A 48,019-nucleotide genomic window follows, 5' to 3' on the forward strand; every position below is an offset into this window, starting at 1 on the left:
GCCAGCCGGCGGGCGAGCGTGCCGATCACGTCGTCGGCTTCGAAGCCCGGCGCGCCCGCGACGCACAGCCCGGCGGCGGTCAGGCAGTCGACGATCCACGGCACCTGGCGGGCCAGGTCGTCCTCGACGATCTCGAGGTTCGCCTCGGTACCTTCGGTGACCGCTTCGGCCGCCGCGCCGGCCAGCACCTCCGGGGTGGCCAGCCGGTGGGTCTTGTAGCTGGGCACCAGTTCGACCCGCCAGGCGGGCCGCCAGTCGTCGTCCCAGGCGCAGACCAGGGCCGCGGGGGAGTAGATCTGGACCAACCTCGCCAGCATGTCGAGCAGACCATGCACTGCGTTGACCGGGTGTCCGGCCTCGTCGGTCAGGCTCGCCGACACACCGTAGTACGCCCGGAAGTACAGCGATGCGGTATCCACTATCAGCGTCGGTGAGTCGGCCACGCTCCTCATGGTGCCACGATGATCGTATGGAGCCCACCGACCAACAGATCCTCGCCCTGCTGTCGCGGGACGGCCGAATGTCCTTCACCGAGCTCGGACGACAAGTGGGCCTGTCGACCTCTGCCACCCAGCAGCGGGTACGCCGCCTGGAGCAGCGCGGCATCATCACCGGATACCGGGCCGACATCGACCCCGCCGAGGTGGGACGGGCACTGAGCGCGTTCATCCAGATCAAGCCGCTGGCCTCCGGGTTCGACCGGGATGCCAGCCAGTACCTGGCCACCCTGCCGCAGATCACGTCCTGCTACTCGGTGGCGGGCGACGCGTCCTACCTGTGCCTGGCACAGGTGGGTTCGGCCGAGGAACTGGACGAACTGCTCGCCCGGATCCGCCGGGAGCTGTCGGTGAACACCGTCACCACGATCGTGCTGCGCACCGCGTTCAAGCACCGCCCGCTGGTCTAGACTCCCAGCATGGCTGAACGCATGGAGTTGCTGGACAGGGTCCTGGTCATCACCCCCACCTACAATGAGGCCGAGAACCTGGCTGCAATCATCCGCCGCCTGCGGGCAGCCGAACCCAGCGCGCACCTACTCGTCGTGGACGACAACTCACCCGACGGCACCGGCGCCATCGCCGATCGGATGGCCGCCGAGGATCCAGCCATCCACGTCATGCACCGGGCGGGCAAGCAGGGCCTGGCCGCCGCCTACCTGGCCGGCTTCGAGTGGGGCCTGGAACGCGACTACGACGTGCTGGTCGAGATGGACGCCGACGGCTCCCACCAGCCCGAGCTGCTGCCGTCCCTGCTGGCGGCGATGCGCGACCAGCAGGCCGACATGGTCAAGGGGTCGCGCTGGATGCGCGGCGGATCGACCAACCAGAGCAGGTCACGCGAACTGCTCAGCCGGCTGGCCAACATCTACGTCCAGGTGGCCATGGATATCCCGGTGCGCGACGCCACCGGCGGGTTCAACGCGTTCCGGGCGTCCATCCTGCGCCAGATCGACCTGTCCGGCGTCGCCTCAAAGGGCTACACCTTCCAGGTCGACATGACCCGACGCGTCCTGGATGCCGGCGGCAAGGTCGTCGAGGTGCCGATCTCCTTCCCCGACCGCGAAGTCGGCCAGTCCAAGATGAGTGGCGCCATAATCGGAGAAGCGCTTCTGCGCACCACCGAGTGGGGCGCGCAGAAGCGCTGGTCACAGCTCAAGGGCGTGGGAGCGAAGATCTCCGAGGAGTTCGAGAGCTTCAACTCCCGTACCTGATATCAGTAGCGGGGCGTGCGGCGCACTTCCTCCAGCCGTTCGGCGAGGAGTTCTTCAAGTTCTGCTATCGAGCGACGTTCCAGCAGCATGTCCCAGTGGGTGCGCGGCGGTTTGACGTCCTTCTCCTCGGCCCTGGTGCCGTCGCTGCGTACCGCAGGCGATCCGCAGCGGGGACACTCCCACTCGGTGGGCAGTTCCGCCTCCACCGAGAAGGCCATCTCGAAGTGGTGTCCACGTTCGCAGTCGAAGCCGAGGGTTTGACGAGCGGCGAACTCGATGCCTTCCTCGTCCTCGAAACTCTTGGCGCCCAGACCCATGCCCCTAAGTGCACGATCAGCCATTTCGGCCTCCCTTCGTCTGAACAACTCTCCTTGAATCAACACCAGAGGACCACAGATTGTTCCTCCGAGGAGCTGAAACCGGCGCTTCTCAACCGTTCCACAGACCGCGCTCGATCGCCACACTGCGCAGTTCGGCGATTCGGTCGGTGATCAATCCGTCCACTCCGAGGTCGATCAGCTCGTGCATCTGCTGGGGGTCGTTGATCGTCCAGACGTGGACCCGGACGTCCTGTGCGCGGGCGGCCGCGACCAACCGCGGGGTGAGGACGCGCACCTCGCGTCCGGCGATCGGGTGGGTGACCGGTACCTGCAGCACCTGCCCGGGCAGCGGCAGTCGCCGGGTCAGCAACGGCGGCCCGTAGGCTGCCCAGGCCACCGCCGGGGTGGACCGTCCGGTTGCAACCCGGTCGCCCATCAGGCGACGGAACCGGGCCAGCCGGAGGGCGCTGAACGAGCTCACGCAGACCCGGTCCTCGGCGCGGTGCGCCCGCAGAGTGTCGACCAGCAGCTGTACGGCACCAGCGGCCTTGATGTCGATGTTGATGCGGGTGTCGGGGAAGGTCTCCAACACCTCGTCTAGCGCCGGGATCTGGTCGCGGCCGCCGATCCGGGCCTCACGGATCGCCGCGTACGGCAGTTCCGCCACCACGCCGGTGGCCGGGGTGACCCGGTCGAGGACGCGGTCGTGGAAGGCGATCAGGTGGCCGTCGCTGGTGGCGTGCACATCGGTTTCGAGATAGCGGTAGCCTGCCGCCACTGCCCGTCCGAATGCGTAGATGCTGTTCTCACGGGTGGCGTCGTCCGGGGTCAGGTAGCCGCCGCGGTGGGCCATGCAGGTGAATCGCTGGTCCAAGTATGAATAGCTGCTGGCGCCCCGGTTCACGCCGGTCAGTCTAGGGGCCGACCAGGCATGGGCGGGTGGCCGGTGCCGGTGACGGCAGGCGTCTACACTGTGCCGGTGGCTCAAATCCTCTCGATTCAGTCCCACGTCTCGTTCGGGTTCGCCGGGAACTCGGTAGCCGCGTTCACGCTGCGCCGGGCCGGTCTGGATGTCTGGCCGGTGAACACCGTCGAGTTCTCCAACAACACCAGCTACGGCGACTGGCGTGGCCCGGTGCTCGAGCCTGAACAGGTCGGCGAGGTCGTGCATGGGGTGGACGACCGTGGCGTGCTGGCCCAGGTGGACGCCGTCCTGTCCGGTTACCAGGGGGCCCCGCAGATGGGCCGCACCATCCTGGCCGCGGTGGAACTGACCCGATCGCGCAACCCGCGGGCCATTTACTGCTGCGACCCGGTAATGGGCGACGTCGACCGGGGCTTTTACGCTGCCCCCGGGATTCCGGAGTTCATGCGTGACCGGGTGGTCGGCCAGGCCACCATCATGACGCCGAACCTGTTCGAGCTGGAGTACCTGACCGGGCGCACCACCGCCAGCATCGCCGACGTGCTGGACGCCGCCGCCCTGCTGCGCAGCCGCGGCCCACGCACCGTACTGATCACCTCGGTGGTCGGGCGGGACGCCGACGACGACGTCATCCGGATGGTGGCTCAGGACGACGCCGAGACCTGGCAGGTGACCACCCCGATCATCGACCGCAAGTTCACCGGCTCGGGCGACCTGACCTCGGCGGTCTTCCTGGCCGCTCTGCTGCGCGGCCAGAGCCTGGGGGAGGCGCTGTCGCTCACGGCCTCGTCGGTCTTCTCGGTGCTGCAGCGCACCCATGAGCTCGGCCGCCGGGAGTTGGCACTGGTGCAGGCGCAGGAGGACATCGTCGCCCCCAGCCACCGGTTCGAGGCGTTCCGGATGCAGTGAGCGACCTGACGGGCCGACTTCGGTGGCGGCCCGTCAGCGGTCTCACTCGTTGAAGGTGGAGATCCTGGCGCCGAGCTTGTTCAGCCTGGCGGGCAGGTCCTCGTAACCGCGGTTGATCACGTAGACGTCACGCAGGATCGAGTTGCCACGCGCGGCCAGCATGGCGAGCAGGATGCAGACCGCCGGCCGCAGCGCCGGGGGAGAGATCATCTCGCGGGCCCGCCACTTGGTCGGCCCGGTGACGTTCAACCGGTGCGGGTCGAGCAGCTGCACGTTGCCGCCCAGCTTGCTGAGCTCGAGCAGGTGGATCGCCCGATTCTCGTACACCCAGTCGTGAATCAGTGTCTGGCCCTCGGCGCAGGCAGCGATCACGGCGAAGAACGGCAGGTTGTCGATGTTCAGCCCGGGGAACGGCATGGGGTGGATCTTGTCCTGCCGGGCATGCAGTTGCGAGGGCTTCACCGTCAGGTCGACCAGCCGGGTGAACCCGTTGCCCGAGCGGTACTCCGGGCCGACCTCGAACTGCAGGTCCATCTCGTGCAGCAGTGCCAACTCGATCTCCAGGAACTCGATCGGGGCGCGGGTGATGGTCAACTCCGAGTTGGTCACCACCGCGGCCGTCACCAGGCTCATCGCCTCGATCGGGTCCTCCGAGATGGTGTAGGTGACGTCACCGTGCAGTTCTTCGCGCCCATGGATCCGCAGCGTGGTGGTGCCGATGCCCTCGATCTCGACCCCGAGCATGGTCAGGAAGACACACAGGTCCTGGACCATGTAGTTGGGGGACGCGTTGCGCAGCGTGGTGACCCCCGGGGTCAGCGCTGCCGCCATCAGGGCGTTCTCGGTGACCGTGTCACCGCGCTCGGTGAGCACGATATGGCGCTCCTGGGCGTCGTTCGGCGTGGTCTTCGCTCGGTAGAACCCTTCGGTGGCCAGCACCTCCAGGCCGAATGAGCGCAACACCTGCAGGTGCGGCTCGATCGTCCTCGCCCCCAACTGGCAACCGCCGGCGTAGGGCAGCTTGAACTGGTCCACCATGTGCATCAACGGCCCGAGGAACATGATGATGCTTCGGGTGCGGCGGGCGGCGTTGACGTCCATCCGGTGGAGGTCGAGTACGTCGGGGCGAACCAGGGTGAGGTCGGTCTCGTCGGCCGACCAGGTCACCTCGACGCCGATGCTCTCCAGCACCTCGACCAGGCGGTTCACCTCCTCGATGTGCGCGATCCCGCGCAGCACGGTGCGTCCCTTGTTCAGCAGGCTCGCGCACAGCAGCGCAACGGCGGCGTTCTTGGACGAACGGGTCTCGATTGTCCCGGACAGCGTTGTCTCACCGCGGATGCTGAGGTTCATCGAGCTGCGGCCACCGGGGACGATGAGCGGCGACTCCAGGGCGTTCGCGATCCGATTGATCATCTCGAGCGACAGGTTCTGGTTGCCCGACTCGATACGATGGACCGCGCTCTGGCTGGTGCTCAACAGGGACGCCAGTTCGTTCTGGGTCAGGCCCCGCTGCTTGCGCGCATCCCTGACCAGGCGGCCGATACTCGCTGGTGTAGTGGTCTGAGTCACCCCGCGACCCTAACTCACATGTGAGTTAGGCCGCAACTCGAATGCAACGTGTCTCGCAAGTGAATTGTCAATAGACTGCCGGGCATGAGCGCACATTTCGACGTTGTTGTACTTGGCGCCGGCCCTGGCGGGTATGTCGCCGCCATCCGCGCCTCTCAGCTCGGCCTCAAGACCGCCGTCATCGAGAAGCAGTGGTGGGGAGGGGTCTGCCTGAACGTGGGCTGTATTCCCACGAAGTCACTGCTGCGCAACGCCGAGTTGGCCAACATCGTGCTGCGCGAGGCCGACAAGTTCGGCATCTCCGGTGACATCAAGGTCGACTACGGCAAGGCCTTCAGCCGCAGCCGCGCGGTCTCCGACCGGATGGTCAAGGGCGTGCACTACCTGATGAAGAAGAACAAGATCACCGAGATCGACGGGTGGGGCAGCTTCGTCGACGCGAAGACCATCGAGGTCGCCGCTGACGACGGCTCCACCGAGAAGGTCACCTATGACAACTGCATCATCGGGGTGGGCGCGACCGTCAAACTGCTGCCCGGCACCCAGACCTCTGCCAACGTGATGACCTATGAGGAGCTGATCCTGGCCGAGCAGCTGCCGAAGTCGATCATCATCGGCGGCTCCGGTGCGATCGGCACCGAGTTCGGATACGTGCTCAACGCCTACGGCGTCGACGTCACGATCGTCGAGTTCCTCGATCGCATGGTGCCGACTGAGGACGCCGAGGTCAGCGCCGAGCTGCTGAAGGCTTACAGGAAGCTCGGCATCAAGGTTCTCACCAGCACCGCGGTCAAGACGGTCGAGGACACCGGGTCCGGGGTCAGGGTGACCGTCGAATCGGCCAAGGGCGGCGACCAGCAGGTGCTGGAGGCAGACAAGATGCTGCAGGCGATGGGCTTCGCGCCGCGCCTGGAGGGTTACGGGCTCGACAAGACCGGCGTTGAACTCACCGACCGTGGCGCCATCGCCATCGACGACTACTGCCGCACCAATGTGCCCGGCATCTACGCGATCGGCGACGTCACCGCCAAGCTCATGCTGGCCCACACCGCCGAGGCCCAGGGCGTGGTTGCCGCCGAGACCATCGCCGGCGCCGAGACCATGCCGGTCAACTACGCGATGATTCCCCGCGCCACCTACTGCCAGCCGCAGATCGGCACCTTCGGGCTGTCCGAGCAGCAGGCCAGGGACGCCGGCTACGACGTGAAGGTCGCCAAGTTCCCGTTCTCCGCCAACGGCAAGGCCCAGGGCCTGGGCGAGGGGATCGGCTTCGTCAAGCTGGTCGCCGAGGCGCAGTACAACGAGATCCTCGGGTTGTCAATGATCGGCCCCGACGTCACCGAACTGCTGCCCGAACTGCAACTGGCCCAGCAGTGGGACCTCACCGCCGACGAGGTGGCCCGGGTCGTGCACGCGCACCCGACACTGTCCGAGGCGCTCAAGGAAGTCGTCGAGGGCATCGCCGGGCACATGATCAACCTGTGACCCGTGCAACGCAAGCCCCGGCTGCGGCCGGGGCTTCGTTGTCCCGGGACCCTCCCGCAACGGCGAGGTACCAAATAGGCTTGACCGATATCCGACCCACGAGGAGGACCCGCGATGGCCACTGGGCAATCCGTCACCGGTACCCGTGGCAAGCGTGATCCTCACCGGGTGGAAGTCGCGCCACCCCTGCGTCCACGTTGCGCAGCGATACCGAGTGCGAAGAAGTTTCCCGACCCAGAAAGGATGCCACTGCAATGACCGAACAGCTCGACTACACCGACCAGGTGAGCCTCGACGACTTGCGTCAACTGGCCAAGCAGGAGGGACCGGTTTGGGTGACCATCTCGATGCCCACCCACCGCACCGGCCCCGAAACGCGACAGGATCCGATCCGGTTCCGCAACCTGGTGTCGAACGTGGTCGGTCAGCTCGCTGAACAGCAGGTCGATGAACCCACCTGCCAGGCGATCAAGGCACGGCTGGACGAGCTGTCCGGCGACGTGGAGTTCTGGCGCCACCAGACCGGTGGCCTGGTGGTGCTGACCTCCGGAGGCGAGCCGGTCCGCTACCGGTTGCCGGGCGAGGTGCCCGAACGTGCCGTGGTGTCGCAGTACCCGGCACTGTCGGTGCTGGTCCCGTTCGTGGTGGAGGACACCAGGTTCCGGGTACTCACCCTGGGCGCCGACAGCGTCCGGCTGCTGGAGGGCAGCCTCAACTCCCTCGGCGAGGTCGACCTCGGCCCGATCCCGCCCGACTACGACACCGTCTTCGGGCACGTGGAGAACCAGAAGCACCTGCAGCATGCCGCCTCGCGCGACGGTTCGCTGTACCACGGCCACTCCAGCGACGACGAGTCGGGCAGCAACGCCACCACCCGCTACCTGCGTGCGGTGGCGGCCGGCCTGGACGAGCGGTTGCGCGGCGAGCCGGCCGCGCCGCTGTTGCTGGCCGGCGCCACGGCGGTCACCAAGGAGTTCCGCCAGATCAGCTCCAACCCGGCGATCGTCGACCAGACGCTGAGCGGCAGCCACGTCAAGACGCCGCCGCACGAGCTGCACGAGCTGGCCTGGCCGATCGTGCGCGACACCAACCGGCTGGCGGTCGACGTTGCAACCGAACGGATCAACCAGGCCTGGGCGAAGGACCAGGCCCTGCTGGACACCGCCGAGATCCTGCGGGCCGCCGGTGAGGGACGTGTCGACTCGCTCTTCCTGACCGAGGACGCCGCGAACGATGAGCCGCGGCTGGAGCAGGCCGTCAGGCTGACCGTGCAGATGGGCGGCGAGGTCCACACCATCGACGCCACTGACTATCAGGCAGCCGCGCTGCTGCGCTACTGAAGGACGACCGATGCTCAACCCGACCGACCTGGTGATCTGTGGTTTCGACGACTCCGGCCAGGCGCGGATGGCCGCGTTCTGGGCGGCCGACTGGTGCGACCGGCTTGGTTGTCAGTTGCGATTGATGGCAGTGACCGGCACCGTCGGCACCGCCAGCCGGGATACCGGGCGCGGTCGGCTGACACCTGCCGAGCAGCAGGGCCCCCGCACTGCCGAAGCGCTTGCGGCGTTGCGTGCCGAGTTGGCGCGGGACCATCCGGAACTGTCCATCGACTCGGCGGTGTTGCGTGGCCTGCCGGCCGACCAGCTGCTCGAGGCGTCCCGCGCCGGTGCGGTGGTCGTCATCGGCACCCGTGGTCTGGGCCCGGCGTTGTCGGGCCTGCTGGGCGGTGTCGCCGAGGAGGTGCTGAGCAACGCGTCGGGTCCGGTCGTCGTGGTCCCCAGCACCCTGACACAGCCGACCGAACACGTGGTGACCCTGGGAATCGACCCGGAGGGACCCAGCCTCGCGGCGCTACGGTTCGCCCTGGACATCGCCGAACGTCTCCGGGTGGGACTGCGGGTGGTGGCAGCGGTGGAGGCCGGGGAGTCGGCCGAGCGCGCCGGCCTCCAGCTGGACGACGTGGTGGCCTCGGTGATCGACGCCCACGCCGACCTGCCGATCGACCAGCAGGTGATCCGGGGACGACCCCACGAGGTGCTGGCACGAGCGGCCGCCGGCACCGAGTTGCTGGTGGTCGGCAGCCGAGGCCGGGGCGGCCTGGCCGGCCGGCTGCTCGGCTCCACGAGTCGAAAGGTGGTCCGCGAGGCCCGGGTCGCCACGGCGGTGGTGCGGCGGCCGCGGAAGGTCAGCGAACCCCCCGGGACGGCGGCGACCTGACAAGCACCGACTCGCCGTCCCTGGAGGGAAGCCTTGAACCACGCGACGCTGGGTGAGCTGCGCACCCGACTTGATGACCTGCGCGACGAGGTCGACGACTTCGGCCAGGACCAGGCTCTGCTGGCCCGGGTGCATCCGCAGAACCACGACAGCGCCGCCAACTTGCTGCACTACCTGGCCTTGCGCTCCAACGACCTGCGCCCGCTGCAGAGCGAGCTGTCGCGGTGGGGGCTGTCGTCGTTGGGACGCTGTGAGGCACACGTCCTGCCCACCATCGACCTGGTGAGGGCCGCCGCCGGTGCCATGCTGGGCGCCGATCCGATCGACGTCCAGTCGATCCAGCAAATCCACGACGACTTCGAGACCCGTCTGGAGAAGAACAGCGAGGAGCTGTTCGGCACCCGCCGCTCGGGCCGGGCCACCCGGGTGATGGTGACGTTGCCCACCGAGGCTGCCGAGGACCCGGACTTCATCGAGGCCTGCGCGACCCGGGGAAGCGCACTGTTCCGGATCAACACCGCCCACGACGACGAGCAGATCTGGTCCGGCATGATCGACCGGATCCGTGCGCTCCCGGCCGAGCACTCGGCGCGGGTCTTCGTCGATCTGGCCGGTCCCAAGCTGCGCACCGGCCCGATCGCCGATGGTCCCGAGGTACGCCGGCTCCGACCCGGCCGTGACCCGCTGGGCCGGCCGGTCACCCCGGTCGTGGTCCGGCTCAGCATGGCCGCCGACGAGCAGGCGGACGGGCTGCCGGTGACGGATGCCGGCTGGCTGCAGCGCCGCCGGCTGGGTGATGAGATCCGGTTCTCCGACGCCCGCGACTCATCGCGGCGGATGTCGGTGGTCGGCGTCGACCAGACGGGGGTGAGCTGCGAACTGCTGGACACCTCTTACCTGGTCACCGGCACCGAGCTGGTGGCCGACGCACCCGACGGTGGCACCGACGTGGTCGAGATTGGGCGGCTGCCGGCCATCGAGCAGCGGATCCGGCTGAACCGGGGCGACGACCTGATCGTCACCACCGACCTGTCGCCGGCCGATCCGCTGGCCGAGCCGGCCCGGATCGGCTGCTCGCTGCCCGAGGTGCTGGCCAGCGTCCAGGTCGGCGACCGGATCTACTTCGACGACGGCAAGTTCGGCGGCCGGGTGGTCAGGAAGCGGCGGGAGGAGCTGCACGTCCAGATCAACGAGATCGACGACTCCGGGGCATGGTTGCGCGCGGAGAAGGGCATCAACCTGCCCGACTCCGACCTGGAGCTGCCCGGCCTGACCGACGACGACCGGGCGGTGCTGCCGTTCATCGTGGAGCATGCCGACGGCGTGGAGATGTCGTTCGTGAACACCGCCGCCGACGTGGCGGCGTTGCGCGCCGAACTGGCCGCCCTGTCGGCGCCCGACTTCCCGTTCGTGATCAAGGTCGAGACCGCCCGGGCGTTCTCGAACCTGCCCGAGATCCTGATGGAGGCGCTCCGCTCGCCGCGGGTCGGGGTGATGATCGCCCGCGGTGACCTGGCGGTCGAGGCCGGTTTCGCCCGGATGGGGGAGCTGCAGGAGGAGATCATGTGGCTCTGCGAGGCCGCGCACGTCCCGGTCATCTGGGCCACCCAGGTGCTGGAGAACCTGGCCAAGTCGGGACGTCCGTCCCGGGCCGAGGTCACCGACGCCGCACAGTCGGTGCGTTCGGAGGGTGTGATGCTGAACAAGGGCCCGTTCATCCTGGACGCGGTCAGCTTCCTGGACCACCTGCTCACCCGGATGTCGGACCACCTGGACAAGAAGAGCCCGCTGCTACGTCGCCTGCGCCTCGGTAGCGGCAACTGAACCACCCGAGCGCGACCCGGGCTGTTCCTCGTCCGGGCCGTCATCGTCCTCGTCTGGGTCGGACGGGAAGAAGATCGCCTTGATCGTCGACATCACCGGCACCGCGAGCAGCGCACCGGCAAGGCCGAAGACGTAGGTGGCGCAGGCCACCCCGACCAGCACCGCCCACGGGTGCACCTGCACCGCGCCGCCCAACAGGAGCGGACCGACCACGTCCGACTCGAGCTGCTGAACCACCAGCACGATGACCAGCATGATGACCGCCTTGCCCAGGCCACCGAAGGCGAGCCCGATCAGCACCGCGACGGCGCCCGACAGCAGGGCACCGACGATCGGGATGAAGGCGGCGAAGAAGACCAGCACGCCGATAGGCAGCGCGAACGGCAGGCCGAGGAAGTAGGCACCCAGGCCGATGCCCACGGCGTCCACCGCGGCCACCACCAACTGGCTGCGCGAGAACGCCTTCAGCGATGTCCAGACCCGGTCGGCGGCTGCCCGCACCTCGTCTCGGCGCTGGCGAGGGGCCCGGTCGATAAGCCAGCCGGCGATCCCGGCGCCGCCGCCGAGGAAGAACAGCGTGCTGAGCAGCATGATGACGGCACCGGCGCCGACACTCACCACCGAGCCGCCGAGCTGAACCGCACCGCTGGCCAGCACGTCGCTGTTCGATTCCACCCAGCTGATCAGACTGTCCACGGTGTTGCTCAGCCAGTTCGAGCTGAGTTGCAGGGGACCTTCGCGCAGCCACTCCTCGAGCCGTTCAAGGCCGGCGAGCACACCGCCTTCCAGGTCGGTGATGCCGTTGATCATCACCCGGGCAGTGAGGTAGATGATGCCGGCGGCGACAGCGAGGAAGCCCAGCAGCACCACGCCGGCGTGGACATGAGCGTTGATCGGGATGCGTTCGGAGAGCCACTTGACCAGCGGTGAGAGCAGTGCGGTGACCAGCACGGCCAGCAGCACCGGGATCAGCACGTTCGCGATCCGGGCACTGACCACCAGCACCAGCCAGACGACGGCGGCGAAGACCAGCAGGCGGACCCCGGCGGTGCCGGCCGGGCCGAGCCCGGGGATCAGTCGGGTGGTGTCCCGGTCACGCACTGTGTGCCTCCTCCTGACGTGTTCTCCAACCTAAACGGCGGAAACGATCCGGATAGACTCACCGGGGTAAATGACGCCAAGAGCTTAATCAACACGACGTCGGACGGTCGCAACGGTTCATTGCATACGGTGGAGGTGTCATGGATACCCAGATTGCGCGCGAACGCCAGGACATGCTTGTGCCCGAGACCCCGCACGCCCTGCCCTCCAAACAGGTGCTCGCCCAGCTGGGAGCCTCGGACGACGGCCTGAGCGCCCAGGAGGCAGCCACTCGGCTGGAGAGCCATGGGCCGAACCGGCTGCCGGAGCCGCAGAAGGAATCGAAGCTGAAGCGCTTCTTCAAGCACTTCAACGACGCGCTGATCTACGTCCTGCTGGCCGCTGCCGTGATCACCGGCGTCCAGGGCCACTGGATCGACACCGCGCTGATCCTGCTGGTGGTCGTCTTCAACGCCGTGATCGGCTACGTCCAGGAGGGGCAGGCGGAGAACGCCCTGGCGGGCATCCGGCAGATGCTGTCCGCCACCGCAACCGCCCGGCGCGACGGCGAGTGGGTAGTGGTGGATGCCGAAGACCTGGTGCCGGGCGACCTGGTCCGGCTGGGTGCCGGCGACCGCGTCCCGGCCGACGTACGGTTGTTGCGAGCCACCGACCTGCAGGTAGAAGAGGCCGCACTCACCGGCGAATCAGTGCCGTCGGACAAGCAGACCGACCCGGTGGACGCCGACGCAGGCATCGGCGACCGTTCGTCGATGGCCTTCTCCGGCACCCTGGTGACCGCCGGCACCGCCCTCGCCGTCGTGACCGGCACCGGCCAGCACACCGAAATCGGCAAGATCAACACCATGGTCGCCGAAGTGGAGACCCTGGCCACCCCGCTGACCAGGGCGATGGCCCGGTTCAGCAAGGTGCTCTCGCTGATCGTCGTCGGGATCGCGGTCCTGCTGTTCTTCATCGGCCTGATCTTCCACGACTTCACCCTCGGTGAGCTGTTCGTGGCCGCGATCGGCTTCGCGGTGGCGACCATCCCCGAGGGGCTGCCCGCGATCCTGACCATCACGCTGGCCCGGGGTGTGCAGCTGATGGCCAAGCGCAACGCCATCACCCGCAAGCTCAACTCGGTGGAGACGCTGGGCTCGGTCACCACCATCTGCTCGGACAAGACCGGCACCCTGACCAGGAACGAGATGACCGTCCAGCAGGTCGTCACGATTTCCGGGCAGTACCAGGTCACCGGCACCGGCTACGCCCCGGAGGGTCAGCTGGAGCGGGACGGCCAGCCGGTCAGCCTCGACGACCACGACGACCTGCGCGCGCTGATCACCGTCGCCGGGTTGGCCAACGACTCCGAGGTGCGCCGCGCCGACGACGACTGGAAGCTGCTCGGTGAGCCAACCGACGGGGCCCTGCGGGTGCTCGCCATGAAGACCGGGTTCGAGGCCGGCGGCTCGCGGGTGGCGGGCGTGCCGTTCAACTCCACCAACAAGTGGATGGCCACCCTGGACGACCACGGCGGCGCCCGGATCGTCAACCTGAAGGGCGCCCCGGACCGCATCCTCGCCCTGTGCAGCTGGCAGGGCGCCGGCCCGGACGCTCGCGACGACCTCGACCACCAGCACTGGGAGGACGAGATCGACCGGCTGAGCGAGCAGGGACTACGCGTCCTCGCTGCCGCCGTGCGGACGGCTGACGATGCCGATGAACTGACCGCCGATGACGTGGACTCCGGTGGCTTCGTGATGCTCGGCCTGTACGGCATCATCGATCCTCCTCGCCCGGAGGCGATCGAGGCCATCGCCGAGTGCCAGCGCGCCGGTATCGACGTGAAGATGATCACCGGCGACCACGCTGGTACCGCGTTGGCCATCGCCCGCGAGATGGGTATCGGCGACGGCCGGACCGCGATCACCGGATCCCAGATCGAAGAGGCCTCGGACGCCGAACTCCAGGAGCTGGTCAGGACCAGCGATGTCTTCGCCCGCACCTCACCGGAGCACAAGCTGCGGCTGGTCACCGCCCTGCAGGCCAACGGGGAAGTGGGGGCGATGACCGGCGACGGCGTGAACGACGCCCCCTCGCTCAAGCGTGCCGACGTCGGGGTGGCAATGGGCATCAAGGGGACCGAGGCCACCAAGGAGGCGGCCGAGATCGTGCTGGCCGACGACAACTTCGCCAGCATCGAGAAGGCCGTCGAGATGGGCCGGACCATCTACGACAACCTGCGCAAGTCGATCGTCTTCATCCTGCCGACCAACGGCGCCGAGGGCGTGGTGATCCTGATCGCCATCATCGCAGGGCTGTCGCTGCCGCTCACCCCGGTGCAGATCCTGTGGGTCAACATGCTGACCTCGATCACCTTGTCGATCGCGCTGGCCTTCGAGCCGTCCGAGCCCGACATCATGAAGCAGCCGCCACGCGACCCCAACAGCGGCCTGCTCAGCAGGCTCACCCTGGCCCGGATCATCTACGTGTCGCTGATCATCGCCGGCGCCACGCTGCTGATCTTCGGCCTGACGATCAGCCAGACCGGCTACTCCCTCGAGGTGGCCCGCACCATGGCGGTCAACACGCTGGTCTTCGGCCAGATCTTCTACCTGTTCAACGTGCGGTACATGCGGCAGTCCAGCCTGCGGCTGGCGATGTTCACCACCAACCCGATCGCCTGGATCTGCGTGGCCGGTGCCATCGTCCTGCAGTTGCTGTTCACCTACGTACCGTTGCTGAACACCGCGCTGAGTTCGGCACCGCTGAATCCCGCCCAGTGGTTGTACCCGGTCGGGGTGGGTCTGCTGGTCTTCGTCGTCGTCGAGGTCGAGAAGGCGGTCGGCCGTGCCCGCCGCGCTCGCCAGGACGAGTCCGCCGACTCCTGAGCCGGCCCGCCGGTCGCGTCCACCCTCCCGGGTGTGATCCGTCGACGATCAGTGCTTCGGCTTGAGAGTGCGTCGTAGGTTGGACTGGTGGCCCACACCCTTGAGATAGACCCGATCACCAGCACGGCCGAAGAGGTTGCCGCAGCACTCGGCACCGACCCGGAAACGGGTCTCAGCTCGCAGGAGGCGGCCCGCCGCCTGGCCGAGTATGGCCCGAACGAACTGCAGGGCACCCCGCCCACCCCCAGGTGGAAGCTGTTCGTCGCCCAGTTCAACTCGCCACTGATCTACCTGCTGCTAGGGGCGATCGTCATCTCGACGATCGCCTGGGCGCTGGACCCCGGGTCCGACCCGGTTCCGGTGGACGCGATCGTCATCGCGCTGATCGTGTTGCTCAACGCGGTGCTCGGCTACGTCCAGGAGTCCAAGGCGGCCGACGCGGTCGCCGCGCTGCAGAGCATGACCACGGCGCACTCGGTGGTGCTGCGCGACGAGAAGCGGATGGAGATCAACTCCACCGACCTGGTGGTCGGGGACATCCTGGTGCTGGGGGAGGGTGACGAGGTCGGCGCCGACGGTCGGCTGGTCTACTCCTCCGCCCTGCGGATCGCCGAATCCTCGCTGACCGGCGAATCCGAACCGGTCGAGAAGGAGCCCGGGGTGCTCTCCGGCGAGGTGGCGCTCGGCGACCGCACCAACATGGTGCACAAGGGCACCGCGGTCACCCAGGGCGTCGGCCGGGTGGTGGTGACCCACACCGGAATGGCCACCGAGATGGGCGCGATCGCCACCATGCTGGACAGCACGGAGGAGGAACCCTCACCGCTGACCAGGGAGATCGAGTACCTGGGCAAGGTGCTGGGCATCGCGGTCATCATCATCGCCGCGGTCGTGATGGCCACCGCAATCCTGATGTCGCCCAACCGTGACCTCAACGCCATCATCGACGCGCTGATCCTGGCGGTCTCGCTGGCCGTGGCCGCGGTTCCCGAGGGCTTGGCGGCGATCCTGACCGTGGTGCTCTCGATGGGCACCCAGCGGATGGCCGCCCAGAACGCCATCGTCAAGGACCTGAGCTCGGTCGAAACCTTGGGCTCGGCGTCGGTCATCGCGTCCGACAAGACCGGCACCCTGACCCGCAACGAGATGACCATCCAGAAGGTGGTGACGGCCAGCGGCGAGATCGACATCAGCGGCGTCGGTTACAGCCCCGAAGGTGGCGTCACCGAGTCCGGCAAGCCGCTCATGGACGGAACCAAGGTGCTGGCCGAGGCCCAGGTGGCGCTGCGCGGCGGAGCGATCGCGAACGACGCCAGCCTCGACCGGGACGAGGAGGGCAGCTGGCAGATCCAGGGCGATCCCACCGAGGCCGCCTTCCTGGTCGCCGCGCACAAGGTCGAGGGCGTCATCAACGACACCCGCGCCTACGAACGGCTTGGTGAGGTACCGTTCACCAGCGCACGCAAGATGATGTCGGTGGTCGGTGAACTGCCCGACGCCGGCACAGTCATGTACACCAAGGGTGCACCGGACGTCCTGTTGTCGAACTGCAGCACCGTGCTGGTGGGGAACGAACAGGTGCCGCTGGACGACGAGCGGCGCGCCCGGATCCTGGCCAAGACCGAACGGTTGGCCGGGCAGGCCTACCGCACCCTGGCGGTCGCCTTCCGCGACCTGGCCAGCGTGGCCGAACTCGGTGAGGAGTTCGACGAGGAGGACGAATCCGACCTCTGCTTCGTCGCCATCGCCGCCATGATCGACCCGCCGCGCACCGAGGCCGCGGCGTCCGTCGCCGAGGCGCACCGGGCGGGAATCCGGGTGCTGATGATCACCGGCGACCACCCGGCCACCGCGGCCCGCATCGCCTCCGACCTGGGCATCGTCGAGCCCGGCGAGGAAGCGGTCACCGGCGTCCAGATCGACCGGATGGACGACGCCGGGTTCGCGCAGGCGGTCCGGGACCACTCGGTCTTCGCGCGAGTGACACCCAAGCACAAGATGCGGATCGTCGACACCCTTCAGGCGCAGGGCGAGATCATCTCGATGACCGGCGACGGGGTGAACGACGCCCCGGCACTGAAGTCGGCCGACATCGGCGTGGCCATGGGCATCACCGGCACCGAGGTCACCAAGGAGGCCGCGAACATGATCCTGGCCGACGACAACTTCGCCACCATCGTGGCGGCGGTCAAGCAGGGCCGGATCATCTTCGACAACATCCGCAAGTTCCTGCGCTTCCTGCTCAGCTCCAACATGGGTGAGGTCATCACCGTCTTCTTCGGCACGCTGCTGGCCGGTGTGCTGGGACTGCGGATGGAGGACGGCTCACTCATCGCGCCGCTGCTGGCCACCCAGATCCTGTGGATCAACCTGCTCACCGACTCCGCTCCGGCACTGGCGATGGGCGTCGACCCGGCCGTCGACGACGTGATGGCCCGCAAACCCCGCAAGATCACCGATCGGGTGATCAACCGGCACATGGGCGGACGCATCCTGCTGCTGGGTCTGATCATGGGCGTCTCAACCCTGTTCGTCCTCGACTGGTACCTGCCGGGCGGGCTGTTCGACGGCTCAGGCAGCGTGGACATGGCCCGCACCGCGGCCTTCACCACCCTGGTGCTGGCGCAGCTGTTCAACGCGTTCAACTCCCGTTCGGCCTACCAGAGCGCGTTCAAGGACGCTTTCTCCAACCACTGGCTGTGGTGGGCGGTGCTGGTGGCGCTGGCGCTGCAGGTGCTGGTGGTCCACGTGCCGTTCCTGCAGGACGCCTTCGGCACCACCGCGCTGAGCCTCGGCCAGTGGCTGTTCTGCCTGGCGGTGGCGTCCTCGGTGCTGTGGATCCAGGAGATCCACAAGCTGATCCTGCGCTGGCAGGGCCGCGAGGACATCGACGAATGACTCCCGCCGGCAACGGTTGGGTCGCGATCAGGTAACAACTTGGTCGCGACCCACGCGGCGCGGCTGAGACGCGCCGGCCGGAACTGGTGGAGCGTAATAGTCTTCGGGCACGACGGATTGACTGATCGAAAGAGGTTCACATGAAGCGCAGATTCGCCGCGATCGCGGCCGCTGCACTGTCGCTGTCGCTGTTCGCGGCCTGCGGCGGCGACTCCGGTACGGCAAGTTCCGATGCCGAAGTGGTGAAGGTGGGCGTCAACTACGAGCTCTCCGGCCCGGTCGCGACCTACGGCGACGCCAATGTCAAGGGTATCGAGATGGCCTTCGAGGAGATCAACGCCGCTGGCGGCGTCGACGGCAAGCAGGTCGAGATCGTCAAGTACGACAACAAGTCCGAGCCTGCCGAGGCCACCACGCTGGCCACCAAGCTGATGACCCAGGACGACGTCGTCGCGATCATCGGTCCGGCCACCTCAGGTTCGTTCAAGGCCACCATCCCGGTCGCCAACCAGAACCGGATCCCGGTGATCTCCGGCTCCGCCACCGCCGAGGACGTGACCGTCAGCAACGGGCAGCTGCAGGAGTACGCCTTCCGGACCTGCTTCTCCGACTCCTTCCAGGGCACCGCGATGGCGAACTTCGCCACCAAGAACCGGGACGCCCAGACCGCGGTGATCCTCAAGGACACCTCGTCCGACTACGCCAAGGGTCTGGCAGACAACTTCCGGGCCACCTTCGAGGAGGCCGGCGGAACGATCGTCGGCGACGAGGGCTACGTCGCCGGTGAGACCAACTTCAACTCGGTTCTGACCCGGATCCGCGGGCTCGAGTTCGACGTCATGTACGTGCCCGGTTACTACGAGGAGGTCGGCCTGATCATCAAGCAGGCCCGCGACCTGGGCATCACCCAGCCGGTGCTGGGCGGCGACGGCTTCGACTCTCCGGTGCTGCTGGAGAAGGCCGGCGCCGAGGCGCTGAACGACGTCTACTACACCAACCACTACTCGTCGCTGGATTCCGACCCGCAGGTCCAGGACTTCATCGCTGCCTTCAACGAGAAGTACGGTGAAGACCCCAACGCGTTCAACGCGCTCGGCTACGACACCGCCTACTTCGTCGCCGACGCCATCGGCCGGGCCAGTGAGCTGACCGGCGAGGCGGTCGCGCAGGCCATGGAGCAGACCCAGAACTTCTCCGGCGTCACTGGTACCTTCAGTATCGACCCCGAGACCCACGAGCCGATCAAGCAGGCCCTGGTGATCGAACTGCAGGACGGCGTCCCCGTCTCTGCCGAACCTGCCGCATTGTGAGCTGAAGATCATGGGGTGGGGGAGTGGTTCCTCCACCCCATGATCGTGCCCTGACCAGGAAGCAACCGGATGGACCAGATACTCCAACAGCTGATCAACGCCCTGTCGTTGGGCAGCATCTACGCGCTCATCGCGCTGGGCTACACGATGGTCTACGGCATCATCCAGCTGATCAACTTCGCCCACGGCGATGTCTACATGGTGGGTGCCTACGTCGGGTACGCGTGCATGGCCCATCTCAACCTGGACTTCTTCGTCTCGCTGCTGATCGCCATGGCAGCCTGCACCGTGCTCGGCGTGGTGATCGAACGGCTGGCCTACAAACCGTTGCGCAACTCCACCCGGATCGCCGTCCTGATCACGGCGATCGGGGTCTCGTTACTGCTTGAGTACACGATGATGTACTTCGTCGGTGCGCAGAGCCGGGCCTATCCGCCGCTGCCCGAGTTCATGAGCCGCACCTTCCGGCTGGGCGAGGTCAGCATTACCTCGCTGCAGATCCTGATCATCGCGATCTCGGTGCTGCTGATGGTCGGGCTGCAGTTCATCGTCCAGCGCACCAGGCTGGGCAAGGCGATGCGCGCGGTCTCCCAGGACCGCGACGCCGCCCAGCTGATGGGCATCAGCGTCGACAACACCATCTCGTTCACCTTCGCGCTCGGCTCGGCACTGGCCGGCGCGGCCGGTGTGCTGGTCGGCATCTACTACAACTCGGTCAACCCGCTGATGGGCATCCTGCCTGGCCTGAAGGCGTTCGTCGCCGCCGTGCTGGGCGGCATCGGCCTGATCCCCGGTGCGCTGCTGGGCGGCTACGTCATCGGCGCCACCGAGACCCTGGTCGCCAGCGTCGGCTTCTCGATGCTGCGGGACGCGGTGGTGTTCGCGCTGCTGATCCTGGTGCTGATCGTCAAGCCGAGCGGTCTGCTCGGCAAGAACGCGCGGGAGAAGGTGTGATGACCGCCCGGCGCAAGGCCATCCTGGTCAAGACCGCCGCCCTGGCCGCGGTTTACTTCGGCGTCCTGCTGCTGGTGCAGGTGGGCGTCATCGACGCCTACATCCAGGCCACCATGGTGACCATCTGCGTCAACATCATGCTGGCCGTCAGCCTCAACCTGATCACCGGTTTCACCGGCCAGTTCTCGCTCGGGCACGCCGGGTTCATGGCGATCGGGGCCTACTCGACCGCGCTGATCACGATGTCGATCCCGACGGTGCCGGGCTTCGTGCTCGGCCTGCTGACCGGGGCGGTGCTGTCCGCGCTGGTCGGCTTCCTGATCGGCCTGCCCACCCTGCGGTTGCGCGGCGACTACCTGGCGATCGCCACCTTGGGCATGGCCGAGATCATCCGGGTCCTGCTGCTGAACTTCGAGTTCAGCAATGGCGCGGCCGGGCTGTCCGGGATCCCGCAGTTCGTCAACTGGAGCTGGCTGTTCGTGCTGACGGTCGGCACCGTCGTGCTGATCACCAACTTCCTGGGTTCGCGGCACGGCCGTGACTGCGTCGCGGTTCGTGAGGACGAGATCGCCGCCGAGTCCATCGGTGTGCGCTCCACCCAGGCCAAGACGCTCGCCTTCACCGTGGGTGCCTTCTTCGGCGCGATCGCGGGCGGGGTCTACGCGTCCTACTTCTACTTCATCAAGCCCGACCTGTTCGGGTTCATGCAGTCGGTCAACATCCTGGTGATCGTGGTGCTGGGCGGTCTGGGTTCGATCTCCGGCTCCATCATCGCCGCGGTACTGCTGGCCATCGTCTCCACGCTGCTGCAGCCGTTCCCGGAGATCCGGATGATCCTGTACTCGGCGGTGCTGGTGCTGTTGATGGTCTTCCGTCCGCAGGGCATCATGGGGTCGCGTGAGGTCTCGCTGGCCATGTTCAAGCGGCTGCTGCCCAGCCGCGGCCCGCGCGCCAAGGTGAGCGCGGAGGACGCCGGATGACCACACCGATCCTGGAGGTGACCGACCTCACCCGCAACTTCGGTGGCCTGGCCGCGCTCAGCAACGTCGACCTCACCCTGCAACCGGGGGAACTGGTCGGCCTGATCGGCCCGAACGGGGCCGGCAAGACCACCGCGTTCAACCTGCTGACCGGGGTCTACCCGCCGTCGGCGGGAACCATCAAGTTCACTCCCGGCGAGAACACGATCAGCCTGGGCGGACGCAAACCCTACGACATCTGCCGCGCCGGGGTGGGCCGCACCTTCCAGAACATCCGGCTGTTCAAGGACCTCTCGGTGCTCGACAACGTCGTGATCGCAATGGAGCAGGCCCAGACCTACTCGCTGATCAGCTCGTTCTTCCACACCCCGGCCTGGTCCCGGGCGCGAGCCGAGGTGCTGGACCGCAGCCGCGAGTTCCTGCAACTGCTGCGGCTGGAGCACAAGGCCCACGACCTGGCCCGCAACCTGTCCTACGGCGAGCAGCGCCACCTCGAGATCGCCCGGGCGCTGGCCACCAACCCGCGCCTGCTGCTGCTGGACGAACCGGCAGCCGGCATGAACCCCGCCGAGACCGCCCAGCTCACCGAGCTGATCAGCTGGATCCGCGAGAACTACCACCTGACGATCCTGCTGATCGAACACGACATGAGCCTGGTGATGGCGATCTGCGAGCGGATCTACGTGCTCGACCACGGCATCGTCATCGCGTCCGGAACCCCCGACGAAGTGCAGCACAACCCGCGGGTGATCGAGGCCTACCTCGGGCAGGAGGTCAACGGTGTTTGAGATCAGGGACCTCCGCGTCAACTTCGGCGGCATCCAGGCGCTGAAGGGCATCTCGCTGGAGGTTCAGGCCGGCGAGATCGTCACCCTGATCGGCGCCAACGGGGCCGGCAAGACCACCACGCTGCGCACGGCGTCCGGTCTGGAGCGGCCGGCTGGGGGACAGATCTGGCTGGAGGGCAAGGACATCTCGAGGACGTCGGCCCAGGACCGGGTGAAGCGCGGCCTGGTGCAGGTGCCCGAGGGTCGCCGGGTCTTCCCGCGGATGTCGGTGCTGGAGAACCTGGAGCTGGGGGCGTTCCTGCGCCGCGACCGGCAGGGCGTGGCCACCGACCTGCAGCGGGTCTTCGACCGCTTCCCGGTACTGGCCGACCGCCGCACCCAGGACGCCGGCACCCTGTCCGGTGGCGAGCAGCAGATGCTGGCGATGGGCCGGGCGCTGATGGCGGCGCCGAAGGTGCTGCTGCTGGACGAGCCATCAATGGGCCTGGCGCCGCTGTTCGTGCAGGAGATCTTCAGCATCATCGCCGGTATCAACGAAACCGGTACCACGATCCTGCTGGTGGAGCAGAATGCCAACATGGCGCTGCAGGTCGCCAACCGCGCGTATGTGATGGAAACCGGGAAGATCGTGCTCAGCGGATTGCCGAAGGACCTGCTGGCGACCGAGGAAGTGCGCCGCGCCTACCTTGGAGGTTGATCAATGTTCGTGAAGTGGCGGATGACCAACAACCCGTTCACCATCGGGCCGGACGCTACGGTGCCCGAGGCGATCGAGGTGATGCAGCAGAACAAGGTCCGCAAGCTGCCGGTGGTCTCGAACGGCCGGCTGGTCGGCGTGGTCTCCCAGTCGGACATCGACCGGGCGTCCCCGTCGGCGGCCACCTCGTTCAGCGCCGGCGAGATCGCCTACCTGTTCAGCAAGCTCAAGGTGTCCAAGGTGATGACCCGTGACCCGGTCACCATCAGCCCGAACGCGCTGCTCGAAGAGGCCGCCATCGTGATGCGCAACCGCAAGATCGAGATGCTTCCGGTCATGGACGGCGACAACCTGGTCGGGGTGATCACCGAGAGCGACCTGCTGGACGCCTTCATCGAACTGAATGGGGCCCGCGAGAGGGGCACCCGGCTGGTCATCGAGGCCGATGACGCCCCCGGCGTGATGGCCAGGCTGGCCTCCGTCACCGGGGCGGAGCAGACCAACATCACCCACATCGCCGTCTACCGCGGCAACCTCGATCGCAGCCTGGTGGTGCTGGGCGTCAACACCTTGAACACCACCGAACTCGAACGCCGGATCGCGGAGATGGACGGGTTCACCCTCAAGTACCGGCTACGGAACGACTGACTCCGAAGGTCGGACGCGATGTCGGTGCGGCGACGCCTGGTCAGATCGGTGGCCGCGGTCGTGGCCCTGGCTCTGGTGGCCGGCTGCGGGGGCAGCGCCGGTCGCCAACCCCACCTGGGCCAGACCATCCGGATCGGGCTGAACCTGGAGCAGTCCGGTGAGCTGGCATGGTACGGCGATTCGGCGCTGAAGGGCGTCCAGGTGGCGGTGGACGCGGTGAACGCGGCCGGCGGCATCGACGGCCGGCCCATCGAGATGGTTGTGGCGGACAACGGTTCGCAACCCGGTCGGACGGTGGTGTTGAGCGCCCAGATGATGAGTCAGGACAAAGCGCTTGCGGTGCTCGGACCGGTCACCGAGAACCTCTTCCGGGCCACCGCCACGGTGGCCGACCGGCACGAGATCGTCGCGGTGTCGACGCTGGCCTGCAGCAGCGAAGTGCTGGCCATGACCAAGCAGGCCCCGCACCCGTACCTCTTCCGAAGTTGCCTGGGCTACCGGCAGCATGGCGCCGCGATGGCGAACTTCGCAGTCGACGAACTGGATGCCCGGACCGCCGTTGTGCTGCGGTTCACCGAGGGCGCCTACGCCAACTTCGCCGAGGGGTTCAGCGAGCGGTTCAGCGCCGCCGGCGGGCAGGTGGTGACCGACGACGTCATCCTCCCCGACGATACCGACCTGTGGCGCTACGCGGCCCGGCTCGTCGAAGCGCCGGCCGACGTGGTGTACGTGGCGGCGCCGCCCTGGGAGACCGGTCACCTGATCGCGCAGCTGCGCGAATCCGGGCTGGCCCAACCGGTGCTCGGCATCGACGAACTGGACGACCCGGCCCTGCTCGAAGCGGCCGGCGCCGGCGCGCTGAACCGCGTCTACTTCAGCACCGACTACGCGCCGTGGGACACCGGGAGCCCACGGTTGGCGCAGTACATCGAGAGCTATCGGAACACCTGGGACGGCGCCGACCCGAGCAGGTCGAGCGCGCTGGCCCACGACGCGACGCTGATGATCATCGAGGCGATCCGGCGGGCCCGCGAACCGACCGGCGTCGAGGTGCAACGGGCGATGGTCGAGACCCAGGGCCTGTCCGGCGTCACCGGCCGGCTACGGGTGACCTCCGACCACGAGACCATCAAGGACGCACTGGTGGTCGAGTTGGTCGATGGTGCGCCCACCGCGGTGACCCCGGTGGCGCCCTGAGACTCAGGTGCCGCCCTCGGCGGCAACCACCGCTGCCCGTCGGTACGCGGTGTGCGGGTCGAGGTAGCGGGCTGTCGGCCGGTGCCGCCCGAAGCTGTACACCAGCGGCTGACCGGTCGGCAGGTTGAGTCGTTCCACCTGCTCGTCGGGCAACTGCTCGACCAGCGCGCAGACCGCTCGCAGCGAGTTACCGTGCCCGACCAGCACCACGTGCTGCCCGGCGGCCAGGTCCGGTTGCAACTCCTTCCACATCGGCCGGATCCGGTCGATCACTTCCCGCAATGACTCGCTCATCCCCGGCCGCAGCGGGCCCAGCCCGGCGGCCACCAGACCTGCCCAGCCGGCGACCTGCTCGGCGTCCGCGGGTGGTGGTTTGCCGTCCATGGTTCGGCGCAGCCGGAAGAACGCCTCCTCGCCGAGCATCAGGAGGGCCTGCCGCTTGGGCACATTGGTCAGGGCGCCGTAGTCGCGCTCGGCCAGACGCCAATCCTGAACGGCCGGTGGCAGGCCCAGCCGCTCGGCGATCACCTCCGCGGTGCGCCAGGCCCGCTGCAGGGGAGTGGTGATCAGCCGGTCCGGGTGGGTCTGCTCGGCGATCAGCAGCTCGGCCGCCTCATGGCACTGCTGCAACCCGCGCGGGCTCAGCGGCACGTCGAGCAGGCCGGTGAACCGCTGCTCGGCGTTGAAGGTGCTCTCACCGTGCCGAACCAGCACCAGTTCCCCGGTGGGGTTGGGTTGGTCAGGCATAGTGTTGCCCCACCGCCATCGCCTGCGCACCGTAGCCGGAGCCGAACAGCTCGGCGTGCACCAGCAGCGGGTGGAGCTGGTGCAGGCCGGTGCGGCTGCGCCAGTCGGACGGCAGCCCGGCGGCCTCGGCGTAGGCGTCCTCGACCCGCCGCAGCTGGGTGCAGCCGAACAGCGCCAGCATCGCCAGGTCGGTCTGGCCGTGGCCACCGTGCGCGGCCGGGTCGATCATCACGATGCCCTGCTCGGTGGTCAGGACGTTGCCACCCCACAGGTCACCGTGGATTCGGGCGGGTGGGCGGCCATCGTCGAACTCGCCGTCGCGCAGGCGTTCGCAAACCCGTTCGATGAGCGCGAGCCCGGCCGTCGGCAGCGAGCGCCGGTCGTGCGCGGCCCGGGCGTGCGGGAGCAGCCGAAGTTCGGCGTAGAACTCGCCCCAGCACTGGTGGTGGCCGAGCGGCAGCCGGGCGCGACCAATCCAGCCCGGCTGGGTATCGTCCCAACCCTCCGGTCCGCAGCCGAACGATGCCGCGCCGGCCGCGTGGGTGCGGGCCAGGTCGCGTCCGAACTGCGCGGCCGCCACCGGGGTCGTGGCCACCGGTTCGAGCCGCTGCTCGACCAGTTTCCGCTCGTCCCAGGCCAGCACCGGCACCACGGCCGCGCCTTCGGCGTCAGCAAGCCAGGCCAGCCCGTGCGCCTCCCACCGGATCTCGTCCGGGCTTCCGGTCTTGACGAAGTGCTGCGTCATGGGCCAATCGTGGCATGTCCGCGGCGGGCGGGCTCAGGCCTCGTCCAACCAGCGCACCGCGCCCAGCCCGGGGGCCGCGCGGCCACCTGACAACTCGGCCAGCTGGTCGACCATCGCCTCAATGGTGGCTGGCTCGTCGGGTACCGCGAGGGTCAGGTCGGCGTGGTCGGCGCGATAGCTGGTCGGCTCCACGTGCACACCGCGGGACCGCAGGGTGGTCTCTATGCGTCCGGCTTCGGGGATCGGCAGCGGCAGGGTCAGTTCCTGCATCCGCTGCCGGACGACCATCCGCGCGGCGTCCAGGGTGGCGGCCGCGGTGTCGGAGTAGGCCTGCACCAGTCCGCCCGCGCCCAGCTTCACCCCGCCGAAGTAGCGCACCACCGCGACCACCACGTCGGACAGTTCGGTGACCCCGGGCGAGGTCTGGCGTCCGGTGATGGCGTTCAGGATGGGCGCGCCGGCGGTGCCGCTCGGCTCACCGTCGTCGCTGGATCGTTGGGTGTCGCGGTCGGGGCCCAGCACGAAGGCGTGGCAGACGTGCCGGGCGGTGCGGTGCTGCTGGCGGAGATCGGCGAGGAACGACCGGGCTTCTTCCTCGGTCTCGACCCGCGCGGCATACCCGATGAACCTGGACCGCTTGATCTCGATCTCCACACTGGGACGCGCGGTGCGCCGCAGCACCACGTAGTGGTTGGCCTGCGCCTGGCTCATGCAGCCGCCGACCGCACGTAGACCGGGGTGAGGCGGGTGGAGCTGGCCTCGTCGAACCGGTATCCGGATTCGTCGAAGTCGCGCAGCCGGCGCACCGAGCGGATCCGGTTGCGGACCACCCAGCCGGCCATCTCGCCGCGGGCCCGCTTGGCGAAGAACGCAACCATCCGGCGCCTGCCGCCTGGTCCTACCTCCTCGAAGCGGGGCGAGATGATCTCGGCGGTCAGCACGTCGGGGTTCACCACTGCGAAGTACTCCCTGGACGCCAGGTTGAGCACGATTCCCGGGTCGGGTGATTCGGCCAGGTCGGCGGCCAGTATCTCGCTGACCTGGTCGCCCCAGAAGTCGTACAGGTCGCGGCCGCGGTCGGTGGCCAGCCGGGTGCCCATCTCCAGGCGGTACGGCTGGATCAGGTCGAGCGGCCGCAGCACCCCGTACAGCCCGGACAGGATCCGGACGGTCTTCTGCGCCTCGGTGAAGTCCCGCTCGCCGAATCGGGTGGGAGCCGACATGCCACGGTAGACGTCGCCGGCGAACGCCAGCACTGCCTGCCGGGCGTTGTTGGTGGTGAATGGCGGGTCGAAGTCCCGGTAACGGGTCGCATTGAGGGCGGCCAGTTCGTCCGAGATGCCCATCAGGGACGCCACCTCGGCCACCGACTTGGTGCGCATGACCTCAATCAGCCTCACCGACTCGTCCAGCAGCCTCGGCTGGGAGTGCTTGCGGGTGACCGGTCTGGACTCGAAGTCGAGGCTCTTGGCGGGGGACAGCAGCACCAGCATGCGGGCAACGGTACCCGAGCCCGCAGGGGCTCCCGGCCAGCCTGTCGGTCGCCCTATGGTCTAGTCGATCCATCAACGATTTGTTGGAGGCGAGCATGCCGAGCGCTGATCATCCAGCCGACCGCCACGACCGGATCCGGGTGCAGGGTGCCCGGGTCAACAACCTGAAGGGCATCGACGTCGAGATCCCGAAGCGCCGACTAACCGTGTTCACCGGCGTATCGGGATCGGGCAAGAGCTCGCTGGTCTTCGACACCATCGCCGCCGAGTCGCAGCGGATGATCAACGAGACCTACTCGGCGTTCGTGCAGGGCTTCATGCCGACCATCGACCGCCCCGAGGTGGACGCCCTGGACGGCCTGACCCCGGCGATCGTGGTCGGCCAGGAACGCCTGACCCCCAACGTGCGGTCCACCGTCGGCACGGTCACCGACGCCAACGCCTTCCTGCGGACGCTGTTCAGCCGGCTCGGCCAACCCCACATCGGCTCGTCGCAGGCGTACTCGTTCAACGTCCCCTCGGTCACCGGGTCGGGCGCGATCAAGGTTGACAAGGGGCCCGGCGGGGCCGCACCGGTCCACCGGACCTACACCCTGCTCGGTGGCATGTGCCCACGCTGTCAGGGCACTGGCAACGTGAAGGACATCGACCTCACCGAGTTGTACGACGACTCCAAGTCGTTGCGCGAGGGCCCGTTCAAGGTGCCCGGCTACTCGATGGACGGCTGGTACGGTCGGATCTTCGCCGGCTCCGGCTTCTTCGACCCCGACAAACCGATCCGTGACTTCGGCAAACGCGAGCGGCACGACCTGCTCTACAAGGAACCGACGAAGATCAAGGTCGAGGGCATCAACTTCACCTACGAGGGGCTGATCCCCAAGATCACCAAGTCGATCCTGTCGAAGGACCCCGACGCGATGCAGCCCCACATCCGGGCCTTCGTGGAACGGGCGGTGACCTTCCAGCCCTGCCCCGACTGCGACGGCACCCGGCTTGCCGAGGCGGCCCGGGCGTCCCGAATCAACGGCATCAACATCGCCGATGCCTGCGCCATGCAGATCAGCGACCTCGCCGAGTGGGTCCGTGGGCTGGCCGAGCCGTCGGTGGCGCCGCTGCTGGCGAGCCTGCAGCACCTGCTCGACTCGTTCGTGGAGATCGGGCTGGGCTACCTCAGCCTGGCGCGTCCTTCCGGCACGCTGAGCGGGGGAGAGGCGCAGCGGACGAAGATGATCCGGCACCTCGGCTCGTCCCTGACCGACATAACCTACGTCTTCGACGAGCCGACCATCGGGCTGCATCCGCACGACATCCAGCGGATGAACCAGCTGCTGGTCCGGTTGCGCGACAAGGGCAACACCGTGCTGGTGGTGGAGCACAAGCCGGAGGTGATCCGGATCGCCGACCACATCGTCGACCTCGGGCCGGGCGCCGGCACCGGTGGGGGAGAGGTGGTCTTCACCGGCAGCTTCGACGACCTGCACCGCGCGGACACCCTGACCGGGCGCCACCTGGGCGACCGGGCATCCCTGAAGACCACTGTTCGCGAGCCCACCGGCGCGCTGGAGATCAGGGGAGCAACCACCAACAATCTGCGCAACGTGGACGTCGACATCCCGCTTGGTGTGCTGGTGGTGGTGACCGGGGTGGCCGGGTCGGGCAAGAGTTCACTGATCCACGGATCGCTGGGTGGGCGGGACGATGTCGTGATCATCGACCAGGGATCGATCCGGGGTTCGCGGCGCAGCAACCCGGCCACCTACACCGGGCTGCTGGAACCGATTCGCAAGGCGTTCGCCAAGGCGAATGGGGTCAAGCCGGCGCTGTTCAGCGCGAACTCCGATGGTGCCTGCCCGGTCTGCAACGGCAACGGCGTCATCTACACCGAGCTGGGCTTCATGGAAACCGTGGCCAGCACCTGTGAGGAGTGCGGTGGCCGGCGCTTCCAGGCGTCCGTGCTGGCGTACCGGCTGGGTGGCCGCGACATCAGCGAGGTGCTGGCGATGCCGGTCGACCAGGCGGTGGGCTTCTTCGGCTCCGGGGACGCGCGGACGCCGGCTGCGCACCGGATCCTGGAGCGGTTGACCCAGGTGGGTTTGGGTTATCTCACCCTGGGACAGCCGTTGACGACGCTGTCGGGCGGGGAGCGGCAGCGGCTCAAGCTGGCCAACCAGATGGGCGTCAGCGGCGAGGTGTACGTGCTGGACGAACCCACCAACGGGCTGCACCTGGCCGACGTAGCCGGGCTGCTCGGGTTGCTGGACCGGCTGGTCGATTCCAGGCGCACGGTGATCGTGATCGAGCACCACCAGGCGGTGATGGCGCACGCTGACTGGATCATCGACCTTGGCCCGGGCGCCGGCGACCAGGGCGGCCGGGTCGTCTTCAGCGGACGGCCAGGGCAGTTGGTGGCCGAGCGGACAACGCTGACCGGCCAGCACCTGGCCCAGTACGTGAGTTGAGTGAGGAGGAGAACGGTGGAAGTCACCGACATGTTGTTGCCGACCCTGCCCTTGGCGGAACTGGTGATCCGGGGCAGCGTCACCTTCCTGGTGCTGTACACCCTGATCAGGGTGGTGGGCCGGCGTGAGTCGGGCGGGCTGGGCCTGACCGATGTGCTGGTGATTGTGCTGGCCGCAGATGCCGCGAGCACCGGCATGAACGGCGACAGCAAGTCGATCGGCGACGGCTTCGTGCTGGTTTGCGTGATCCTGGGTTGGAGCATGGTGATCGACGCGCTCAGCTACCGCTTCCCCCGGTTCGCCAGCATCGCCAAGGCCGGGCCTAAGCCGCTGATCGAGAACGGGGAGCTGGTGCGGCGGACGCTGCGCCGGGAGTTCATGACGGAACAAGAGGTGATGACCCAGCTGCGGATGCACGAGATCGACGATGTCTCGCTGGTGGAGCACGCCTACCTGGAGCCGAACGGCAGCGTCAGCATCGTCAAGCGGGTTCGGGCCGACGAGGATGCGGGGTAGGTCCCCGCGGCTGATCCCACGCGGCCGTCGGATTCAGTGCTGGCTGAATTCAGGACTCGATGTATCATCGATCGCGTGATTGCAGCACCGGCGACAGTGGATCGGATGGCGGCCCTGGCACGCTTCGGACATGCCTTGTCAGACCCGACCAGGGTGGGCATCCTGATGCACCTGCGCCGGCACGACTCGTACCCGGCGCACCTGGCCGATGAACTGGGGGTGACCCGGCAGTCGATATCGAACCACTTGGCCTGCCTGCGCGGGTGCGGCATGGTGGTGGCGGTGCCGGAGGGACGCCGCAACCGCTACCGGCTGGCGGATGAGCGGCTGGCCCACGCCCTGGACGATTTGGTCCAGGTGGTGCGCGGAATTGATCCCGAATTGGTGGACGAGGCCCATGAGGGGATGGCCGGGCTGGGGGAGGAGGCCGACGAATGAACCACTCGCACGGCCAAGTGCCGGTGACCGGGCACGTGGGCATCCGCTATCGCCGGCGTATGCTGGTCAGCTTCGCGCTGGTGGCCATGTTCATGGTCGTCGAGCTGGTCTTCGGCTTCCTGTCCGGGTCGTTGGCGCTGATCTCGGACGCCGGACACATGATGGCCGACGTCGTGGCGCTCGGGGCCGCGTTGCTGGCCACCACGATCGCCGCCCGGTCGACCAGCGACGGACGGCGCACCTACGGGTCGTACCGGGTCGAGGTATTCGCCGCCGGGCTGACGGTGCTGATCATGCTGGGGGTCGCGATCTACGTGGTGGTCGAGGGATTCAGCCGGCTTGGCAATGGTGACGCGGTGGCTACCACGCCGATGGTCATTGTCGGCGCGCTCGGGCTGGCGGTGAACGTGGTCGTGATGCTGCTGCTGCGCGAGGGCGCGAAGAGTTCGGTGAACGTGAAGGCGGCCTACTTCGAGGTGATCGCGGACGCCGCGGGCAGCGTGGGCGTCCTGTTGGCCGGCGCACTGATCGTACTCACCGGATCGACCATCTGGGACACCGTGGTGGCATTGGCGATCGGAACGTTCGTCGGGGTGCGAGCCGTGGTGCTGGGGCGTCAGGTCATGGCGATCCTCGGGCAGGAGGCGCCGCACACCATCAGTCTGGACAAGGTGACCGGCGACCTGGCGGCAGTTCCCGGCGTCACCGAGGTGCACGACCTGCACCTGTGGACGCTGACCTCCGGCATGCACGTCGCCACCGCGCACCTGGTGGTGGACGCCGACAGCCCCGCGCAGGAAGTCCTGACCCGGGCGCAGGAGGTGCTGGAGTCCAGGCATGGCATCGAGCACGCGACGCTACAGACCGAGAGCGGTCCCACCCGGCAGTGCCAGCTGGACTGGTAGCCCGAACGGGTTCCACCGGGAGCGGGTAACGGTCGTTCGTCGTCCTGTTGGCTGGCCCTGAGGTGGCCGGCTGACAGGATCTATCCATGCGGCTGGAAGAAGAACGAATGGTGTGGTCCTCGCGCGCTCGACAGGAGGCATCGGGAAACCACCTGCTGGTTCTTCTGCACGGTGCCGGCGGCGTCCCGGATGACCTGACACCCTGCTTCGAGGTACTACCTCCCGGGATCTCGGCGGTGTCCTTGGGCGGCCCGATCGCAGCCGAGGGACGGTGGGCATGGGCGCACCTGGATGAGCCCGACCCGGATGGTTTGCGAGATTCTGCTCGGGCGGTCTCGTCTTGGCTGGACAGCTTGCGAGGTTTCTCATCGGTCGGCCTTCTTGGCTTCTCGCAAGGAGCCGCCGTAGTGATTGAGATGCTCCGTCACTGTCCACAGCGGGTCGTCTACGCGGTTGTGTTGTCAGGGTTGCTGCCCAGTGAAGTCGATGACCGGGATGGGGAGGTGGCCCGCCACTCACCGCCTGTGTTCATGGGGACCGGTAACTTGGACGATGTCATACCGCCGGAAGAGACCCGGGCGCTTCGCGCCTGGCTCCGCCGCCACACTGCGGTAACCGAGCACCGGTACCCGACGCTCGGACATGGGATGTCGTCCGATGAAATCAGGGATGCGATCTCGTTCGCCGAACGGCACCTCGGGTCCTCGCAGTAACGCCTTGTGTGGCGCCGGGATTTGAGCACGGAAACCAGCGGACCGAGAGCCGTCCCACTCGGCATTGCGGGAGTAGTGACCTCAGTCGGTCCAGAAATCAGTGATCGGATTGGGTATCACCCCGGCCGCTTTGGCCGAGTGGGGCGGGAAGCCCTGCTCGATGCTGGCGGCCAACTTCTGGCGCTCTGCCTGTTCGGTGCCGAGCCTGGCCCGGGCGGCATCGTTGGTGAACCCGACCACGTATGACAGCTCCTGCTGGGTGCCATCGGCGTACTCGATCCGTCCCTCGATCAGGGTTTCGAATATGTCGCCGTGCTTTTTGCCCGCCCGCAGGTTCCGATAGACCTTGACCGGGGTCTGGGACGGCTTCATCTGCGGAGGCGGGTTCTCGACCTCGACGGTGGCTACGCTTTCGGAACCCCAGTCGTGGTACCTGGTCTGCGTCAAGTGGCGCGCGACGCTCACATGACCGTTGTCGTAGCGGGTCGTGATGACCATCTCGGTGGCGGCGCCGTCAGGGCTGGCCCGCAGCGCGTAGTCGGTGAGCTGTCTGCTGATCACATTGGCCGGCCAGGTTGGACTATTCATCACGGCTCCCAAGGACGGTGGTGTGATTCGGGCGCTGCCAACTACATTGTGGATCGCAGCCATTCCTGATGAGGACGAACCAGCCGTAACCGGCACTGGCGGGAGCTGAGCGAAAGACTTGGTGTGGAAGGTGGTATCGGGTGTCCGATAAGTGACATTATGTCATCATGCTTGGAACAGGCAGGCCTGTGCGCTGTCTTCTTGCCAACCTCCTTCGGCGTCTCCTTTCCCAGCCCGAGCGAGCTTTGACGACACCGAGAGGGTTAGGGTTCACTCCGAGTGCGACCGTGGTCCCGCCTGCCCAAATCGGTTCACATCACGCTCATCCCTGTTCACCCCAGCGGGTGGACCTACGTGCATCGTTCCGGCCTAATCCTCACCGGAGCGGGCACGTTCCTGTCGGACGAGGCTCAGCAGCGAAGCTGGTTCGAAGAACAACTGCACCGGTGGCGTAGATATGGCGCTGACCGAATCAGGTGAGATGGGCCGTAGGCGTTCGGGCTGGCGGCCAGGCCCGGTCCTTGATGCTGCCGTGACTGGGCTTGCATGGAAAGTGCGGATCTACGACAGTCAGGCAGCCTTCAGCGCCTCGCCCGACGCCGACATGGGCCCGTTGTCCGAGCCTCGGACTCTGCCTGATGGCACGGTGATGAACCGGCTTCGGTTCGGCCCGCAGAGCTTCATTCCCGTCGGCATGTTTCAGGACCCTTGGAACCCGATGGCGAGGTTATCTGCGACCGTGGATCGGTCCTGGACGAAGACAGTCGAGGCAACCGGTATCAGCTTCCACGTTGCGCGAGTCACGACTCTCGACGCCTTCGGGATCTACCTGTGCTGGCCCACATACCTGGCCCCGCTGGCGGAGCCTGGCCAAACTGTCTACTCCGACGCATACCTGACTACGAGTGTCCCGGGGATCTGGCAACGCCAGCGGCCGCCAGCGTGACCGCACCCAAGGGGTCTCACGCGCCCTCAACGAAGAGCCGAACTGCGTCGTCACGACTCCACTCGTTGAAGTCGTCGGGGACGCGGCCCTGTCCAGCCAAATAGGATCAAGAGACCGACTGTTTAGAAAGTTGAAGCGTGACCAAGCCTGACCCGAACTTCATCTGGTCCATCGCCGACCTGCTCCGTGGCCCGTACCGGCCCAAGGAATACGGCACCGTGATCCTGCCATTCACCGTGCTCGCACGGCTCGACTCCGTGCTGGCCCCGACGAAGGACGCCGTACTCGAAGCCGCTACGAAGTACGAGGCCAGCCCGACGATGATGCGCCAGGAGATGCTGCGACGGGCCTCGGGCCAGACGTTCTACAACACCTCCCCCTTCAGCCTGAGCAACCTCGGCGACCCGGCCAACCTCGCGGCCAACCTGCAGGCCATGATCGAGGGCTTCGACCCGGACGTGTTCGAGGTCTTCGAGCGGTTCGACATGCCCAAGATCATCCGCGATCTGGACGACCGCGACCGGCTGCCGGAGATCGTGAAGCGCTTCGCCGCCCTCGACGTGCACCCCGATCGGGTGAGCAACGCCGAGATGGGCGACGTGTTCGAGGAGCTGATCCGGCGCTTCATGGAGGCGTCCAAGGACGTGGCCGGCGACTACTTCACCCCGCGCGAGGTGGTCCGCCTCATGGTCAGCCTGCTGTTCGCCCCGGACGAGGAGGACCTGTCCAACCCGCACGCAATCCGCCAGGTCTACGACCCGACCTGTGGAACCGGAGGCATGTTGTCGGAGGCGCACGAGTGGCTGCGGACTCATGGCAGTGGCGCCACCCTGAACCTGTACGGGCAGGAGTTCAACGCCCTGTCCTATGCCATGGCCAAGGCCGACCTCATCATCAAACGGCAGGACGCCCAGAACATCTACTTCGGGGACACCCTGCTGAAGGACGGGCACGCGGGCCGAACCTTCACCTACTGCCTGTCCAATCCCCCATTCGGGCAGGAATGGAAGGTGCAGGAGAAGTCGGTCAAGGCCGAGCGGGAACGCGATGGCGACGAGGGACGGTTCGCGGCGGGGCTGCCGAGCGTGAGCGATGGCGCGATGCTCTTTCTGCAGCACCTGGTTTCGAAGATGCGTCCCGCTACGCAAGGAGGCGGGCGCGGCGCGATCGTCCTCAACGGGTCGGCGTTGTTCACGGGCGCAGCGGGCTCCGGCCCATCGGAGATCAGGCGCTGGCTGCTGGAGAACGACCTGGTGGACGCCATCATCGGCCTGCCGACCGACATCTTTTACAACACCGGCATCGCCACCTACATCTGGGTGCTGGACAACCACAAGCCCGAGAAGCGCCGGGGCAAGGTGCAGTTGATCGACGCCACCGAGCAGTGGGTGAAGATGCGCAAGTCCGTGGGCGCGAAGCGACGCATGCTCTCCCCCACCAACATCGAAACCATCGTCAACCTCTACGGCGACTTCGAGGACGCCGACCCCGAGGTATCCAAGATCTTCAACACCGAGGACTTCGGTTACCGCACCATCACGGTCGAGCAGCCGTTGCGTCAGGTCTTCTCTGTGGGGACCGACAGGATCGATCAGGCCCTGGCAGCCAGGCAGGTCGCGGCTCTCGACAAGGACCACCGGCATGACCTTCGCACTGCCCTGGAGACGCTGGAGCAAGGTCGGACCTGGACCAATGAGGCCGACTTCATGAAGGTGCTCGGGCCTGCGTTGGGGGCTCACGGGGTGACGCTGAAGCCGGCCGTCCACAAGGCCGTGGTCGCCGCGTTCGCTGAGTCCTCCCCCGACGGCATGATCGTGAAGACCACACGAGGAAAGATCGAGCCTGATCCTTCACTGCGCGATACCGAGAACGTCCCGCTCACCGAAGACGTGGACGCCTATGTGAAGCGTGAGGTGCTCCCCTGGGCTCCCGAGGCATGGGTGGACAAGACCAAAACGAGGATCGGTTACGAGATCCCATTCACCCGTGCGTTCTACAAGTACGTTCCGCCCCGGTCGCTTGCAGAGATCGACGCCGATGTGCAGGCGGCCATCGCTCGGGTGCAGGCGCTTTTCCAAGAGGTCAAGGCGTGAAAGGTCGAGTGCAGGCCATCAAGAGGGTCGCAACCGTGAGTCTTGGGAAGATGGTACAGCCGAGTCCAGCAAGCACTTCGGATGTGGAAGCCCAGTATTTACGGGCAGCACATGTGCAACCAGAAGGCCGCCTTGCAGACGCAGAGGAGAAGACCATGTGGTTCTCGCCACAGGAACTCCGTGATCTCAAACTGGCGTCTCGCGATGTGGTGGTAGTGGAGGGCGGTGCGGGATATGGAAGGAGCGCTTACATCGCGTCGCCGATGGAGGGATGGGGTTATCAGAACTCGATCATCCGGGTCAGGCCCCGCCCCGGCCTTAGTGAAGGGCGCTTTCTCAACTACGTTTTCCAGTCGTTGCTTTTCACTGGAGAAACGGCCCTGGCGGCGTCAGTGGCTACCATCCCGCATTACACAGCGGACAAGGTAGGGGCTACGCGACACTGGATGCCCAATGTCGAGGCCCAAGGGCTCATAGCTGATTTCCTCGACCGTGAGACTGCACAGATCGACGCCATGATCGAAGCGCAAGAGGAACTGACGGCTCGGATACGGGAGCATCACGCTGCGAGCCGTGCTCACGCTGTCCTACCGCTCTTACTCGAAGGGGCGAGATTGAAGAAAATCCTCCGCGAGTCGGACGAACGAGCAAGGACCAGAGCAGAATCTCTGCCACTCCTTTCTGTCTCAGTTGATTGGGGGGTTCAGCGACGAGACGAGTCCGCCGTTAACCAGGCAGCCAGTGACAACCTCTCCCACTACAAGCTCGCCCGTGAGGGAGATATCGTGCTGAACCGCATGCGTGCGTTTCAAGGCGCACTCGGTCGCGCGCCGGCCGACGGAATCGTCAGCCCGGACTATTCGGTCTTCCGCCCACGTCAAGCCGTTCTCACGGAGTGGCTATCCTTGGTCATGCGCAGCGGTCCTTTTGTGGCCGTGATGGCGTCTCGTATCAGAGGAATCGGATCGGTTGACTCCGGACAGGTGCGCACGCCCAGATTGAATGCGCGCGATCTACTGGATATCCGTTTACGCATCCCCAACACTTGCGAGCAAGCGAGGTCGCTCGAGGAATGGAACCGGACAGATAAACAGATCGGTGACTTGATCAATTCGGCCTCGGAAGTGGTGCGCCTGCTGCGCGAACGCCGCGAAGCCCTCATCACCGCCGCAGTCACGGGCAGGATCGACCCCGCAACCGGCGTCGAGCAAACCGACCCGGCGACCTACAAGGAGGCGTCGTGACCGAGGCGCACAAGGAACTGGCGATGGAGAACGAGGCCGTCGCACTCCTCCACTCCAACGGCTGGCTCTACGACGAGGGCAGCAACGCCCGCTACGACAGGAAGCGGGCCCTGTTCCCCGATGACGTGTTCGCCTGGCTGGAAGCCACCCAGTCCGAGGAACTGGAGAAGCTCATCAAGCCGGGCATGGACTCCACGCAGGAGGCGAAGGCCCGCGAGGGCATCCTCGACGCGCTGGCCACAGCCCTGAACCAGCCGGTCGGGAACGGCGGCGGCACGCTCAACATCCTGCGCAAGGGCTTCCGGCGCATCGGCTCGCGCTTCTACATGGCCCAAGCCAAACCGACCGAGACCCTGAATCCGAAGACGGTCGCGGACTACCAGCAAAACCGGCTGCGCGTCGTCCGGCAAGTGCACTACTCGGTCACCGATACCAGCAAGTCCATCGATCTGGTGCTCTTCCTCAACGGCCTGCCGGTGGCGACCATCGAGTTGAAGACCGAGTTCACCCAGTCAGTCACCCGGGGAGAGGTGCAGTACAAGAACGACCGCAACCCGGGCGCGGACGGCAAGGAACTGCTGCTCGCGTGGGGCAAGCGGACGCTGGTGCACTTCGTGGTCACCGACAACGAGGTCTCGATGACCACCAAGTTGGCCGGCCACCAGACCACCTTCCTGCCGTTCAACACGGGCGACGGCACCGGCAAGGGCAACCCGCTCAATCCCACGGGTGCGCGCACCGAGTACTTCTGGGCCGACATCCTCGACAAGGACATGTTCCTGACGATCCTCACCAAGTACCTGGTCACGCGGAAGGAGGAGAGACCGAACCCGGTCACCGGTGAGCGGGAGACCTCGACCTCACTACGGTTCCCGCGCTTCCACCAGTTGTCCGCCGTGGAGAAGATCGTCGGCCATGTCAAGGAGCACGGCGTCGGAGATCGCTACCTCATCGAACACTCGGCGGGCTCGGGCAAGACCGACACCATCGTTTGGACGTCGTTCCGGCTCGCGGCCCTGCACGACACCGACAACAACAAGGTCTTCGACTCTGTGATCGTCGTCACCGACCGCAACGTCCTCGACAAGCAGATGACCGACGCGATGCGTCAGCTCGACCCGCGTGGCGCCCAGGTCGTCTCAATCGACGGCGCGGGCTCATCCAAGTCGGCCGAGCTGGCCGACGCCCTGGCCATGCGCACCCCGATCATCGTGGTGACTATCCAGACCGCCCCGTTCGCCCTGGCCTACCTGCGCCAGCAGTCCGAGACCAAGGGCGGTCGCTACGCAGTCATCGCCGACGAGGCGCACTCGTCCCAGACCGGCATGGCAGCGTCCAAGCTGAAGGCCGTCCTGAGCCCCGAGGAGCAGGACTCACTGGACGACGGCGGCGAAATCGACACCGAGACCGTCCTGGCCGCAGAACTGGGCCAGCGTGCCGAGACGCCCAACATCACCTACCTGGCCTTCACCGCGACACCGAAGTCGAAAACCCTCGAACTGTTCGGCACCCCGAACCCCGAGGTGCTGGACGACGATGGCAACCCCAAGCCCGAGCCCTTCCACCGCTACACCATGCGCCAGGCCATCGAGGAAGGTTTCATCCTCGACGTGCTGCAGAACTTCATCGAATACAAGGTCGCCTACGAACTCGCCCTGAAGACCAGGGACTCCGACATCAAGTCGGTCGACAAGGAAGCCGCCCGCAAGGCGGCACTGAGGTGGGTCCAGCTCCACGAGTACAACATCAGCCAGAAGGTGGCGCTGATCGTGGAGCACTTCCGCGAGCACGTGTCGCAGATGCTCGGCGGCGCGGCCAAGGCGATGATCGTCACCTCTTCGCGCAAGGCAGCCCTGCGCTACTACAACGCCGTCAACCGCTACGTCGCCAGGTGCGGCTACACCGGCGTGCGTGCCCTGGTCGCCTTCTCCGGCAAGGTAACCGTCAGCCCCAACGACCCGGACCTCGCACCCGACGACCTGCTGGGAGTCGGTGAATACACCGAGGCCAGCGTCAACACCGGCACCAAGGGCAGACAGCTCGCAGACGCGTTCAACGGCTCGGACTACCAGGTGATGATCGTCGCCAACAAATTCCAGGTCGGCTTCGACCAGCCGCTGCTGTGCGCGATGTACGTCGACAAGCGCCTCGACGGGGTGATGGCCGTGCAGACCCTCTCCCGGCTCAACCGCACCTGGCCGGGCAAGGACCAGGTGTACGTGCTCGACTTCGTGAACTCCGGCCAGGACATCCTGGAGGCGTTCCTGCCGTACTACGAGGGTGCAGAACTCACCCAGACCACCGACCCCGATCTGGTGAACCGCATCGCGGCCAAGTTGGACGCCGTGGGCCTGGATCGCGTCTACACCAATGACGAGATGGCCCAGGCCGGCGACGCGGTGACCAAGGGCCTGCACAACCTGCTGACTGCGGCCATCGACCCCGGCGTCCAGAGATTCACTGCCGCGCTCGACCAAGCGCGTGAGGACGGAGACGGCGAAGAGGTCCAGCGGCTGGAGGGCTTCCGCTCCGACCTGTCCAACTACGTCAAGGCATACGACTTCCTGTCCCAGATCGTCCCCTACGGCGTCGAGATGGAGCAGCGAGCCATCTACTATCGGCTGCTGGCCAAACGCCTGCGCGATGAGCAGTCGGGGGTCAAGGTGCGGGTGGCCGACATCGCCCTGTCGCGCTACCGGATCGACAACAGGGGCAGCCAGAAGATCGACCTCGCAAGGGGTGAGGCGACGCCGCTGACCCCGCTGGTCGAGATGGGAACGGCCCAAGCTCGTGAGCGCGACCAGGCACGCTGGGACGAGATCATCGACGCGATCAACAGCCTGTTCGCGGATAGCGGGCTCACCGCCGACGATGCGGTCCAGCAACTCGAGCTGACGCTGCGCAAGACCAGGCAGAACACCGACCTGGTGGCGAAGGCCAGGGCCAACACCGATCAGGACTTCAACTCCGACCCCGGTGTCGTGCAAGCCTTCCTGTCCACGGTGATCGACATGGCGCAGAACAACGCCGAGTTCACCGACGCCCTGCTGAGGAACCAGAATCACGACTCGTTGTCGGTCCTGCTGGCGATGCTCGGCTTCCGGAAGTACCTCGCCGCTGATTACGCCTTCCCTGACGAGTCGCTTCATGTCGAAGTCGATGCCGGGGCTGCCCACGCCGCCAAGAAGCAGGAGGAAGCGCACGCCTGAACGTACCGTTTGAGGTCATCGAGGCCCCGAACCATTTGGAGGCGCGCGCTGGAACGATGGAATACCCCTACGGGTATCCGCGTTGATCAGGCATCGTTGAGCACAGGAGGAATCATGAGCTATTCCATCGCAGGCACCAGCAGTCTGAGCTTCGGCGAGGCGATCCAGTCCACCAGGGATGCCCTCAGCGAGCAGGGATTCGGCGTCCTGACCGAGATCGACATGTCCGCGACCCTCAAGCAGAAGATCGACGCAGACATCCTCCCCTACACCATCCTGGGTGCGTGCCGGCCGGTCTTCGCAGAGGAGGCACTGCGCATCGAACCCCTGATCGGCCTGATGTTGCCCTGCAACATCGTGGTACGCGAGTTGGCCGACTCCACCATCGAAATTAGTGCGATCGACCCGATGAGCATGGTCGAGATGACCGGGAATTCGGAACTGACCAGCATCGCCAGCGACGCCCGCACCCGCCTCCAGCAAGCGGTCGCCGCGGTCACCGACTGAACTCGGTTCCGGGAGGGCGGGGCTACCTGTTGCCGGCGCCTGACATCCTTGTGGGATGACGATGGGCAACTCCCCCACGGCCGAGGCCGGAAAGCAACTCGAGGACATCGCCCGCGACGAGTACGGCCTGCCGCGGCTGCGTCCCGGACAGCTGGCGGCGATCACCGCCCTGACCCGGGGCCACGACGTCCTGGCGGTGATGCCCACCGGCTACGGCAAGTCGGCCATCTACCAGATCGCCGGCTCACACCTGAGGGGCACGACCGTGGTGGTGTCTCCTCTGATCGCACTGCAGAACGACCAGCTGGCCGGCATCCGGGACGCGCCCGACGCCCCGCGGGCGGTGGCGGTCAACTCCGCCCAGACCGTCGCCCAGAATGCCGAGGCGTGGCGGTTGGCCGAGGCCGGCGCGGAGTTCATCTTCCTGTCCCCCGAGCAACTGTCCAACGACAAGGTGCTCGAGCGCGTCAACGGCCTGAGGCCCACCCTGTTCGTGGTCGACGAGGCGCACTGCGTCTCATCCTGGGGGCACGATTTCCGGCCCGCCTACCTCGCCCTGGGAGCCGCCATCGAGCGGCTGGGCCGGCCCCGCGTCCTGGCGTTGACGGCGACCGCTGCCCCACCGGTCCGCGACGAGATCATCGAACGGCTTGGCCTGCGGGACGCCACGCTCATCGCCCGCGGGTTCGACCGACCCAACCTCAACCTCAACGTTCGCCGACACATCACCGCAGCCGACCTGCGGCGCGCCGTCCTCGAGCACGTGACCGAACTCGCCACCGAAGCGCGCGGCGCCGGCACCGGCCTGCTGTACGTGGCCAGGCGCAAGGACGCCGAAACCTACGCCGACGAGCTGATCGCTCGCGGCGTCCCGGCAGTGCCCTACCACGCCGGCCTGAGCGACCAGGCACGACAGGACGCCCAACAGGCCTTCGACGACGGATCGGCGGACGTAGTGGTGGCCACCAGCGCGTTCGGCATGGGCATCGACAAGCCGGATGTCCGGTTCGTGGTGCACGCCGCACCGCCCGGGTCGGCGGACAGCTACTACCAGGAGATCGGCCGGGCCGGCCGGGACGGCCGACCGGCCACCGTCGTCCTGCACTACCGGCCAGAGGACCTGTCGCTGCGCCGCTTCTTCTCGGCCATGCAGGTTGCCGAGGACGACCTGCTCGCGGTGCTGGCCGCCGTGCAACAGGGTCGAACCACGGCCGCGGCAGTTCGCCGCCAGACCGGGCTGAGCACCAGGCGAGTCACCTCTGCGGTGAACCTGCTGGAGCAGGTCGGCGCGCTGGATCGGCGGCAGCGCAACCTCGTCGCGAACCGAGACGTGACGCCGCAGGACGCGGTCGAGGAAGCCACTCGGTACGTCGCGGCCCGCGAACGGGTGGAGAAGTCCCGGGTGGAGATGATGCGGGGATACGCCGAAACGACCGGCTGTCGGCGCGAGTTCCTGCTCGGCTACTTCGGCGAACAGTACGAGCCGCCCTGCCAGGGATGCGACAACTGCCTGGCCGGCGAGGTCGTCCCGGGCGCACCGGCCGAGGACGCCGACGACTTCGGCACCCACGAGCGGGTGCGGCACGACAAGTTCGGACAGGGCACCGTGATGCACACCGAGGCGGACCGCCTGACCGTCTTCTTCCTCGACTTCGGTTACCGCACGCTGGACCGCGACCACGTCGTCAGCGAGGGCATCCTCACCTCCGCCGACGCAACAGACAGCAACCGGCCATGACGAGCCGGGAACTCGACGTCGTTCTGTTCGGGGCCACCGGTTTCGTCGGCCGGCTCACCGCAGACCACCTGGCCACCGCGGCCCCGCCAGGCACCAGAATTGCCCTGGCCGCGCGGTCGATGGCCGGCCTCGAGCAACTCCGCGCCCAGCTGCCCGAGCGGGCGGCGGACTGGGAGCTGATCGAGGTGGATGCCGCGGACGTCGAGGGTCTGCGCCGGCTGGCGGGGCGCACCAGCGTGCTGGCGACAACCGCGGGACCGTACGCCCGGTTCGGCAAGGGAGTCGCCAGGGCGGCCGCCGAGCAGGGCACCGACTACGCCGACCTCACCGGCGAACTGCTGTTCGTTCGCTGGTCGATCCAGGAACTGACCGACGTGGCGTTGCGGACCGGCGCCCGAATCGTCCATTCCTGCGGCTTCGACTCCGTCCCATCCGACCTGGGAGTCTGGTTGGCGGCCAAGCAGGCTGCTGCCGACGGACAGGGCACCCTGACCGACACCCAACTGGTCGTCCGCAAGCTGCGGGGCGGCGTCTCCGGCGGCACCATCGACTCGCTGCGGCAACAGATGATCACCGTCGAGGATGACCCCGGGCTGCGTCGGGTGCTGTCCGACCGGTACGCGTTGAGCCCGCGCCGAGGTGAGGAACCTGAGCCGGCCTCGACACGGCCTGGACGCGGTGGCCGGCGTGGGGCATGGCTGCGTCGCGAGCCCGGCACTGGGCACTGGCTGGGGCCGTTCGTGATGGCCGGCTACAACACCCGTGTGGTGCGGCTGTCCAACACCCTGAGCGACTGGTCGTACGGTCGAGACTTCCGCTACCGCGAGGTCAGCGACTACGGCAGCGGTCCGGCCGGCCTGTTGCGGGCGGCAGGAACCGGCATCGCCCTTGCGGGGCTGGCTGCAGCAATGTCCCGACGGCCTAGCCGCGCGCTGCTCGACCGCGTCCTGCCCCGGCCCGGCCAGGGTCCGAGCGCCGACCGGCGGGCCGCCGGCCACTACCAGATGGAGATCTCCGCCAACACCACGACCGGCGCCCGCTACCGCGCCGTGGTGGCGGACCACCGCGACCCGGGCTACAACGGAACCGCAGTGCTGCTGGGCGAGACCGCGCTCGGCCTGGCTGCTGACCAGGCCCGGCTGGCCGACCGTGCCGGGGTGCTGACCCCGGCTGTCGCGATGGGCGAAGTACTTGCCGAACGGTTGCGCGCGCAGGGCCTCAGCATCGACATCCGACGGGTGGGCTGAGCTCAAGCCGCGGCCAGGACCTCCCGGGCGGCCTGCTTGGCCTCGGCCGCGGTCACGGCCTGCAACGCCTTCTCGGCGGCCCGCTGGCACTGCGCAAGCGTCCGGCCGCCCAGAGCCACCCCGACCGCGGGTATCGCCGAGGATGCCATCGAGAGCGAGGTGACGCCGAGTCCGACCAGGACACAGGCCAGTTCCGGGTCGGCCGCCGCCTCGCCGCAGACTCCGACCGGCTTGGCGAGCTTCTTTCCGGCGGCCGCGGTCTCGGCGATCAACCGCAGCACCGCGGGCTGCCACGGGTCGGTCAGCGCGGCCAGGTCGGGCGACATCCGGTCGGCGGCCATCGTGTACTGGGTGAGGTCGTTGGTGCCGATCGACAGGAAGTCCACCTCGCCCAGGAACGCCTCGGCCAGCAGCGCAACTGACGGCACCTCGACCATCACACCGGCGAACAGACCTCGCGCCCGCACCTCGGCGGCGAAGCGGCGCGCCTCGTCGATGGTGGCGATCATCGGGGCCATCACCCAGACGTACGACCTGTCCCCCGGCTGCCCGGCCACCGCCTCGGCGATCCCGTCCAGCTGGCGAGTCAGCAGCCCGTCCCTGGCGAACGACAGCCGGACGCCACGCACGCCGAGCGCCGGGTTCTCCTCGTGTGCGTGGTCGGCGAACGGCACCGGCTTGTCCGAGCCGGCGTCCAGCGTCCGGATGACCACCTTCCTGCCCGGGAAGGCATCGAGCACCTCCCGGTAGATCGCGGCCTGCTCGGTCACGCTGGGCTCCACCTGCGCGGACAGGAAGCACAGCTCGGTGCGGAACAGGCCTACCCCCTCGGCCGGCGAATCGGACGCGGCACGCGCCCCGGCACCGTCCTGCACGTTCGCCAGCAGTTGCACGTGCTCGCCGGACGCCAGGCGTCCCGGACCCCGCCAGTTCCGGATGGCGGCCCGCCTGCCCTCGTCCGCCGCGACCAGTTGCCGAGCCTCGGCCTCGTCGATGCCCCACGCGATGGTGCCGGCGGCGCCGTCCACCAGGATCGGGGTGCCGTCGGGCACCTGCGCCAGGCCGGACACGGCGACGATGCACGGGATGCCCAGTTGTCGGGCGATGATCGCGGTGTGGCTGGTGGGTCCGCCGAGCTGGGTGACCAGCCCGAGGACGAGGCTGCTGTCGAGTCCGGCGGTGTCCGAGGGTGCCAGGTCGGTGGCGAGCAGGATGATCGGCCGCTCGGGGCGGGGTACACCGGGCTCGGGCAGGCCGAGGACCTCAGCCACGACCCGGTCGCGAATGTCCTTCAGGTCGGTGGCGCGTTCGGCCATCAATCCCCCGAGCTTCTCGAACTGGGCGATGAAGCCAGCTATCGCCTCGGTGGTTGCCGTCGCAGCCGGTTTGCCGGCGGCGATCTGGCGGGTGGCGGCGCGGATCCAGCCGCGATCCCTGGCCAGCGCGGCGGTGGCGGCCAGAACCTCGCTGGCAGCGCCGGTGACCGCCGAAGCCCTGGCGGCGTACCGGTTCGCGACCGCATCGGCTGCTGCCAGGAAGCGCGCCTTCTCCTTCTCGCGCTCCTGTTCGGGGATGATCCGTTCGTCCGGGACGAGCTCAGGTGGCTTGCGCGCCCAGGCCGCAGGGGCATGGGCGATGCCCGCCACTACTCCGGTACCGCGCAGCAGCTCAGCTGTGGTCATCTTCGGTCTCCTCGGTTCGCGAGTGGGATAACCACATGATCCAACACGACTCGTCGCTTGTCAAGGCTTGCATTCCCACACAAAACCATGTAAAACAATGGATACAAACAGGAGGAGGTTGGAATGTACGCGGAGGAACGCCAGCGGCAGATTGTCTCGCTGGCCCACGAGCAGGACCGGGTCACGGTCGCCGAGCTGGCCGATCGCTTCAGCGTGACGACCGAGACGATTCGCCGCGACCTCGAAGTGCTGGATGAGCGCGGCCTGGTCCAGCGGGTCCACGGGGGCGCGCTGCCCCGCGCCACCGGCAGGTTCGCACCCGAACTGGGCCTGGTCGAACGCGAGACCCGGAACGTCCCGCAGAAGATGGCGATCGCCCGCAGCGCTCTGACCCACCTGCCCGGCAAGGCCGGCAGCGTCATTCTGGACGCCGGGACCACCACCGGGCAGCTCGCCGCCCTCCTGCCCGAGGACGCCCCGCTGCCCACACTCATCACCAACTCGGTCGCCATCGCCGCGCTGCTGTCCGCCCGTGACATGGCCGACGTCCTGATAGTGGGCGGCCAGGTCCGTGGCATCACCCAGTCCGTCGTCGGCGCCAACGCTACTGAGGCCGTCGGACGTCTCCGCGTCGACGTGGCCTTCCTCGGCGCGAACGGGATGTCGGCCCAGCACGGGTTCTCCACCCCCGACCTTGACGAGGCGATGGTCAAGCGCGCCATGATCCGGGCTGCCCGCAAGGTCGTGGCCCTCGTCGACAGCTCCAAGATCGGCACCGAGGCCCTGCACCGCTTTGCCCGGCTGTCCGATGTGGACGTGCTCATCACCGACGCCGGCATCCCCGATGCCGTCCGCGCCGAGTTCACCGACCAGGCAGTGGAGGTAGTGGTCGCATGATCGTCACGTTCACCGCCAATCCGAGCCTCGACAAGACCGTCGGTCTCGATGCCCCGCTGTGCCGGGGCGAGGTCCACCGGGCCGCGAGCGTCAACGTCGAGGCGGGCGGCAAGGGCATCAACGTGGCCCGCTGCATCGACTACGCCGCTGTCCCGGTCGTCCCGGTGCTGTCCTTCCACGACGAGGTGCTGGTGCCGCTGCTGGCGACCACCGGTCTGCGGCCGTCCGCCCGCACGGTCGACGGGCCCTATCGGGTTCGCACCAACATGACGATCACCGAACCCGACGGCACCACCACGAAGATCAACGAGCCCGGGCCGGTGCTGACCGAAGCCCAGTTGGCTGCTGCCGCCGCCCTCCTGCTCGACCGGGCACGCGGAGCGGAGTGGGTGGTCCTGTCCGGCTCGCTGCCGCCGGGCGCCCCGGACAACTGGTACGCGACCCTGACTCCCAGCCTGAAGCGGCTCGGCTGCAAGGTGGCGATCGACACCTCCGGCGCCGCCCTCGATGCCGTCGTCGATGCCCTGCCGGGCGCGGCGTTCGACCTGATCAAGCCGAACTCCGACGAGCTAGCCCAGTTGACCGGCGGTGATTCGTCCGCTTTCGAGGCGGCCGCCCGCGACGGTGACCTGGGCGAGATCGTGACGGCGGCCCGCGCACTGCAGGTTCGCGGCGTCGCGAACGTCCTGGTCACCCTGGGCGGCGCCGGCGCGGTGCTGGTCAACGCCCAGGGAGCCTGGGCCGCCACCTCCCCCAAGGTTCCCGTGCTCAGCACGGTCGGTGCCGGTGACTCCTCGGTTGCCGGCTTCCTGCTCGCCGAGGTCGCGGGACGGTCCCCCGGTGACTGCCTCGCGAACGCCACCGCCTACGGGTCCGCCGCGGCGGGCCTGCCGGGCACGTCACTGCCCCGTCCCGAAGTCGTGCACCCCCTGCGGGCGCACGTCACCCGTCTTGCCTGATCACCCTGGACACTCCACCGAACAGAAAGATCCCGATGCAGCTCATCACCCGTGAACTGGTGGCGCTGGATGCCGACCTGGGCGCCACCAAGGCCGACGTCATCGCGTCGCTTGCCCAGTTGGTCGCCGATGCCGGCCGAGCGGACGCCGCCGGCCTGACCGCCGATGCCATGGAGCGCGAGGGCAAGGCCGCCACCGGCCTGCCCGGCGGCTTCGCCATTCCACACTGCCGTTCCGCCGCCGTGACCGAGGGCTCGCTGGCCTTCGCCCGGCTCTCGCGTCCGGTTGACTTCGGCGCCAAGGACGGCCCGTCCGACCTGGTCTTCCTGATCGCGGCGGCCGCCGACGGTGACGCCGACCACATGAAGCTGTTGACCAAGCTCGCCCGGGCGCTGATCAGGAAGGACTTCCTGGCCTCACTGCGCAGCGCCCAGACGCCGGACGAGGTCGTCGAACTGGTGGCCGACGTGGTGCAGCCGGCAAC

The 48,019-nt window shown here is 67.4% G+C and carries 40 protein-coding genes and 1 pseudogene; 30 read left to right on the forward strand and 11 right to left on the reverse strand.

What is annotated here, in order from left to right:
• Positions 1–452 (reverse strand): annotated as a pseudogene (locus WBL05_RS08280) (flap endonuclease); the annotation flags it as partial.
• A 17-nt stretch (positions 453–469) separates the two neighbouring features.
• Here WBL05_RS08280 and WBL05_RS08285 point away from each other — a divergent pair.
• Together WBL05_RS08285 and WBL05_RS08290 are read left to right on the forward strand one after the other, a co-directional pair.
• Positions 470–907 (forward strand): Lrp/AsnC family transcriptional regulator, encoded by a 438-nt coding sequence (locus WBL05_RS08285; RefSeq protein WP_424225139.1) that lies wholly within the window; start codon positions 470–472, stop codon positions 905–907.
• 9 nt (positions 908–916) lie between these two features.
• Positions 917–1,711, forward strand: a complete 795-nt coding sequence (locus tag WBL05_RS08290) for a polyprenol monophosphomannose synthase (protein WP_424225141.1) — start codon at positions 917–919, stop codon at positions 1,709–1,711.
• Positions 1,712–1,713: 2 nt separating this feature from the next.
• Here the strand turns inward: WBL05_RS08290 and WBL05_RS08295 are convergent, their stop codons facing one another.
• Together WBL05_RS08295 and WBL05_RS08300 are read right to left on the reverse strand one after the other, a co-directional pair.
• Positions 1,714–2,052: an RNA polymerase-binding protein RbpA gene (locus tag WBL05_RS08295; protein ID WP_424225143.1), complete on the reverse strand. Its 339-nt coding sequence runs from the start codon at positions 2,050–2,052 to the stop codon at positions 1,714–1,716.
• An 88-nt stretch (positions 2,053–2,140) separates the two neighbouring features.
• Positions 2,141–2,935 (reverse strand): glycerophosphodiester phosphodiesterase, encoded by a 795-nt coding sequence (locus tag WBL05_RS08300; RefSeq protein ID WP_424225145.1) that lies wholly within the window; start codon positions 2,933–2,935, stop codon positions 2,141–2,143.
• Between the two features lie 75 nt (positions 2,936–3,010).
• On the opposite strand from WBL05_RS08300, the gene pdxY reads away from it, so the two are divergent.
• Positions 3,011–3,865 (forward strand): pyridoxal kinase PdxY, encoded by an 855-nt coding sequence (gene pdxY, locus WBL05_RS08305; RefSeq protein ID WP_424225147.1) that lies wholly within the window; start codon positions 3,011–3,013, stop codon positions 3,863–3,865.
• A gap of 42 nt (positions 3,866–3,907) precedes the next feature.
• Here the strand turns inward: pdxY and WBL05_RS08310 are convergent, their stop codons facing one another.
• The gene (locus tag WBL05_RS08310; protein ID WP_424225148.1) at positions 3,908–5,437 is read right to left on the reverse strand and encodes a helix-turn-helix domain-containing protein; all 1,530 of its coding nucleotides are present in this window, start codon (positions 5,435–5,437) and stop codon (positions 3,908–3,910) included.
• Between the two features lie 84 nt (positions 5,438–5,521).
• Here WBL05_RS08310 and lpdA point away from each other — a divergent pair, with 84 nt between their 5' ends.
• The 4 genes from lpdA (at position 5,522) to WBL05_RS08330 (ending at position 10,966) form a co-directional block, all read left to right on the forward strand.
• Complete coding sequence (gene lpdA, locus WBL05_RS08315) at positions 5,522–6,922, forward strand: dihydrolipoyl dehydrogenase (RefSeq protein ID WP_424225149.1); 1,401 nt, start codon at positions 5,522–5,524, stop codon at positions 6,920–6,922.
• 254 nt (positions 6,923–7,176) lie between these two features.
• Positions 7,177–8,262 carry a hypothetical protein gene (locus tag WBL05_RS08320; protein WP_424225151.1) on the forward strand — a complete coding sequence of 362 codons (1,086 nt, stop codon included), beginning with the start codon at positions 7,177–7,179 and terminating at the stop codon, positions 8,260–8,262.
• Between the two features lie 10 nt (positions 8,263–8,272).
• Positions 8,273–9,142, forward strand: coding sequence for a universal stress protein (locus WBL05_RS08325; protein ID WP_424225152.1), 870 nt, complete (start codon positions 8,273–8,275; stop codon positions 9,140–9,142).
• A 33-nt stretch (positions 9,143–9,175) separates the two neighbouring features.
• Positions 9,176–10,966 (forward strand): pyruvate kinase, encoded by a 1,791-nt coding sequence (locus WBL05_RS08330; protein WP_424225154.1) that lies wholly within the window; start codon positions 9,176–9,178, stop codon positions 10,964–10,966.
• Here WBL05_RS08330 and WBL05_RS08335 read toward each other — a convergent pair.
• Positions 10,934–12,067, reverse strand: a complete 1,134-nt coding sequence (locus tag WBL05_RS08335; RefSeq protein WP_424225156.1) for an AI-2E family transporter — start codon at positions 12,065–12,067, stop codon at positions 10,934–10,936. The two genes, WBL05_RS08330 and WBL05_RS08335, sit on opposite strands and share 33 nt — an antisense overlap.
• Positions 12,068–12,207: 140 nt before the next feature.
• On the opposite strand from WBL05_RS08335, the gene WBL05_RS08340 reads away from it, so the two are divergent.
• The 9 genes from WBL05_RS08340 (at position 12,208) to WBL05_RS08380 (ending at position 24,409) form a co-directional block, all read left to right on the forward strand.
• Positions 12,208–14,937, forward strand: coding sequence for a cation-transporting P-type ATPase (locus tag WBL05_RS08340; RefSeq protein ID WP_424225157.1), 2,730 nt, complete (start codon positions 12,208–12,210; stop codon positions 14,935–14,937).
• An 87-nt stretch (positions 14,938–15,024) separates the two neighbouring features.
• Positions 15,025–17,835, forward strand: coding sequence for a cation-translocating P-type ATPase (locus WBL05_RS08345; RefSeq protein ID WP_424225159.1), 2,811 nt, complete (start codon positions 15,025–15,027; stop codon positions 17,833–17,835).
• A gap of 140 nt (positions 17,836–17,975) precedes the next feature.
• Positions 17,976–19,145, forward strand: coding sequence for an ABC transporter substrate-binding protein (locus WBL05_RS08350; RefSeq protein ID WP_424225161.1), 1,170 nt, complete (start codon positions 17,976–17,978; stop codon positions 19,143–19,145).
• A gap of 69 nt (positions 19,146–19,214) precedes the next feature.
• Positions 19,215–20,099: a branched-chain amino acid ABC transporter permease gene (locus WBL05_RS08355; RefSeq protein ID WP_424225163.1), complete on the forward strand. Its 885-nt coding sequence runs from the start codon at positions 19,215–19,217 to the stop codon at positions 20,097–20,099.
• Complete coding sequence (locus tag WBL05_RS08360) at positions 20,099–21,079, forward strand: branched-chain amino acid ABC transporter permease (protein ID WP_424225165.1); 981 nt, start codon at positions 20,099–20,101, stop codon at positions 21,077–21,079. The genes WBL05_RS08355 and WBL05_RS08360 overlap by 1 nt, the downstream gene beginning before the upstream one ends.
• Positions 21,076–21,867, forward strand: coding sequence for an ABC transporter ATP-binding protein (locus WBL05_RS08365; protein WP_424225167.1), 792 nt, complete (start codon positions 21,076–21,078; stop codon positions 21,865–21,867). The genes WBL05_RS08360 and WBL05_RS08365 overlap by 4 nt, the downstream gene beginning before the upstream one ends.
• Positions 21,860–22,564, forward strand: coding sequence for an ABC transporter ATP-binding protein (locus tag WBL05_RS08370; protein ID WP_424225169.1), 705 nt, complete (start codon positions 21,860–21,862; stop codon positions 22,562–22,564). The genes WBL05_RS08365 and WBL05_RS08370 overlap by 8 nt, the downstream gene beginning before the upstream one ends.
• A gap of 3 nt (positions 22,565–22,567) precedes the next feature.
• Positions 22,568–23,212, forward strand: a complete 645-nt coding sequence (locus WBL05_RS08375; RefSeq protein ID WP_424225171.1) for a CBS and ACT domain-containing protein — start codon at positions 22,568–22,570, stop codon at positions 23,210–23,212.
• Between the two features lie 18 nt (positions 23,213–23,230).
• Positions 23,231–24,409 (forward strand): ABC transporter substrate-binding protein, encoded by a 1,179-nt coding sequence (locus WBL05_RS08380; protein WP_424225173.1) that lies wholly within the window; start codon positions 23,231–23,233, stop codon positions 24,407–24,409.
• 3 nt (positions 24,410–24,412) lie between these two features.
• Here the strand turns inward: WBL05_RS08380 and WBL05_RS08385 are convergent, their stop codons facing one another.
• Genes WBL05_RS08385 through yaaA form a run of 4 tightly spaced genes read right to left on the reverse strand, consistent with a single transcriptional unit; the run spans position 24,413 to position 27,394 of the window.
• Complete coding sequence (locus tag WBL05_RS08385) at positions 24,413–25,156, reverse strand: 2,3-bisphosphoglycerate-dependent phosphoglycerate mutase (protein WP_424225175.1); 744 nt, start codon at positions 25,154–25,156, stop codon at positions 24,413–24,415.
• Positions 25,149–25,901 carry a fructosamine kinase family protein gene (locus WBL05_RS08390; RefSeq protein ID WP_424225177.1) on the reverse strand — a complete coding sequence of 251 codons (753 nt, stop codon included), beginning with the start codon at positions 25,899–25,901 and terminating at the stop codon, positions 25,149–25,151. Before WBL05_RS08390 ends, WBL05_RS08385 begins: the two co-directional genes overlap by 8 nt.
• A 33-nt stretch (positions 25,902–25,934) precedes the next feature.
• Entirely contained in the window at positions 25,935–26,612 is a 678-nt protein-coding gene (locus WBL05_RS08395; RefSeq protein ID WP_424225179.1) for an IMPACT family protein, read from the reverse strand.
• Positions 26,609–27,394, reverse strand: coding sequence for a peroxide stress protein YaaA (gene yaaA / locus WBL05_RS08400; protein ID WP_424225181.1), 786 nt, complete (start codon positions 27,392–27,394; stop codon positions 26,609–26,611). Before yaaA ends, WBL05_RS08395 begins: the two co-directional genes overlap by 4 nt.
• A gap of 95 nt (positions 27,395–27,489) precedes the next feature.
• On the opposite strand from yaaA, the gene WBL05_RS08405 reads away from it, so the two are divergent.
• From WBL05_RS08405 to WBL05_RS08425, 5 genes are all read left to right on the forward strand, one after another.
• Positions 27,490–29,853, forward strand: coding sequence for an ATP-binding cassette domain-containing protein (locus WBL05_RS08405; RefSeq protein ID WP_424225182.1), 2,364 nt, complete (start codon positions 27,490–27,492; stop codon positions 29,851–29,853).
• Positions 29,854–29,868: 15 nt separating this feature from the next.
• Positions 29,869–30,369: a DUF421 domain-containing protein gene (locus tag WBL05_RS08410; protein WP_424225184.1), complete on the forward strand. Its 501-nt coding sequence runs from the start codon at positions 29,869–29,871 to the stop codon at positions 30,367–30,369.
• Between the two features lie 105 nt (positions 30,370–30,474).
• A complete protein-coding gene (locus WBL05_RS08415; protein ID WP_424225186.1) occupies positions 30,475–30,807 on the forward strand; it encodes an ArsR/SmtB family transcription factor in 333 nt (110 codons plus the stop codon).
• Entirely contained in the window at positions 30,804–31,712 is a 909-nt protein-coding gene (locus WBL05_RS08420; RefSeq protein WP_424225188.1) for a cation diffusion facilitator family transporter, read from the forward strand. Before WBL05_RS08415 ends, WBL05_RS08420 begins: the two co-directional genes overlap by 4 nt.
• Positions 31,713–31,798: 86 nt before the next feature.
• Positions 31,799–32,425, forward strand: a complete 627-nt coding sequence (locus tag WBL05_RS08425; protein WP_424225190.1) for an alpha/beta hydrolase — start codon at positions 31,799–31,801, stop codon at positions 32,423–32,425.
• Between the two features lie 81 nt (positions 32,426–32,506).
• Here WBL05_RS08425 and WBL05_RS08430 read toward each other — a convergent pair whose 3' ends face one another.
• Complete coding sequence (locus tag WBL05_RS08430) at positions 32,507–33,013, reverse strand: hypothetical protein (protein ID WP_424225192.1); 507 nt, start codon at positions 33,011–33,013, stop codon at positions 32,507–32,509.
• A 1,083-nt stretch (positions 33,014–34,096) separates the two neighbouring features.
• Here WBL05_RS08430 and WBL05_RS08435 point away from each other — a divergent pair.
• The 6 genes from WBL05_RS08435 (at position 34,097) to WBL05_RS08460 (ending at position 43,997) form a co-directional block, all read left to right on the forward strand.
• The gene (locus WBL05_RS08435) at positions 34,097–36,052 is read left to right on the forward strand and encodes a type I restriction-modification system subunit M (protein WP_424225194.1); all 1,956 of its coding nucleotides are present in this window, start codon (positions 34,097–34,099) and stop codon (positions 36,050–36,052) included.
• Positions 36,053–36,102: 50 nt separating this feature from the next.
• Positions 36,103–37,296 carry a restriction endonuclease subunit S gene (locus WBL05_RS08440; protein ID WP_424225196.1) on the forward strand — a complete coding sequence of 398 codons (1,194 nt, stop codon included), beginning with the start codon at positions 36,103–36,105 and terminating at the stop codon, positions 37,294–37,296.
• Positions 37,293–40,505, forward strand: coding sequence for a type I restriction endonuclease subunit R (locus tag WBL05_RS08445; RefSeq protein ID WP_424225198.1), 3,213 nt, complete (start codon positions 37,293–37,295; stop codon positions 40,503–40,505). Before WBL05_RS08440 ends, WBL05_RS08445 begins: the two co-directional genes overlap by 4 nt.
• 114 nt (positions 40,506–40,619) lie before the next feature.
• Positions 40,620–41,012 carry a DUF302 domain-containing protein gene (locus WBL05_RS08450; protein ID WP_424225199.1) on the forward strand — a complete coding sequence of 131 codons (393 nt, stop codon included), beginning with the start codon at positions 40,620–40,622 and terminating at the stop codon, positions 41,010–41,012.
• Between the two features lie 55 nt (positions 41,013–41,067).
• On the forward strand, positions 41,068–42,750 hold the full coding sequence (locus tag WBL05_RS08455; RefSeq protein WP_424225201.1) for a RecQ family ATP-dependent DNA helicase: 1,683 nt from the start codon (positions 41,068–41,070) through the stop codon (positions 42,748–42,750).
• Complete coding sequence (locus WBL05_RS08460) at positions 42,747–43,997, forward strand: saccharopine dehydrogenase family protein (protein ID WP_424225202.1); 1,251 nt, start codon at positions 42,747–42,749, stop codon at positions 43,995–43,997. Before WBL05_RS08455 ends, WBL05_RS08460 begins: the two co-directional genes overlap by 4 nt.
• Before the next feature lie 2 nt (positions 43,998–43,999).
• Here WBL05_RS08460 and ptsP read toward each other — a convergent pair whose 3' ends face one another.
• On the reverse strand, positions 44,000–45,679 hold the full coding sequence (ptsP, locus tag WBL05_RS08465; RefSeq protein WP_424225204.1) for a phosphoenolpyruvate--protein phosphotransferase: 1,680 nt from the start codon (positions 45,677–45,679) through the stop codon (positions 44,000–44,002).
• Positions 45,680–45,802: 123 nt separating this feature from the next.
• On the opposite strand from ptsP, the gene WBL05_RS08470 reads away from it, so the two are divergent.
• The 3 genes from WBL05_RS08470 to WBL05_RS08480 all read left to right on the forward strand — a co-directional run.
• Positions 45,803–46,576 carry a DeoR/GlpR family DNA-binding transcription regulator gene (locus WBL05_RS08470; protein ID WP_424225206.1) on the forward strand — a complete coding sequence of 258 codons (774 nt, stop codon included), beginning with the start codon at positions 45,803–45,805 and terminating at the stop codon, positions 46,574–46,576.
• On the forward strand, positions 46,573–47,535 hold the full coding sequence (locus WBL05_RS08475; protein ID WP_424225208.1) for a 1-phosphofructokinase family hexose kinase: 963 nt from the start codon (positions 46,573–46,575) through the stop codon (positions 47,533–47,535). The genes WBL05_RS08470 and WBL05_RS08475 overlap by 4 nt, the downstream gene beginning before the upstream one ends.
• A 29-nt stretch (positions 47,536–47,564) precedes the next feature.
• On the forward strand, positions 47,565–48,019 hold a 455-nt coding region (locus WBL05_RS08480; protein ID WP_424225209.1), incomplete at its 3' end, for a PTS sugar transporter subunit IIA.

Origin of the sequence: Brooklawnia sp. (assembly GCF_049651565.1) — a bacterium.
Classification (GTDB): domain Bacteria; phylum Actinomycetota; class Actinomycetes; order Propionibacteriales; family Propionibacteriaceae; genus Brooklawnia.

What these genes read in the sequence shown, in the direction of transcription:
- yaaA (WP_424225181.1), bottom strand. Translation starts at nt 27,394, where the DNA reads ATGCTGGTGCTGCTGTCCCCCGCCAAGAGCCTCGACTTCGAGTCCAGA.
- lpdA (WP_424225149.1), top strand. Translation starts at nt 5,522, where the DNA reads ATGAGCGCACATTTCGACGTTGTTGTACTTGGCGCCGGCCCTGGCGGG.
- WBL05_RS08470 (WP_424225206.1), top strand. Translation starts at nt 45,803, where the DNA reads ATGTACGCGGAGGAACGCCAGCGGCAGATTGTCTCGCTGGCCCACGAG.
- WBL05_RS08290 (WP_424225141.1), top strand. Translation starts at nt 917, where the DNA reads ATGGCTGAACGCATGGAGTTGCTGGACAGGGTCCTGGTCATCACCCCC.
- WBL05_RS08455 (WP_424225201.1), top strand. Translation starts at nt 41,068, where the DNA reads ATGACGATGGGCAACTCCCCCACGGCCGAGGCCGGAAAGCAACTCGAG.
- WBL05_RS08325 (WP_424225152.1), top strand. Translation starts at nt 8,273, where the DNA reads ATGCTCAACCCGACCGACCTGGTGATCTGTGGTTTCGACGACTCCGGC.
- WBL05_RS08355 (WP_424225163.1), top strand. Translation starts at nt 19,215, where the DNA reads ATGGACCAGATACTCCAACAGCTGATCAACGCCCTGTCGTTGGGCAGC.
- WBL05_RS08415 (WP_424225186.1), top strand. Translation starts at nt 30,475, where the DNA reads ATGGCGGCCCTGGCACGCTTCGGACATGCCTTGTCAGACCCGACCAGG.
- WBL05_RS08475 (WP_424225208.1), top strand. Translation starts at nt 46,573, where the DNA reads ATGATCGTCACGTTCACCGCCAATCCGAGCCTCGACAAGACCGTCGGT.
- WBL05_RS08405 (WP_424225182.1), top strand. Translation starts at nt 27,490, where the DNA reads ATGCCGAGCGCTGATCATCCAGCCGACCGCCACGACCGGATCCGGGTG.
- WBL05_RS08450 (WP_424225199.1), top strand. Translation starts at nt 40,620, where the DNA reads ATGAGCTATTCCATCGCAGGCACCAGCAGTCTGAGCTTCGGCGAGGCG.
- WBL05_RS08420 (WP_424225188.1), top strand. Translation starts at nt 30,804, where the DNA reads ATGAACCACTCGCACGGCCAAGTGCCGGTGACCGGGCACGTGGGCATC.
- WBL05_RS08460 (WP_424225202.1), top strand. Translation starts at nt 42,747, where the DNA reads ATGACGAGCCGGGAACTCGACGTCGTTCTGTTCGGGGCCACCGGTTTC.
- WBL05_RS08340 (WP_424225157.1), top strand. Translation starts at nt 12,208, where the DNA reads ATGGATACCCAGATTGCGCGCGAACGCCAGGACATGCTTGTGCCCGAG.
- WBL05_RS08425 (WP_424225190.1), top strand. Translation starts at nt 31,799, where the DNA reads ATGCGGCTGGAAGAAGAACGAATGGTGTGGTCCTCGCGCGCTCGACAG.
- WBL05_RS08350 (WP_424225161.1), top strand. Translation starts at nt 17,976, where the DNA reads ATGAAGCGCAGATTCGCCGCGATCGCGGCCGCTGCACTGTCGCTGTCG.
- WBL05_RS08385 (WP_424225175.1), bottom strand. Translation starts at nt 25,156, where the DNA reads ATGCCTGACCAACCCAACCCCACCGGGGAACTGGTGCTGGTTCGGCAC.
- WBL05_RS08395 (WP_424225179.1), bottom strand. Translation starts at nt 26,612, where the DNA reads ATGAGCCAGGCGCAGGCCAACCACTACGTGGTGCTGCGGCGCACCGCG.
- WBL05_RS08365 (WP_424225167.1), top strand. Translation starts at nt 21,076, where the DNA reads ATGACCACACCGATCCTGGAGGTGACCGACCTCACCCGCAACTTCGGT.
- WBL05_RS08430 (WP_424225192.1), bottom strand. Translation starts at nt 33,013, where the DNA reads ATGAATAGTCCAACCTGGCCGGCCAATGTGATCAGCAGACAGCTCACC.
- ptsP (WP_424225204.1), bottom strand. Translation starts at nt 45,679, where the DNA reads ATGACCACAGCTGAGCTGCTGCGCGGTACCGGAGTAGTGGCGGGCATC.
- WBL05_RS08390 (WP_424225177.1), bottom strand. Translation starts at nt 25,901, where the DNA reads ATGACGCAGCACTTCGTCAAGACCGGAAGCCCGGACGAGATCCGGTGG.
- WBL05_RS08360 (WP_424225165.1), top strand. Translation starts at nt 20,099, where the DNA reads ATGACCGCCCGGCGCAAGGCCATCCTGGTCAAGACCGCCGCCCTGGCC.
- WBL05_RS08375 (WP_424225171.1), top strand. Translation starts at nt 22,568, where the DNA reads ATGTTCGTGAAGTGGCGGATGACCAACAACCCGTTCACCATCGGGCCG.
- WBL05_RS08440 (WP_424225196.1), top strand. Translation starts at nt 36,103, where the DNA reads ATGGTACAGCCGAGTCCAGCAAGCACTTCGGATGTGGAAGCCCAGTAT.
- WBL05_RS08295 (WP_424225143.1), bottom strand. Translation starts at nt 2,052, where the DNA reads ATGGCTGATCGTGCACTTAGGGGCATGGGTCTGGGCGCCAAGAGTTTC.
- WBL05_RS08285 (WP_424225139.1), top strand. Translation starts at nt 470, where the DNA reads ATGGAGCCCACCGACCAACAGATCCTCGCCCTGCTGTCGCGGGACGGC.
- WBL05_RS08380 (WP_424225173.1), top strand. Translation starts at nt 23,231, where the DNA reads ATGTCGGTGCGGCGACGCCTGGTCAGATCGGTGGCCGCGGTCGTGGCC.
- WBL05_RS08320 (WP_424225151.1), top strand. Translation starts at nt 7,177, where the DNA reads ATGACCGAACAGCTCGACTACACCGACCAGGTGAGCCTCGACGACTTG.